At 51.1% G+C, this 56820-nt stretch carries 57 protein-coding genes, 2 pseudogenes and 1 other annotated feature (1 of these 60 only partly in view); of the genes and pseudogenes, 49 read left to right on the forward strand and 10 right to left on the reverse strand.

The annotated features are described in order from the left end of the window. The 8 genes and pseudogenes from TJ79_RS27855 to TJ79_RS00315 form a co-directional block, all read left to right on the forward strand. Positions 1-115, forward strand: a pseudogene (locus tag TJ79_RS27855) (bifunctional hydroxymethylpyrimidine kinase/phosphomethylpyrimidine kinase); the annotation flags it as partial. Then, positions 112-810: a thiamine phosphate synthase gene (gene thiE / locus TJ79_RS00290; protein ID WP_040948287.1), complete on the forward strand. Its 699-nt coding sequence runs from the start codon at positions 112-114 to the stop codon at positions 808-810. The pseudogene TJ79_RS27855 and the gene thiE, both read left to right, overlap by 4 nt. Positions 811-814: 4 nt before the next feature. Further along, positions 815-1567: pseudogene (locus TJ79_RS28380) on the forward strand (uracil-xanthine permease family protein); the annotation flags it as partial. A gap of 55 nt (positions 1568-1622) precedes the next feature. Then, positions 1623-2120: a solute carrier family 23 protein gene (locus TJ79_RS28385; RefSeq protein WP_272944727.1), complete on the forward strand. Its 498-nt coding sequence runs from the start codon at positions 1623-1625 to the stop codon at positions 2118-2120. Positions 2121-2333: 213 nt separating this feature from the next. Beyond that, the gene (locus tag TJ79_RS00300) at positions 2334-2594 is read left to right on the forward strand and encodes a Rossmann-fold NAD(P)-binding domain-containing protein (protein ID WP_052339132.1); all 261 of its coding nucleotides are present in this window, start codon (positions 2334-2336) and stop codon (positions 2592-2594) included. An 86-nt stretch (positions 2595-2680) separates the two neighbouring features. Beyond that, a complete protein-coding gene (locus tag TJ79_RS00305; RefSeq protein WP_040948288.1) occupies positions 2681-3298 on the forward strand; it encodes a TetR/AcrR family transcriptional regulator in 618 nt (205 codons plus the stop codon). Between the two features lie 15 nt (positions 3299-3313). Next, positions 3314-4291 (forward strand): ketopantoate reductase family protein, encoded by a 978-nt coding sequence (locus TJ79_RS00310; protein ID WP_052339133.1) that lies wholly within the window; start codon positions 3314-3316, stop codon positions 4289-4291. 75 nt (positions 4292-4366) lie between these two features. Then, a complete protein-coding gene (locus TJ79_RS00315; RefSeq protein WP_040948289.1) occupies positions 4367-4702 on the forward strand; it encodes an S-layer homology domain-containing protein in 336 nt (111 codons plus the stop codon). Here TJ79_RS00315 and TJ79_RS00320 read toward each other — a convergent pair. Then, complete coding sequence (locus TJ79_RS00320; RefSeq protein WP_040948290.1) at positions 4636-5490, reverse strand: AraC family transcriptional regulator; 855 nt, start codon at positions 5488-5490, stop codon at positions 4636-4638. The genes TJ79_RS00315 and TJ79_RS00320 overlap by 67 nt on opposite strands. Before the next feature lie 68 nt (positions 5491-5558). Here TJ79_RS00320 and TJ79_RS00325 point away from each other — a divergent pair, with 68 nt between their 5' ends. Then, positions 5559-6083, forward strand: coding sequence for an acyl-CoA thioesterase (locus TJ79_RS00325; protein ID WP_040948291.1), 525 nt, complete (start codon positions 5559-5561; stop codon positions 6081-6083). Between the two features lie 202 nt (positions 6084-6285). Further along, on the forward strand, positions 6286-7695 hold the full coding sequence (gene uxaC, locus TJ79_RS00330; RefSeq protein ID WP_040948292.1) for a glucuronate isomerase: 1410 nt from the start codon (positions 6286-6288) through the stop codon (positions 7693-7695). A 284-nt stretch (positions 7696-7979) separates the two neighbouring features. On the opposite strand, the gene TJ79_RS00335 is transcribed toward uxaC, so the two are convergent. Then, entirely contained in the window at positions 7980-8186 is a 207-nt protein-coding gene (locus TJ79_RS00335) for a DUF1657 domain-containing protein (RefSeq protein ID WP_040948293.1), read from the reverse strand. 143 nt (positions 8187-8329) lie between these two features. On the opposite strand from TJ79_RS00335, the gene TJ79_RS00340 reads away from it, so the two are divergent. The 7 genes from TJ79_RS00340 (at position 8330) to TJ79_RS00370 (ending at position 15870) form a co-directional block, all read left to right on the forward strand. After that, complete coding sequence (locus tag TJ79_RS00340) at positions 8330-9190, forward strand: DUF421 domain-containing protein (protein ID WP_040948294.1); 861 nt, start codon at positions 8330-8332, stop codon at positions 9188-9190. A gap of 101 nt (positions 9191-9291) precedes the next feature. Next, positions 9292-9729 (forward strand): stage V sporulation protein AC, encoded by a 438-nt coding sequence (gene spoVAC, locus TJ79_RS00345; protein ID WP_040948334.1) that lies wholly within the window; start codon positions 9292-9294, stop codon positions 9727-9729. A gap of 17 nt (positions 9730-9746) precedes the next feature. Next, positions 9747-10769, forward strand: coding sequence for a stage V sporulation protein AD (gene spoVAD, locus TJ79_RS00350; protein ID WP_040948295.1), 1023 nt, complete (start codon positions 9747-9749; stop codon positions 10767-10769). Further along, positions 10769-11119: a stage V sporulation protein AE gene (spoVAE, locus tag TJ79_RS00355; protein WP_040948335.1), complete on the forward strand. Its 351-nt coding sequence runs from the start codon at positions 10769-10771 to the stop codon at positions 11117-11119. The genes spoVAD and spoVAE overlap by 1 nt, the downstream gene beginning before the upstream one ends. A gap of 246 nt (positions 11120-11365) precedes the next feature. After that, a complete protein-coding gene (locus TJ79_RS00360; protein ID WP_040948296.1) occupies positions 11366-12325 on the forward strand; it encodes an AAA family ATPase in 960 nt (319 codons plus the stop codon). Positions 12326-12448: 123 nt separating this feature from the next. Further along, the gene (locus TJ79_RS00365; RefSeq protein ID WP_238322707.1) at positions 12449-13570 is read left to right on the forward strand and encodes a DUF58 domain-containing protein; all 1122 of its coding nucleotides are present in this window, start codon (positions 12449-12451) and stop codon (positions 13568-13570) included. Beyond that, a complete protein-coding gene (locus TJ79_RS00370; RefSeq protein ID WP_052339135.1) occupies positions 13567-15870 on the forward strand; it encodes a transglutaminase TgpA family protein in 2304 nt (767 codons plus the stop codon). Before TJ79_RS00365 ends, TJ79_RS00370 begins: the two co-directional genes overlap by 4 nt. A 122-nt stretch (positions 15871-15992) precedes the next feature. Here TJ79_RS00370 and TJ79_RS00375 read toward each other — a convergent pair whose 3' ends face one another. The 4 genes from TJ79_RS00375 to TJ79_RS25565 form a co-directional block, all read right to left on the reverse strand. After that, positions 15993-16472 (reverse strand): DinB family protein, encoded by a 480-nt coding sequence (locus TJ79_RS00375; protein ID WP_040948297.1) that lies wholly within the window; start codon positions 16470-16472, stop codon positions 15993-15995. A 95-nt stretch (positions 16473-16567) separates the two neighbouring features. Continuing rightward, the gene (gene ybaK / locus TJ79_RS00380) at positions 16568-17044 is read right to left on the reverse strand and encodes a Cys-tRNA(Pro) deacylase (RefSeq protein WP_040948298.1); all 477 of its coding nucleotides are present in this window, start codon (positions 17042-17044) and stop codon (positions 16568-16570) included. 205 nt (positions 17045-17249) lie between these two features. After that, positions 17250-18257 (reverse strand): SPFH domain-containing protein, encoded by a 1008-nt coding sequence (locus TJ79_RS00385; protein WP_040948338.1) that lies wholly within the window; start codon positions 18255-18257, stop codon positions 17250-17252. A gap of 54 nt (positions 18258-18311) precedes the next feature. Beyond that, a complete protein-coding gene (locus TJ79_RS25565; protein WP_052339136.1) occupies positions 18312-19232 on the reverse strand; it encodes a helix-turn-helix domain-containing protein in 921 nt (306 codons plus the stop codon). Positions 19233-19537: 305 nt separating this feature from the next. Here TJ79_RS25565 and TJ79_RS00395 point away from each other — a divergent pair, with 305 nt between their 5' ends. From TJ79_RS00395 to TJ79_RS00435, 9 genes are all read left to right on the forward strand, one after another. Beyond that, positions 19538-20044 carry a YqeG family HAD IIIA-type phosphatase gene (locus tag TJ79_RS00395; RefSeq protein WP_040948299.1) on the forward strand — a complete coding sequence of 169 codons (507 nt, stop codon included), beginning with the start codon at positions 19538-19540 and terminating at the stop codon, positions 20042-20044. Positions 20045-20063: 19 nt separating this feature from the next. Beyond that, on the forward strand, positions 20064-21212 hold the full coding sequence (gene yqeH, locus TJ79_RS00400; RefSeq protein WP_081756605.1) for a ribosome biogenesis GTPase YqeH: 1149 nt from the start codon (positions 20064-20066) through the stop codon (positions 21210-21212). Positions 21213-21247: 35 nt separating this feature from the next. After that, positions 21248-22117, forward strand: coding sequence for a shikimate dehydrogenase (gene aroE, locus TJ79_RS00405; RefSeq protein WP_081756606.1), 870 nt, complete (start codon positions 21248-21250; stop codon positions 22115-22117). 59 nt (positions 22118-22176) lie between these two features. Then, positions 22177-22467 carry a ribosome assembly RNA-binding protein YhbY gene (gene yhbY / locus TJ79_RS00410; protein ID WP_040948300.1) on the forward strand — a complete coding sequence of 97 codons (291 nt, stop codon included), beginning with the start codon at positions 22177-22179 and terminating at the stop codon, positions 22465-22467. 12 nt (positions 22468-22479) lie between these two features. Next, the gene (locus TJ79_RS00415; protein ID WP_040948301.1) at positions 22480-23067 is read left to right on the forward strand and encodes a nicotinate-nucleotide adenylyltransferase; all 588 of its coding nucleotides are present in this window, start codon (positions 22480-22482) and stop codon (positions 23065-23067) included. Next, positions 23057-23638 (forward strand): bis(5'-nucleosyl)-tetraphosphatase (symmetrical) YqeK, encoded by a 582-nt coding sequence (gene yqeK / locus TJ79_RS00420; RefSeq protein WP_040948302.1) that lies wholly within the window; start codon positions 23057-23059, stop codon positions 23636-23638. The genes TJ79_RS00415 and yqeK overlap by 11 nt, the downstream gene beginning before the upstream one ends. Positions 23639-23641: 3 nt before the next feature. Further along, a complete protein-coding gene (rsfS, locus tag TJ79_RS00425) occupies positions 23642-23983 on the forward strand; it encodes a ribosome silencing factor (protein ID WP_040948303.1) in 342 nt (113 codons plus the stop codon). Further along, positions 23980-24906, forward strand: a complete 927-nt coding sequence (locus TJ79_RS00430; RefSeq protein WP_040948304.1) for a CvfB family protein — start codon at positions 23980-23982, stop codon at positions 24904-24906. The genes rsfS and TJ79_RS00430 overlap by 4 nt, the downstream gene beginning before the upstream one ends. A 253-nt stretch (positions 24907-25159) precedes the next feature. Further along, on the forward strand, positions 25160-25900 hold the full coding sequence (locus TJ79_RS00435) for a class I SAM-dependent DNA methyltransferase (RefSeq protein WP_081756609.1): 741 nt from the start codon (positions 25160-25162) through the stop codon (positions 25898-25900). Positions 25901-25958: 58 nt separating this feature from the next. Here the strand turns inward: TJ79_RS00435 and TJ79_RS26425 are convergent, their stop codons facing one another. After that, positions 25959-26156 carry a large ribosomal subunit protein bL28 gene (locus TJ79_RS26425; RefSeq protein ID WP_081756607.1) on the reverse strand — a complete coding sequence of 66 codons (198 nt, stop codon included), beginning with the start codon at positions 26154-26156 and terminating at the stop codon, positions 25959-25961. A gap of 383 nt (positions 26157-26539) precedes the next feature. Beyond that, positions 26540-26790, forward strand: a binding site (T-box leader). A gap of 94 nt (positions 26791-26884) precedes the next feature. Here TJ79_RS26425 and leuS point away from each other — a divergent pair. From leuS to TJ79_RS00450, 3 genes are all read left to right on the forward strand, one after another. Beyond that, positions 26885-29329: a leucine--tRNA ligase gene (gene leuS / locus TJ79_RS00440; protein WP_040948306.1), complete on the forward strand. Its 2445-nt coding sequence runs from the start codon at positions 26885-26887 to the stop codon at positions 29327-29329. Positions 29330-29494: 165 nt separating this feature from the next. Then, entirely contained in the window at positions 29495-30211 is a 717-nt protein-coding gene (locus tag TJ79_RS00445) for an MBL fold metallo-hydrolase (RefSeq protein ID WP_040948307.1), read from the forward strand. 41 nt (positions 30212-30252) lie between these two features. Then, positions 30253-30813, forward strand: a complete 561-nt coding sequence (locus TJ79_RS00450) for a TetR-like C-terminal domain-containing protein (RefSeq protein WP_337588914.1) — start codon at positions 30253-30255, stop codon at positions 30811-30813. On the opposite strand, the gene comER is transcribed toward TJ79_RS00450, so the two are convergent. Next, on the reverse strand, positions 30803-31633 hold the full coding sequence (gene comER, locus TJ79_RS00455; protein ID WP_040948309.1) for a late competence protein ComER: 831 nt from the start codon (positions 31631-31633) through the stop codon (positions 30803-30805). The genes TJ79_RS00450 and comER overlap by 11 nt on opposite strands. Before the next feature lie 449 nt (positions 31634-32082). On the opposite strand from comER, the gene TJ79_RS25570 reads away from it, so the two are divergent. From TJ79_RS25570 to TJ79_RS00495, 8 genes are all read left to right on the forward strand, one after another. Further along, positions 32083-32748: a ComEA family DNA-binding protein gene (locus TJ79_RS25570; protein ID WP_052339137.1), complete on the forward strand. Its 666-nt coding sequence runs from the start codon at positions 32083-32085 to the stop codon at positions 32746-32748. Positions 32749-32873: 125 nt separating this feature from the next. Then, positions 32874-34166, forward strand: coding sequence for a homocysteine synthase (locus TJ79_RS00465; RefSeq protein WP_040948310.1), 1293 nt, complete (start codon positions 32874-32876; stop codon positions 34164-34166). A 3-nt stretch (positions 34167-34169) separates the two neighbouring features. Beyond that, complete coding sequence (locus TJ79_RS00470; protein ID WP_040948311.1) at positions 34170-34682, forward strand: deoxycytidylate deaminase; 513 nt, start codon at positions 34170-34172, stop codon at positions 34680-34682. After that, on the forward strand, positions 34683-37298 hold the full coding sequence (locus tag TJ79_RS00475) for a ComEC/Rec2 family competence protein (protein ID WP_052339138.1): 2616 nt from the start codon (positions 34683-34685) through the stop codon (positions 37296-37298). 241 nt (positions 37299-37539) lie between these two features. Further along, positions 37540-38571: a TIR domain-containing protein gene (locus TJ79_RS00480; protein WP_040948312.1), complete on the forward strand. Its 1032-nt coding sequence runs from the start codon at positions 37540-37542 to the stop codon at positions 38569-38571. Beyond that, positions 38568-38768, forward strand: coding sequence for a hypothetical protein (locus TJ79_RS00485; protein WP_040948313.1), 201 nt, complete (start codon positions 38568-38570; stop codon positions 38766-38768). Before TJ79_RS00480 ends, TJ79_RS00485 begins: the two co-directional genes overlap by 4 nt. Positions 38769-39057: 289 nt before the next feature. Beyond that, positions 39058-40833, forward strand: a complete 1776-nt coding sequence (locus TJ79_RS00490; protein WP_040948314.1) for an ABC transporter ATP-binding protein — start codon at positions 39058-39060, stop codon at positions 40831-40833. Continuing rightward, the gene (locus TJ79_RS00495) at positions 40820-42595 is read left to right on the forward strand and encodes an ABC transporter ATP-binding protein (protein WP_040948315.1); all 1776 of its coding nucleotides are present in this window, start codon (positions 40820-40822) and stop codon (positions 42593-42595) included. Before TJ79_RS00490 ends, TJ79_RS00495 begins: the two co-directional genes overlap by 14 nt. 124 nt (positions 42596-42719) lie before the next feature. Here the strand turns inward: TJ79_RS00495 and TJ79_RS00500 are convergent, their stop codons facing one another. Then, on the reverse strand, positions 42720-43640 hold the full coding sequence (locus TJ79_RS00500) for an RCC1 domain-containing protein (RefSeq protein WP_040948316.1): 921 nt from the start codon (positions 43638-43640) through the stop codon (positions 42720-42722). A gap of 258 nt (positions 43641-43898) precedes the next feature. Between TJ79_RS00500 and TJ79_RS00505 the strand changes: the two genes are divergently transcribed. The 6 genes from TJ79_RS00505 to holA all read left to right on the forward strand — a co-directional run bounded on the left by TJ79_RS00505 (position 43899) and on the right by holA (position 50217). Next, positions 43899-44765 carry a MurR/RpiR family transcriptional regulator gene (locus TJ79_RS00505; RefSeq protein WP_040948317.1) on the forward strand — a complete coding sequence of 289 codons (867 nt, stop codon included), beginning with the start codon at positions 43899-43901 and terminating at the stop codon, positions 44763-44765. After that, the gene (gene nagB / locus TJ79_RS00510; protein ID WP_040948318.1) at positions 44762-45505 is read left to right on the forward strand and encodes a glucosamine-6-phosphate deaminase; all 744 of its coding nucleotides are present in this window, start codon (positions 44762-44764) and stop codon (positions 45503-45505) included. Before TJ79_RS00505 ends, nagB begins: the two co-directional genes overlap by 4 nt. Beyond that, the gene (nagA, locus tag TJ79_RS00515) at positions 45486-46682 is read left to right on the forward strand and encodes an N-acetylglucosamine-6-phosphate deacetylase (protein ID WP_238322708.1); all 1197 of its coding nucleotides are present in this window, start codon (positions 45486-45488) and stop codon (positions 46680-46682) included. Before nagB ends, nagA begins: the two co-directional genes overlap by 20 nt. A 506-nt stretch (positions 46683-47188) precedes the next feature. Continuing rightward, positions 47189-47737 (forward strand): RNA polymerase sigma factor, encoded by a 549-nt coding sequence (locus TJ79_RS00520; RefSeq protein ID WP_040948319.1) that lies wholly within the window; start codon positions 47189-47191, stop codon positions 47735-47737. Continuing rightward, complete coding sequence (locus tag TJ79_RS00525; protein ID WP_040948320.1) at positions 47734-48846, forward strand: anti-sigma factor; 1113 nt, start codon at positions 47734-47736, stop codon at positions 48844-48846. Before TJ79_RS00520 ends, TJ79_RS00525 begins: the two co-directional genes overlap by 4 nt. A gap of 381 nt (positions 48847-49227) precedes the next feature. Continuing rightward, on the forward strand, positions 49228-50217 hold the full coding sequence (holA, locus tag TJ79_RS00530) for a DNA polymerase III subunit delta (protein ID WP_040948321.1): 990 nt from the start codon (positions 49228-49230) through the stop codon (positions 50215-50217). 177 nt (positions 50218-50394) lie between these two features. Here holA and rpsT read toward each other — a convergent pair whose 3' ends face one another. Then, positions 50395-50667 carry a 30S ribosomal protein S20 gene (rpsT, locus tag TJ79_RS00535; RefSeq protein WP_040948322.1) on the reverse strand — a complete coding sequence of 91 codons (273 nt, stop codon included), beginning with the start codon at positions 50665-50667 and terminating at the stop codon, positions 50395-50397. A 193-nt stretch (positions 50668-50860) separates the two neighbouring features. On the opposite strand from rpsT, the gene gpr reads away from it, so the two are divergent. The 6 genes from gpr to TJ79_RS00565 all read left to right on the forward strand — a co-directional run. Beyond that, the gene (gene gpr / locus TJ79_RS00540; protein ID WP_040948323.1) at positions 50861-51865 is read left to right on the forward strand and encodes a GPR endopeptidase; all 1005 of its coding nucleotides are present in this window, start codon (positions 50861-50863) and stop codon (positions 51863-51865) included. 219 nt (positions 51866-52084) lie between these two features. Beyond that, positions 52085-52846, forward strand: a complete 762-nt coding sequence (locus tag TJ79_RS00545) for an HAD family hydrolase (RefSeq protein ID WP_040948324.1) — start codon at positions 52085-52087, stop codon at positions 52844-52846. Between the two features lie 258 nt (positions 52847-53104). Next, positions 53105-53542 carry a ParB N-terminal domain-containing protein gene (locus TJ79_RS00550; protein ID WP_238322709.1) on the forward strand — a complete coding sequence of 146 codons (438 nt, stop codon included), beginning with the start codon at positions 53105-53107 and terminating at the stop codon, positions 53540-53542. A 193-nt stretch (positions 53543-53735) separates the two neighbouring features. Next, a complete protein-coding gene (locus TJ79_RS00555; protein ID WP_040948326.1) occupies positions 53736-54998 on the forward strand; it encodes an MFS transporter in 1263 nt (420 codons plus the stop codon). A 348-nt stretch (positions 54999-55346) separates the two neighbouring features. After that, complete coding sequence (gene spoIIP, locus TJ79_RS00560; RefSeq protein WP_040948327.1) at positions 55347-56597, forward strand: stage II sporulation protein P; 1251 nt, start codon at positions 55347-55349, stop codon at positions 56595-56597. A 12-nt stretch (positions 56598-56609) separates the two neighbouring features. Next, a protein-coding gene (locus TJ79_RS00565) for a hypothetical protein (protein WP_040948328.1) crosses the window boundary here: on the forward strand, positions 56610-56820 show its 5' portion. It continues 206 nt past the right edge of the window; 211 of the gene's 417 nt are visible here — the first part of the coding sequence; its start codon is at positions 56610-56612; its stop codon lies beyond the right edge, outside the window.

Raw genomic sequence — 56820 nt, forward strand, 5'->3', positions numbered from 1 at the left:
GGTGGCGAAGGCGTTTATCCAGGCTGCGATTGAGGATACGTTGCATTTGGGTCAGGGACATGGGCCGACGAATCATTGGGCTTATCGCGATAGGCAGGCGGTGAAGGGCGAATGAGAGGGAATTTGCTTGATGAAGCTGCCCTGCGCCGGGCGCTCTCGGTCTATTTCATCATGGGCAGCAACAACTGCCGGAAAGACCCGCTGCACGTATTGAGTGAAGCCATCGAGGGCGGCATTACGCTTTTTCAATTCCGGGAAAAGGGTTCAGGTGCACTCAAGGGCAAAGAAATGGCCGAGCTTGCATGGAACATGCGGCAGTTATGCCGCCGGCATAGCATCCCTTTTATTGTTAACGACGATGTGGATCTGGCATTGGAAGTAGACGCCGATGGGGTGCATGTCGGCCAGGAGGACGAGGCCGCGGTGGCGGTAAGACGACGCATCGGCAGCCGGATCTTGGGCGTATCCGCTTATAATTTGCAGGAAGCAGAAACGGCGATTCGCAACGGCGCCGATTATTTAGGCGTCGGGCCGCTCTTTGCCACGATGACGAAAGAGGATGCGAAAGCGGCATCCGGGCTGGCATCCGTTTCTGAGCTGCGGGAGCGGGGCATTCGCATTCCTGTCGTCGGAATTGGCGGGATTACGGCTATGAATGCCGGGGATGTCATCCTCTCTGGAGCCGACGGGGTATCCGTGATTTCGGCGATCTCCATGGCAGAGATTCCCGTGGAGGCAGCGTCGGCTTTGAAGGTGGCAGTCCGGGAGGCAAGCCAAAGGCGGACCGGGCAGACCGGAACAGGACGGTGACGGCATGAAGGATGATGATATCAAACTGCAAGTCGAGGAGCGCACGGGTCCTGCTCGCAGCCTGCTCCTCGGGCTGCAGCATGTTTTCGTATCCAACGTTTGGCTCGACCCTTTGTTTATCGCGACAATGATCGGATTAACACCTGTCGCTGCCACATCATTTCTCAATGCCGTATTCATTGCGGCAGGCTTCGTGACCCTGCTTCAGGCGACGCGGCTGGCCAAGCTGCCCATCGTCCAGGGGCCGTCGGCATCTTTCGACTCCTTGATGATTACGACGGGTAAAACCCAAGGCTTGGCCGCCGCTTATGGTGGTATGTTGGTGAGCGCTGTACTTGTCTTTCTGCTATCGGCTACCGGACTCATCGGGAAAATTCGTGCCTGGTTTACTCCGGCAGTTTCCGGAACCGTCATCTGTGTCGTCGGTGTCGTGCTCTCCCAATTCACGATGTACGAATTTCTCGGGGGCGATCCGGGGACAAAAGGATATTTGGATATCACCACTCTCACGCTATCGGTTTCTACAGCGCTAGTGGTCGTTATACTATCCGTTTTTGGTAGAAGTTGGTGGAAAACCTACGCCTTCCTCATCGGTCTTTTGGTGGGCGACGGGATCGCAGCCTTCACACAGGGGATGGATTGGAACAGCGTCCGTACCGCCGCCTGGTTCGGCTTGCCTCATTTCATGCCCTTTGGCACTTTTAAATGGGATGCCGGAGTCATTCTAACCTTCATGGTCGCCTATATGGCGGCGATCATGGAAGCGATGGGCGTCTATCAGGCGGCGGCGGAGATGACCGATGCCGAGATGGATGGGGGGCCGCATCCGCCGGGGATTTATCGGAGAATCCACAGGTTCGTTGCTGTCATCCTTTCTCGGAGGACTGCCGACGACGGCTTACGCGCAAAACGTCGGCCTGCTGCGCCTGACCCGGAGCGGCTCTCGCTACCCGGTGATTTGGGCCGGGGGCATCCTGCTCATCCTCGGCTTCGTTCCCAAAGCCGGAGCTCTCCTGGGACTAACCCCCGGCGCCGTCATTGGCGGCTTATTTTTACCGGCTGCTGCGGGCCTGTTCATGTCCGGCATCTCTCTGCTCATGAAAATGGAGCGGACGGAAGCGAACTTTACCGTCGTAGGCGTATCGCTCCTTCTCGCCATCGCCCTACCCGGCAATGTGTCGGGGCTGACCGGGTTTTGGGGGACGCTTCTGACCAACGCCATCCTAGTCGGTGCATGCAGCGTTTTACTGCTCCAATTGTTGCTCGTGAAGTTGCCGGAGCGGTTCCGGAAAAGGGCTCAGCTGCCTTAACGGAATGAGTAATATTCACACAAGCAGGTTATGTACAGGTTAAAGTTGTACAGATAAGCCTTTATGAAGATTTGGCTTCAAGGTCTGGCGGTAACGTCAAGGCTGCTGAAGTTTCAACTTCTTCCTGAAGGCTTTTTGTGTTTCCTTAGCTTTTATGATTGGCCGTATCGATGTTCTTGTGAATAATGCGGGAGTTATTTTGGCGCTTTGCGAATGATTCAAGCTTCTGTCCCTTTGATGAAAGAGAATCGTTATGGGCGTATCGTCAATATCCCATCGGGGTTAGGAGCATTTGAGATTTTGCAAGGATTTTTGGGTTTAAAAGGATTGACAGCCGCTTATCGCATTTCTAAAACGATGCTCAATGCTCTGACATGCTTGGTTGCACAAGATACGGCTGTTTGGTTGGCAACGTTGGGGGAAGATGGGCCAAATGGGGATTATTTTCGCGATCACAAACCAGTTGCGTGGTAGGTTTTCACATTTAATGCTTGACATAATCTAACAGCTGATTTATAAATAAACCGACGGTCGGTTTTAAAAAAAGGAAGGAGCATGAAATGTCCAGAACAAATATCAACTACGATAAAAAACGCGACGAACTGGCAAAACAGGTCTTTGACATTTTTCTTCAATACGGATACGAAACCACAACCCTCTCATTCATCATGAAGAAGTTGAACATATCGAAGGGAGCGTTTTATCATTATTTTTCCACGAAGGAGGAATGTGCTGACTCAGCCGTAGCCTTGTACTCCAGGGACTGCTGCGAAAAGCTTATCGATCAGATTGATAACAACGTGTCGGCAGAGGTTAATTTTAAGAATCTGTGTTATTCCTGCTTTGAATTATTCAAAGACAATGAAAAAAGGATGGAAAAGATTAACACCCCGTCAAACGCCATTTTTCATCAGAAGCTGATGGCTGCTTTGGTTAAAGCTTTGGCTCCTTTGTATGCAAAAGTCATCGTCCAAGGCGTACATGATGAGATTTTTACAGCAAAATATCCTCTTGAGACAGCGCAGATGATTCTCACTTTGTCCAACTTTTATTTTGATGCGGATCTGTTCGGCTGGGAGGCGCAGGAAATGCCGGTAAAATTGCGGGCTTTCGAAGATTTCCTCACCCATGCGTTAGACGCAAAACCCGGCTCTTTTTCGTTTTTTCATAGCCTTTAGTGAAGGAGCATGATTATGAAGGTATTAATCGTTGGCACCGGCGTCATCGGTTCGCTGTACGGATGCGCATTGTCCGAAAACCATCGCGTTTTTCATTATGTTCGTCCGGAAAAAGCAAGTTTTTTGGATCGAAAGGAAATCACCTTCGACTTGATCGACGAGCGGCAGGACAAAAAGCATCGGAATACAACCGGCTGCTACACCTATCATTGTGTCACCGATGCGAGAGGCGGCTATGACTTGATTCTGGTTCCTGTCAAAACCTTTCAGTTGACGGAAACACTGCAGACTCTGGCGGAGCAAGCGCCGGATGCGAATTATGTGCTGATGACCCTCGATTGGAACTTAAGCGATGAATTTGACAGCATCCTCGGCAAAAGCCGTTACATACTGGGATACGCAGGCGGTGGCGGAACGTTCAGGGGAAATCAGCTCTGGGCTAATTTGGGAAACGATATCATGCTTGGGGCAATCCATGAGGAGCAGGGGAAGCTTCTGGACAAAGCGGTCGATTTATTCAAAAGCTGTGGGATCATTCCCAAAATAGAAGAGAATCCGCTCCATTGGTTGTGGATCCATAATGTTGGATCGGCTCCACTTGGCGCAGCCCTAACCAAGTATCGGGATATAAATCGGTTATTGCAGGATAAGCGGCTTGTTAAAACGTCATTTAAAGCGATGAGGGAATGCTACTCCATCTGCAAGAAGCGTGGCGTCGATTTAACAAAGTACGGAGAGGTCAAGATGATGTCCTTGCCGGCTTTTCTTCTCTACCCGATGTTTAGGCTGAATTTTACGAAAAATCCTGTCATGAAGAGATATACGGCCCATGCAGTGGATAGCATTGATGAAATGGTGCAGAACTTTCGTGAAATCTATGAAACCGGCTCTTTATTGGGTGTCGATATGCCGAATATGAGAATTCTAATGGAGCTAGTTCCACCTGTAGCCATGTCAAATACAATACGTTCCGTTCCTACTGCCCCTTCTTGAATTTTACCCGCTACAGTAATCAAGTCATGTAGATTCGATCATATTGATAGTTCGAGATTACGAAGCAGCTCCGAAATGGCGGTCATGATCGCAAAAGCCCTTGGTTTGTCCGCTAGTGCGACCTCTGGCAACGGCTTTGCGGACGAGCGGAATATTCCGCTTTGGGCCCATGGCGCGGTTACCGGGGTGAAACAGCTAGGCGTCGTCGAAGGTAAAGGCGCGAACACGTTCGACCCCGCAGGCCTTTTAACCAGAGCGGAAGCCGTAACGGTCCAGGTCGATATAGGCATTTGCCAAAGGTATTTTCGAGGAACGGAATTTGAAGGTTACGAATTGAAACGAGTTCAAGTCCCCTTCCTGTACTTCGACGGCGTCGTGCCGGTGAGGCTCTTGAAGGTGCGGTTGAAGTGAGTGAAATGCTCGAATCCCGCGGCGGCGGCGACTTCGATGATGCTGTGCCGGGTTTCCAAAAGGAGCCGCTCCGCCTCCCGTGTCCGGATGAGGTTCACGTAGCCAATCAAGGTAAAGCCGGTGACTGCCTTGAAGGTGCGGCTTAGGTAAGATGGGCTCATGCCGAACCACTCCGATAAATCGGTCAGAGTCACGGGTTCATGATAATGGAGATGAATGTGCTTGACGACGCCGGCGATTTTTTTATGCATCGGACTCATGGGCTCTTGGTCGATTTTTTCGCCTTCCGCCGCCTCGTTCAGCCGCTCTGCGAAAAGCAGAAGCTCGGTGAGCAGCACCCGCAAATAGGTCTCGAAACCGGCCCGGGCTTCCTTGATTTCATGGATCATTTTGCCGAAAATGCCCATAACGAAGCTGATCTGCTCTGTCGTCAGGCGGAAGAGAGCCCCCTCCTGCTGAAACACTCGGAACAGCTCGGGTCTGTAGAAGGGATGGTTCGTCCCAAGGAAGGCGTCGCTGAAGTTGATGACCAGCCGTTCATGCTCCGGCTTGCCGGTGATGGAGCTTTTGTGGACGTCGTATTTGTTGATGAAGATGAGATCCCCGGCTTGCACCTGATAGGAGCGTTCTTTAATAAAATAATCCCGTCGCCCAGAGATCAGATAATAGATTTCGTAGGTGCTGTGGAAGTGGTTGGTGCGTTCGAAAGGCTGAACCCGCCGCCATTGATGCATGTAAAAATTTCCTTCTTCTTCTCCGTAGTTGATCGTCTCGGTGTAAGCTGTCATATTTTCTCTCTCCGTTCTCCGTATGTGAAACCGGCTTGAATCGATTATAATAGAAGAAAAACGCGCAGATGGAGAACCCGATGGAAACGAAAACATGCAAAGAATCCAAATCGATCAAGACCAGCCACGTTTTTCCCAATGACGTCAACAACCACCACACCTTGTTCGGGGGCAGGCTGATGAGCCATATCGACGACATCGCGGCCATATCCGCTATGCGGCACTGCCGGACCAGCGTCGTGACGGCGTCCACTGACTCCGTCGATTTTCTTTCGCCTATCGAGCAAACGGACTCGGTTTGCCTGGAATCCTATGTGTCCTGGACAGGAAAAACGTCCATGGAAGTGTTCGTGAAAGTAACCGCCGAGAACCTGTTCACCGGTGAGCGCAAAATAGCAGCGACTTCTTTCCTTACTTTTGTCGCTATAGGCGAGGATGGCCATCCGTGTCCTGTTCCGCAAGTAGTTCCGGAAACGGAAGAAGAGCGGATGATCAACCAGAGCGGCGAGAAGAGGGCGCAAATGCGCAAGGCCCGCCGGCAGGAGAGCAAAAGCTTCGCCCAATTCTTGGCGATTAAGAAGCCTTGGGATTGACTTTAGAATGAGCGCCGGATAGGCGCTTTTTTCTTTCCGATTAAAGAGTACCAAAGGACTGAAGTTATCGCAAGATTGGCTAGATTTATGGCGCAAAGCGCAAAAATTGGTGAGACAATGCCCGTATTTTGCTCTATCCTGAAGAGGATAGGCAGCTTGCTAACAGGCTGCTCCTGACTATGAGTAGGCGGTGAGCGTTTTAATGAAAGCGTTTATGGATGACGATTTTTTGCTTGCGAATAAAACCGCGGTGGAGCTGTATCATGGCTATGCCAAAAATCAGCCGATCATCGATTACCATTGCCACCTGGATCCGAAGGAAATTTATGAGGACAAGCGTTTCGCCAACCTTACAGAAGCTTGGCTGTATGGCGACCATTACAAATGGCGGGCAATGCGGGCCAATGGGTGCGAGGAAAAATACGTGACCGGCGGCGATGGCGCCAGTGATTACGACCGATTTCTCGCCTATGCCAAAACGGTGCCGAATGCCATCGGCAACCCATTGTACCACTGGTCCTATCTTGAGCTTAGACGTCTTTTCGGCATCGAGGATGTCATCAACGAGAAAAATGCACCAGCCATCTGGGAGAAAGCCAACGCCCGTTTGAAAGAAGCCGGCTTCACCGCAAGAGGACTTATCCGCGCATGCAACGTCAAAATCCTGTGCACCACCGACGATCCGGCGGATAGCCTTGAATATCACATCAAACTGAACGACGAGGAACGGGATTTCAAAGTGCTGCCTTCCTTCCGCCCGGACAGAGCGCTCGAAATCAATAGTCCGACTTTCTTGTCCTGGATCCGCCAATTGGAACAAGCGGCGAAGCTTCCGGTTGTGGATTACAAACAATTGCTATCCACTTTGAAGAACCGCGTCGAGTTTTTCCACGAAGTCGGCTGCCGGATCTCCGATCATGGCTTTGACTATGTTCCTTATGCCGAAGCAACCGAGGCGGAAGCGGCTGCGATCTATGCCAAAGCGCTGCGGGGCGAATCGGTTTCCCTCGAGGAAGAGAAAAAATATAAAGCCTACACCCTCATTTATTTGGGAGGCTTGTACGCCGATTTAGGTTGGACGATGCAGCTGCATTTCAATGCCCACCGCAACAACAATACCCGCATGCTGGAGAAGCTGGGGCCGAATACCGGCTACGATTCCATTTATGACAGCTTGCCGGCGGTTTCGCTCGTTCGTCTTCTGGATAGCTTGGAACAACAAGACAGGCTGCCGCGAACCATCGTTTATTCATTGAATCCACGGGATAACGATATGCTCGCATCTGTGATAGGCAGCTTCCAAGGCGGCGGTATTCCCGGAAAAATTCAACTTGGTTCCGCCTGGTGGTTCAACGACACCCGGGACGGGATGCTCGCGCAATTGCACGCGCTTGCCAACATGGGCTTGCTCAGCCGTTTTGTCGGCATGCTGACCGACTCCCGCAGCTTCCTTTCATACACCCGTCATGAATACTTCCGCCGCATCCTTTGCAACTTGCTGGGCGAATGGGCGGAGAACGGCGAAGTTGCCGCGGACGTGGAAGAGCTGGGGCAAATGGTCGCTGCCATCAGCTACGGCAATGCGGTCAACTACTTCCGGTTTGAAGATTAGAAAACGATTGTAAGAAACTATCCGCATCCCTCATAGGCTTCCGCCTTTTCCTCTATTGCTTCTACTGAATAGAAATAAGAATAGATTCATGGAGACGGGAGATACGCGGGTGATGAAAAAGGATCCTTTCATCCTTATTCTTGTACTGTTTCTTCTGCTGGTTGTGTTACTCCTCATGACTTTCTTCTAGACTAAAGATGAGCATGTATTGAAAACGGCTTTCGGACAATTGACGTCCGAAAGCCGTTTTTTTTGTTGCGAAGTTCAGATTTGAGTCGTACCCGTCAGCTTTGCGTATATTGCGGCTCTTCATTCTCGATTTGAGTTACTCGGGAGGCAACTTGATCGACGATTTGCTGCGTGTTCTGGGCAGCTTGCTGGAACATTTGCTTCGCTTCTTGATTTTGCGTGTTCAGAGCGAAGGATTCCAGGCTGGCCTGAGCGCTTTTTAATGAGGCTAACGCTGTTTTTACTTGAGTTATAACCGTCATCGTTTCATTCTCCTTTGGGATAGGTTCTTTATGTTATGGACAGCCGTCTCTACTGTTCCACCATGAGCCGGATATTATTCTGCTTATATCCTAATCGTTTTGGGCGAAGAATAAGCAAAAAACGGATAAAGGGGGAGAATTAGTTGCCGGAGTGGTTCGTAATCGTTCTTCGTTCCCTTGGCGCCATCGTGATTTTGTTCCTCTTGACGAGGATTCTGGGGAAAAAGCAAATGTCCCAGCTAACCTTTTTCGAATATATAACGGGGATTACCCTCGGCGAACTGGCGGGGTTCATTTCCACGGAGCTGGAAGCCCATTACATGTACGGTGTGATCGCGCTGTTGGTTTGGTTCACGGTGCCATTTATCATGGAACATTTGGCCATGGGCAACCGCAAGCTGAGACAGCTGTTGGAGGGAAAACCCACCGTTGTCATTCAGGGCGGCAAGATTCTGGAGGATAATTTGAAAAAGGAACGGTTTTCCGCCGATGAGCTGATGGAGCAGCTGCGGAAGAAGGATGTATTCGATATCAGCGAGGTCGAGTATGCGGTGCTTGATCCGACGGGCGATCTGAATGTTCTTAAAACCAAGGAGACTCAGCCGCTCACCCCAAAATCCTTGGGCATCAAAATGGCTAAGGAACCGTCGCCGCAGGTTGTGATCATGAACGGTAAGGCATTGACTGAAGCGTTGGGGCAATTGGGATTTAACTTGGGATGGCTGCGGACAGAGCTCGAGAAGCTCGGGGTATCCATGGATAACGTTTTTATTGGACAGGTCGATGCTTACGGTCAATTGACCGTCGATCTGTTCGATGACAAGCTGCAGGTTCCAAAAGGTCAGGAGAAGGAAGCCCTGTTTGCCCTACTCAAGAAAATCGCCGCAGATCTGGAATTGTTCCGCCTCACGACGGAGAATCCGAAAGCCAAGCAATTGTATGGTAACTGTGTTAAACAAATGGAGCAAATCATTAAGGATCTCACCCCTTACTTGAATCGATAGCCAGCACATGTTTCCATTCGGTTTGAGACAGACTAGACCCAAGAAATTCGATTACGGCTTTAAGGAAAGGAAGGAAAACGGTGGCGAACAAAAATAAAAAGATGACGCCTGCTCAACAGCAGTATCAAAAGGTGGCCAAGACGAAAGAACCGCCGCGTCCCATCTTGTCAAACTGCGTAAAGGCGTTTTTTTCAGGAGGCTTGATCTGCCTGATCGGCGAATGCCTGATGGAACTGTTCAAACACAACGGGTTTACTGAAAAAACGGCGGGCAATCCAACCGTGGCGGTGCTGATCCTCCTATCCGTCATTTTGACGAGTCTTGGGGTGTACGACAAGATTGCCCAATGGGCAGGCGCCGGATCGGCCGTTCCGGTGACGGGCTTCGCCAACTCGATGTGCTCAGCTGCTCTTGAGCATCGCAGCGAGGGACTCGTCTACGGGGTGGGAGGTAACATGTTTAAATTAGCCGGATCGGTCATCGTCTTTGGAACGGTTGCGGCTTTTTTCATTGGGATTCTCCACGGGTTATTCACCTAAGAAAGGAGGGCTTCGTTATGATGACCGGACATCAGAGCTGGCTCTTTAGTGCCAAGCCTGTTATATTGGGTCGCGCCGCTGTAGTCGGACCGGAGGAGGGAAAGGGTCCTCTTGCCGCCGATTTCGACGAGATCTATGAGAGCTTGACGCTAGAGCAAAAAAGCTGGGAACAGGCGGAACGGAAGCTGATGGAGGAAGCGGCCAAGCTGGCTATAAAAAAAGCGGGGATCACCAAGGAACAAGTCAATTTTTACGTCGGCGGCGATCTGATGAACCAGATCATCAGCACCACCTTTGCTGCCCGAACATTCGGCGTTCCTTATCTGGGAGTCTTCGGCGCCTGCTCGACGGCGATGGAGAGCTTGGCAGTGGCTTCTCTTATCGTGCAAACAGGCGGCGGCAAGTACGTGTTATGCGGCACTTGCAGTCATAACTGCACGGCAGAAAAGCAATTCCGTTATCCGACGGAATACGGCTCTCAAAAGCCGCCGACAGCCCAGTACACCGTGACGGGAGCCGGAGCTTCCATCGTTGCAGCGGCGGGAGATGGGCCGGTGGTGACTCGCGCCACTATCGGCAGGATTGTCGATATGGGCATTAAAGACCCGTATAACATGGGTGCAGCCATGGCGCCGGCTGCGGCGGATACCATCGCTGCCCATTTCCGGGATTTCCGGTTGGAGCCGGGGTATTACGATATGATCGTGACAGGAGATTTGGCTTCTGTCGGCCATGAACTGGTCAAGGATCTACTTAAGGAGAAAGAGGTACCGTACGCCCAGACGGATTTTACGGATTGCGGCTTGATGATCTACGACCGGAAAAAGCAGCAGGTTCAAGCGGGGGGAAGCGGTTGTGGCTGCTCCGCCTCCGTCACATATGGACACTTGCTAAACCGCCTTGAAAAAGGGGAAGTGAAGAGGATTCTGGTGGTGGCGACGGGGGCGCTCCTATCTCAGATTTCCGCCCAACAAGGCGAGACGATTCCTTGCATCGCCCATGCCGTAGCGATTGAACGAAAGGAGGCGGCGGGAATATGATGCAGTACGTTTGGGCTTTTGTCATTGGCGGTGGGATATGCGTCTTCGGACAGATTCTCATTGACGGGTTTAAAATGACGGCTGGACATACCATGAGCACCCTAGTAGTGATTGGCGCCATCGTGGATGGACTGGGCTGGTATGACCCGTTTATCAAGTTCGCCGGTGCCGGCGCTACGGTTCCTATCACCAGCTTTGGCAATTCACTGGTTCACGGCGCTCTGCAGGAATTCGACCAGCACGGTTGGATCGGGATATTGACTGGTATTTTCGAAGTGACGTCGGCGGGGATCTCCTCCGCTATCATTTTTTCCTTTCTGGCGGCGCTTTTGTTCCGGCCTCGCGGATAGCTTTTCCCTTTTTGCTTTACACAAAGGTTCCATATAGCCGCGCTTTATTCCAGATGGAAGAAGCCGCGGTTTTTTTGCGTTCCGAAAAAAGGAATGAAATGGATGAAGTGACAAACAAATTTAGAAGGGCTTCCCTGTACGGAGATTCTCAAATCCTGTAAAATGAAACTAGTATAACAATCTTGTGAATGAAAATTTCCTCAAAAGAGCTAATTTATTCCATCATATACTATTGGAGGAACCGACATGGAGGGTAACCGGAAAGCCGATCTGGAAATTGTACAGCGCTTGCAAAACAATCTAGAGTCATGCATCCTGGGAAAACGGGAAGAAATCAAGCTTCTCCTGACCGCTCTTCTAGCGGGAGGCCACGTTTTGCTGGAGGATGTACCGGGTACGGGGAAAACCGTGCTGATCAAGGCGTTAGCCCGTTCTATCAAAGGCCAATACCGACGCATTCAGTGCAATCCCGACCTGCTTCCAACTGATATTACAGGCGTATCGATCTACCACCCGAAAATGGAGTCATTTGTTTTCCGTCCGGGTCCGGTGATGACTAATATTTTGCTAACCGATGAAATTAACCGAGCGACGACAAAGACCCAATCCGCTTTACTGGAAGCGATGGAAGAGCATCATGTCACCGTCGACGGCGAGTTGTATGAGCTGCCGGAGCCCTTTTTGCTTTTGGCCACCCAAAACCCAATAGATTTCGAAGGGACCTACGTGCTTCCAGAAGCCCAATTGGACCGCTTTATGTTGAAATTCAGCCTCGGTTATCCGGACGAAGCCACGGAGTACCGCATGCTGGTTTCCCAAAGCAAGGTTCACCCGGTGGAAACCTTGGAGCCCGTCGCCGATACGGAGCAAATACTCGCCTTGCAGCAAAAGGTCCATGATATCTACCTGGAAGAGGAAGTCGGCAAATATATCGTAAATATCGTGCGTAAAACTCGGGAGCATCCGTCCATTTTCCTGGGCGCCAGCCCCCGTTCCACCTTGGCTCTGACTCATGCTGCTAAAGCATACGCTTTCATTCAAGGCCGGGATTTCGTTCTACCCGACGACGTCAAAACCCTCGTGCCGCCCATCTTGGGCCACCGGATCTTGCTTCATTCCGAAGCCCGGTTGGAAGGGATGACGGTCAGCTCCGCCCTTCGTTCGGTGATGGAGCAGGTGAAGGTGCCCGTCCGGATGCAGAGGTGATCAGGGATGGGTGTTTTAAACCCTAGACAGGAAAGAAAGCTGACTTTACGATTCTGGCTCGTTCTAATTGTTTTTATATCGGCGCTGTCTTTCATGCTTTTTCAGGGCGGAAAGTTTGCGCTTATGATTTTCGTGATTACCTTTATCCTGTGCATATATATCCTGCTTGGAAGATACAGCGGCATTAACCGGGTCAAAGGAGTGCGCTATGTCAGCGGCGGTTACGATGACGAACCGTTGGAAGCCGGAGTCACCCTCGGAGTCAAAATTGATGTCCAGGTGCCAGGTATTTGGCCGATTCCTTATGTCATCGTTAAAGATACGCTGGTCCATCGCAGCAAAGGGAAGACCTCCTTTGAGTCGACCTTGATTCCTGATTGGAAAAGGACAGGATCGGTGGAGTATCGCACTCATCCTTTACGCCGCGGTTTATATCGGTTTGAACGGACGGATTGCTCTACGGGCGATATTTTCGGTGTCTTCGATCATAGAGGGCAGATGGATTTGGGGCATCATTTCAGCGTTTATCCCCGCACCATCGGGATTACCGAATGGAAGCAGATGAACCAGATGTTGAAAGGGATGCACCACCACAGTTCTACGACCCGTGCCCATCGGGAAACGACGCAGATCAACGGCGTCCGGGAGTATAACTATGGTGACCGGCTTTCCCGCATCCATTGGAACGCCACGGCGCGAACGGGAACATGGAAATCCAAAGAATTCGAGCGGGAATCGATGCCAAAGACCATCATTGTCCTCGACCGCAGCCAGAGAAGCTACGGGAGCGAGGAGGTTTTTGAAACGGGCGTCTCAGTCGCCGCCTCGCTTTTTCAATACGGCAAAAAACGCGGTGTGTCCATGGGGCTGCTGTCCGTCGGAAAAGACTCCGTCATGATCGAGCCTAAAGTAGGTGCCGTTTCTTTTGTCCAAGTGATGAACCATCTCATCGATGTTCAGGCTGACGGTTACCACCCGCTTTTGAGCATACTGGAGGATCGTTCGCGCAATCTGAGCCCCGGCACCTTCGTCGTGCTGATCACTCCGCAGAAGGGCGAGGGTGTATGGAAGGCGCTGAACTGGGTGCACCAAAAACAGATGAACGGCTGCCACATCCGTCTCGGCTGGGACCCTGCGGAAGATCCGGCTCCATGGGTGAAGTTTGTGAACTCTAAAGGATTTCTCGCTTATCCGGTTTCCTCTCTTGAAGATCTTCCCGCCGTGTTGGGAGGTCGAGGCTATTGAAAGCAACTGTAATGCAGAAAAGTCGATCTTTTCTGCTCGAGTATTTGCTGACTCACTGGCAGCGGATTTTCATCACGCTTTTCACTGGCCTTTTCCTGTATTCCTTCGTCCATTGGTTTGGTGAGGAGGACCCGGGCTTCTTGCCGAAAACGGTTCAAGTCATTACCTTAACACTCGTCATTGTGGGGCTAACGGAGTTTGTTCCCCTGAAGTTGAAATTCCTGCAACGTTTTTTTCAGCTTTTACTGATTACGGTGATGCACGGTTTTGCACTGCACTATCACTTGGAGATTGTGAAAGTGCGGAACCTGTCCAATCTGCAGGACTTGCTATACTTCAATTACATTCAGTTTGATCCTTATTATTTGTATGGGTTAGGTGCATGGATTGTATTTTTGGCTGCATTGTGGTGGGTTCGCAGCATCCGGAGGATTTACCTGATAATGGCCGCCGGCATTCTTGCCATGGCCCTCCGGGATTCCTTCAGCACTATCTATCTGTGGGATGAAGCGGCGCTGATGATTTTAAGCGGGCTGTTCCTCCTGGTCATCCGCCATTTTTCCAATTTGAAGGATAAAAATCCCGTCGGCTGGGGATATATCGCGGATTATCCGATCAGCTTCTCATTGCCCATCGTGCTGCTTTTGACGATTACCGTCTGGATCGGAACGGGAATGCCGGAAATCCGCAACCCGTTGAAGGATCCGTACAGTATGTACATGGATTGGAAGGGGCATCCTGTTGCCGGAGTAGGGAAGTTTGCCGAACTGGACACGCCGATCAGCCTCAATCTGAATACCTCTTCGGGCTACAGCCGCGACGATAGCCATCTGGGTGGCGGTTTTACCTTCGATTACAGCGAAGTGTTCTCCGTTGATACGACCTATAAAAGCTATTGGCGGGGTGAGACACGCTCCTTCTATACGGGGAAAGGCTGGGAGCAAACGAAACAGGAAGGGTCCTACGAATCTGTTAGCGGGCCGGGCGGACAGTTTACAGCAAGCGACCGTTTCGCCACGCCGAAGCTGAAGACCGTGGAAGTCGAGCAAACCGTGACCTTCAAAAAGAAGTCACCCGATTATCCGGTGTTGTTTGCTGCTTTATCTCCGTCGAGCATCGTCAATTTAGGCGAACCGGACGGCGAAAAAGGAGACTATAAAGCGGTCCTCTGGCAGCCGGATTCCCAATCGCTGCTATGGGAGAAGAACGCCGGCGTGTATCCCAAATCCTATAAAGTGATATCTCAACTGCCGATTTTAGATGAAGCCGGTCTTCGTCAGGTGACGATGGATTATCCGGAAAAGAAGCTGCTTCAAGATGAACTGCAGCTTCCCGACACGCTACCGGATCGGGTTCGGCAGCTGACATTGGATATCACCAAGGATGCTGCGACGCCCTACGATAAAGTGAAGGCCATTGAGAACTATTTGAAAGAAACATATCCCTATACCAGCGAGCCGAAAGAGAGTTCCGCCGGCTCTAAAGATTTCGTGGACCGGTTTCTTTTTGAAACAAAAGAAGGCTATTGCGATTATTATTCCACCTCAATGACGGTGATGAGCCGAATCATCGGCATGCCGGCCCGTTGGGTGAAGGGCTACAGCACAGGCTCAGATCCGAGGGAGAACGGTCTCTCCAACGATATGCGTTATCATATGGAAGATATCAATCCAACCGGACGCGGCACCTACTCGGTCCGAAATTCCAATGCCCACTCTTGGGTGGAAGTGTACTTTAGCGGGTACGGCTGGATTCCTTTCGAACCGACAGCTGGTTTCAGCGTTCCGTTAGCCGCATCGCCCGATGCTTCACCGGATGATTCAAATTTATCTGCGTTGAATCCTACCGATGATGTAGGAGCAAATGAGCATGCGGTCCACACACCTTTCTGGCAGACGACTTGGTTTTTGGTTGCAGCAGGATCCTTGATCGTTGTCGCGTTGATCGTTGTTTTCTGGCTCTTCGTACTACCTCGATCCCTGGTCAAGAAAGGCAAGATCAAATGGCTTCCCTCGTGGCTTATGCGTCGTCGCAAGGTCCGGACACCGGGGCAAGAACTGATTCGGGAGTATGAGAAGCTGGTGCAAGCGTTCCGTAAGAAAGGGTTTCAAGTCCACGATTATGAAACGGCGAGAGAAACCATTTTCCGTTGGCGCGAGATGGATGTTTGGCTGACCCGGGATTTGGAACAATTCCTCGACCTGTTCGAAAAAGCGAAATACAGTCCTCGGCCGGTGACGGCGGACGAAGTGGTACAGGCGGCAGGTCATGTACGCCGGATTCGTGAACAGCTGTTGTAGGTTAAGCGCGAAAACTGAATCAATAGACGTATGAAAAAGAGGTCGCTCATCTGGCGGCCTCTTTTTTGTTCGGTTGGTTGGCGGTTAACGATCGTTATCTGCTCGTGACATGAAATTTTCCTTTAGTTGAACAATCCCCTACGAAGCAGATTAGCTGTGATTGGTTCTCGCCCAATTTCTCTCGCCCATACAGACAACTGACCCATGTGGTGTATTTCGTGAGCGATGACGTGACGCATGATTTCTCCATGTTTATAGGTTATCCATTCACCATTATCACGTAGAAGTGTCAGCTCATTACGTTCCATTTCCGATGTCCATGACATAACAAATGGCTCCACTTCTGCGTGAAACTGCATAGATAAATCTTGCACCTGCCTCAGACTACTGTGCGCCTCGAAGGGCTCTTGTCCAAAATCTGCTTTTCCCTGCACTACGCTGTGGATCCAACTATATTCCAAATAAACGATGTGATACAGGGTTTTTAAGATTCCGCCAACACCGCCAATTCGAGTTTTAAGTAATTCATCTTCAGATACATCCTCACACCAAGAGAACCAGTCATTCCGAACCTGCCAGTTGTATAGGAATAGAGTCTTCATTATTGAGCGCCTCCTCATCGATATCACCGAAATATTCTGGCTATCCAGACAAACTAATTTGTTACATAACCATATACTTCATTACCCGAACAGGGTTACTCGTAAGCAATGTCAGCAAGGTACCCTTCAGAAGCTGCTGCTAAATCTTCTCCATGCAGAAAAATTTGCAATCCCCGGCGGCCGCCGCTAATACTGACAGGATCCATCGATTTTACAGACGAATGCAAGTAAAGGGGGTACTTTTTCTTCATGCCAAGGGGAGAGACGCCACCCCGTATATAGCCTGTAAGGGATTGAATTTCTTTGACAGCCACCATTTCAACTTTTTTATTTCCGCTTACGGAAGCTAAGCTCTTCAAATTCAATTCCTTATCTCCCGGAATACAGGCTGCTATGATACCGGACTTGTCCCCTCTTAAGATGAGTGTTTTATATAGCTGACTTGGGAGTAAGCCCACTTTGGTGGCAACAGTTGTCGCATCCAATTGATTTTCATCCCAAACGTATTCATGCAGCGTATATGTTATATGGAGGGTATCGAGTATCCGGCAGGCATTCGTTTTGATTGACATTGATTCAAACCTCTTTCTGGAAAGTATTGAGGGGTTGAACAAGCATAATTATAAATTATCCCATCCCATAATAAAATGAGCAGGCTGCCGTAGGGGATTAGGGATTCTCTGTTGAGCTATCCTGCCCGTTAATTCAAAAAAATAGGGATCATCTGACTGCGCGGCATCAGGTGATCCCTATTTTTGTAACGTTCAGCTAAAATATTCAGCTATTTTGTTCATCTATATTGGCTTGTTTATTTAGTGTATTTGCTATTTTGGATAATGACCCAATGCTTGAAAATACGTTTACCGCTTCAGTCGGAACGAAAAGGGTGGTCGCCTGTCCTTTTGATATTTCCCCCAAAGCTTCTAAAGATTTATAGGTAAGAAACTGAGGATCCGCTTCAGCGCTTTTGATTTTTTCGATTCTATTTTTTTCCGCCTCCGCTATGGTCTCAATCTTAAGTTTGTCAGCCCCAGCTATAATTTTTATGGCCGCTCCCTTTCCCTTGGCGTCCAATTCCTGTGATAATTGATTTCCTTCCGCTATTCGAATATTCGACTCTTTCTGCCCCTCGGCTTGCAGAATCATAGCTTGTTTCGCACCTTCGGCACGTAAAACTTCCGCCTGTTTTTCTCCATCTGCACGTAACACCGCGGCTTGCCTTTCCCCTTCAGCCTGTAAAATATTAGCCCGTTTCTCCCGCTCTGCTTTCATTTGCTTTTCCATCGCGTTATGAATTTCGATTGGGGGATGGATATCGATTACCTCCACACGTTCGATGTTTACCCCCCATTTTTCAGTTGCCGCTTCCAAAGAATGTCTTAGGTACAAACTGATTTTTTCTCTGCCGGCAAGGGTTTCATCCAGTTCCATATTGCCTACGACTTGACGAATGTTCGCCGCCGTGATGTTTATTATGCCTTTTACATAATCATGAATACTGTAGGTTGCTGCCATTGCATCATGAACGAAATAAAAGAAAACCGTATCAATCTTAATTTGAACATTATCCTTCGTAATCACCATCTGAGAGGGGACGTCTGCTTGCTGAATCCGTAAATCGTGCAGGTGTCTTACTCTGTCGACGAATGGAATGATGAGATGGAAGCCAGGGTTCAACACTCGAAGGAATTTTCCCAATCTTTCGATGACTGCGACTTTCTGCTGCGGGATAATCCGGATAGAACGGATAATGGCAAACACTACTAATGCACTAAGCCCTAGCAGCACGACCAATTCAAAGGTCCATAAAATTGAACTCATCTTGTTCAACCTCCATGTTTATTTCTTATGGTTCACTATGTTTAAGACAAACTTGCTCATGGTTTCTCCATTTGTAAAAGGAGCCAGATTTGTTAGAAGATTCGGATCAAGCTGGCTCACATCCATACTTGAAATCAAGATCTGAATGTATTCTTTGCCCAAAAAGGGGGCTAAACTAATCATTCTGCTATTTGAGATTGTGCCATTAGCGCCTTTACTTACTAGCTTGCCAAAGGTTTCTTTACTAATAAAAGGAGCTAACTCTCCAATAACATCCCAATTCAAGCTGCCATCTTCTATTTGTAGAACCATTCGTTCCAGTTGCTCATGATCGAGAAATGACGCAAATTCCATCAATTGCTGGAAACTCATCTTATCCTTTATCGATTTATCTAATAGTTGATTCAAACAACGATTGCTTATATACGGGGCAAGATGAAGAATCGCCTTCCATTGCCATTCATCCTCTGGGATCTGCAAAATTAATGACTCTAGAGCTTCCGTTCCGAGAAATGGGGCCAAACTTTCAACCACATCTAGATGAATCCGGGTTTGGCTGACATTCTTCGTGACTTGATTAAGCGTACTAGCCTTGACCAACGGAGCCACCTGTACCAAATCTTCCAAATAAATCTGCCCTTGATTGATCATCTCGGCGACTAGATTCGGCTTGTTCTCGGCGATTCGCTCCACCATTTCACCGAATGGTTGTTGAGGCTGTTCTAGCGCTTGCCCCCCGTTCAGTAAGGTATCCGTAGTAATCTGAAACCGTTTAGCAAGGACCAAAATCGTGCCTATATCCGGCAGGGATTCGCCGCGCTCCCATTTTGATACGGCTTGATGACTTACGTTTAATTGATCGGCAAGCTCCATTTGAGTCATATCTTCGAGTTTTCGCAGCTTCGATATATAGGCCCCGATTTTTTTTACATCGAGCATTCTTATTCCTCCAATAAGGAACCGTTTACAGTGCGCACTGTTGTGATTAGGATAGCATAAATGTTGGAAGCCTCCTATCAAGTATTAGTTGAACAAGACGCCTTACTCCATGCAACTACCGCTTGAATTCTCAATTCCTAAGCATTGGAGTGTCAGCCCGGCGATATTTTAGAATATAAGAGAGGCGAATAAAGGGACGTTGAAATGAACAAGTGCAGTTGATTCGTTTTTTGCATGAAAATGGAGAAGTGTGGTATAGTTTCAATACTACAATCCTTATGGATGAGATATTTTGAGGTGAACGGATGCTGCAAAAGTTTGTGCCGCGTCAGCAGGTGGCGACAATTTATGAGATTGTCCTTGCGGAATTGTGGGACAAGGGAATCCGGGGAATCATTACGGATCTGGACAATACTCTCGTAGGAGCGAAGGAACCGCTGGCTACTCCCGAGCTTGTGGAATGGCTGAAGCACGTGCAGGCAGCGGGTTTTAAAGTCGTGATCGTATCCAATAACAAGGAAGCCCGGGTAAGCCGTTTTGCTTCACCCTTGGGCATTCCTTTCCTTTTTGCCGCCCGCAAGCCTTCCAATCTGGCTTTTCGGCGTGCGCTACAAGTAATCGGACTGGATGCTGAGCAAACCGCCGTTTTGGGCGATCAGATGATGACGGACGTTCTGGGCGGAAATCGAATGGGTCTGCATACGATTCTCGTTCAACCCATCTCACCGGCGGACGAAGGGTTCTTTACCCGGATCAACCGCAGGTTGGAGAAAATCGTCATCCGCTGGATGAAGAAACAAAGCAGCAAATGAACCCCGCAGGAGGAATTTCATGACGAAGCGGCTTGAAGATAACAGCATGCATGGAACGGATGGGGAGGAGCTCCGCTGCGAAGGCTGCGGTGTCGCCCTGCAAACGGACGATCCGGGGCGGATCGGCTACGTTCCCGAACAGGCGTTGGCGAAGATCCCGGTGATCTGCCAGCGCTGTTTCCGTATCAAGCACTATAATGAAGTGTCCGGCGTTACCCTGAATCAGGATGACTTTTTGAAGATACTCGGGGCGATCGCCGCCACTAACAGTTTGGTCGTCCATATCGTCGATATTTTTGATTTCGAAGGTAGTCTGATTGCCGGCTTGCAGCGGTTTATCGGCAACAATCCGGTACTGCTGGTCGTCAATAAAATCGACCTGCTGCCGAAGGTGACCAACCTGAACCGTATCCGCAATTGGGTGCAAAAGCAGGCGGCGGACAATGGCTTGAAAGTCGTCGACGTCGTTCTGTGCAGCGCACGTAAAAACATGGGCTTTGACGTGCTGTTGTCGAAGCTCGATACGTACCGCAAAGGCCGCGATGTTTATGTCGTCGGCGCTACCAACGTCGGGAAATCGACACTGATCAACCGGCTGATCCGGGACTACAGCGACCTGGAAGGGGAACTGACCACATCGCCTTATCCGGGGACCACGCTGGACGAAGTACGGATTCCATTGGACGACGGGAAGAGCATCATCGATACGCCGGGGATCGTTTATCGGCACCGGCTGACCGAATTGATCGACAAGAAAGAGCTTCCGGTCATTATGCCATCTGCCGTTTTGAAACCGATGGTCTACCAGCTAAATGAGAAGCAGACGCTTTTCTTCGGCGCCCTTGCCCGGATGGATTTCATTAAGGGAGAACGGCAGTCCTTTACGTGCTATACCGCCAACTCCTTAAAGATTCACCGCACCAAACTGGAAAACGCCGACGAACTGTACGCCACGCACAAAGGCGAACTGCTGCAGCCCCCGGCTTTGGAGAATCTGGATAAACTTCCGCCGCTTACGAAGCATCCGGTTCGTATTCCGAAAGGAATGAAGACGGACATTTTGATCTCCGGGTTGGGTTGGATTACCGCGAATAGCCCGCTTGGTGCAGAAGTGGAAGTGTACGCGCCTAAAGGCGTACGGGTCACGGTGCGCTCCGCTTTGATTTAAACGTGCACGCCGAGTGTTTAGAGAGGGGAAGAAGCATGTCGGTTATCACTCACGCGCCAATTATCGATACGGGGACCCGTTTGTTCGGTGTATTCGGTGATCCGGTAGGCCATTCCAAGTCCCCGCTCATGCTGAACCGGGCCTTTTCCGAAAAGGGTATCAATGCCGTTTATGCCGCTTTTCATATCAAACCGGGCACACTGAAAGATGCGATTGCCGGAATTCGCGCTTTAGGCTACGGCGGTGTCAATGTTACCATCCCCCACAAGTTGGAGGTTATGGACTACTTGGACGAGATCGATGAGGCAGCCCGCCGCATTGGCGCCGTAAATACAGTCGTCAACCGGGATGGAAGGTTGATTGGGTACAACACCGACGGGATCGGTTATGTCCGATCTCTCATAGAGGAAACGGGCTGTCATCCCAAGGGCAAGTGCATTCTGATGGTCGGTGCCGGCGGAGCTGCCCGGGCTATTGCCTTCGCCTTGGCGGCGGAAGGGGCGGCGGAAATCGTCATCGCCAACCGGACTCCGGAGAAAGCGCAGGAGCTAGCCCAAGCCGCTAGCGGTTATGGAGCAGTTACGGGCATCGGACTCACGGAAGTTCCCGTTGTCATGGAGAGAGCGGATATCGTGATCAACACGACACGCATCGGCATGCATCCAATGGTGGATGAAACGCCGATCCGCGCCGAGTGGATTCGTCCCGGCATGTTAGTCAGCGATATCGTGTATAATCCGCGCATCACATTGTTGCTGAAGGAAGCGGAAGCCCGCGGCGCCCGCATTCACAGCGGACTAGGCATGTTCATCTATCAAGGGGCTTACGCATTTGAGTATTGGACCGGCGATACGGCTCCCGTAGCCGCCATGAGGGAAGCTGTGGAACAAGCCCTCGGCGCATAACCCAAATGCCGCAGCATAGAACAACGGTATATTATTTCGCAGGAATAGAGGGTAAAATCATGTTGACTGGAAAACAAAAACGTTATTTAAGGTCGATGGCCCATCATTTGACCCCCATTTTTCAAGTGGGCAAAGGGGGCATGAACGACCATCTGATCCGGCACGTGGAGGAAGCGCTGGAAACCCGTGAGTTGATCAAAGTGTCGATTTTGAACAACTGCATGGACGACCGGGATGAAATTGCCGCTGAACTGGCTGAAGGCGCAAGCGCGGAACTCGTTCAGGTCATTGGCAAAACCATCGTGCTGTACAAAGAATCGACGGATCACAAAACCATCGAGCTTCCGTAAGGCGGGGACCGCATGAAGATTGGAATCATGGGAGGCACCTTCGATCCGATCCATCTGGGGCATCTGATCGCAGCGGAACGGGCTTGCGAGGAAGCGGCGCTGGATGAAGTGTGGTTCATGCCCGCTCACGTGCCGCCGCATAAGCGAAACGCGCCGCAAACGGATTCCGCCCGCCGCTTGGAGATGGTGGAGCTGGCCGTTGCCGGCAACCCACGGTTTCGGGCGTCGGATTTTGAAATCCGCCGGGGAGGCACCTCCTTTACGGTAAGCACCATGGAGGAGATGGTCCGGGAGTTCCCGGATCGGGAGTTTTATTACATTATCGGCGCCGACATGGTGATGTATCTGCCCCATTGGCACCGGATTGGCGATCTTGCCAAGCTTGTCACGTTTATCGGCCTTGCGCGTCCGGGTTATGCACTCCAGTTGGAGCAACTGCCCTGGGAGCTTCGGGATAAAATCCGGCTTGTGCCCATGCCGCTCGTTGAGATATCCTCCACCGACATCCGCGCCCGTGTCCGGGACGGAAGGTCATACCGGTATCTCGTTAGCGTTCCGGTACAGCGATATATCGAGGAGAACCGACTCTATGAGACTTGATTTTGAACGGTTGAAAGCTACCGTAAAGCGGGAGCTTCCGGCAAAACGCTGGCAGCATACTGTCGGCGTTATGAAGTCATCCGTCCAGCTGGCCCAAAAATACGGAGCGGACCCGGCCAAGGCCGAGCTTGCCGGTCTTCTTCATGATTACTGCAAGTATTGGCCTGTTGAGAAGCAACGTCAGGTCATTCTGGAGAGTGATCTTTCCAAGGACTTGCTGCTTTTCGATAAGCCTTTGTGGCATGGGCCGGTGGGGGCTTATGTGGTGCAGCGGGATTTCGGGGTGGACGATGAGGAAGTACTGGACGCCATCCGTTATCATACATCCGGCCGGGAAGGCATGACGCTTTTGGAAAAAGTGGTCTGCCTCGCCGATTACATCGAGCCGGGACGGGATTACCCGGAAGTGGCGCATTTGAGGACGCTGGCGGAGACCAGCATGGAAAAGGCGTTGATTGCCGGTTTTGATTCGACGATCCGCTTTCTATTGTCTCGGGGCGAGAAAATCTTCCCCTTGACACTGCTCTCCCGCAATGCACTTATTGATGAACTACGGAAAAAGGAGGGATAGTCAATGACGAAAAACGCATTGCTTTCCGCTGTGTGGAAAGCGGCCGACGATAAAAAAGCGCTGGATTTGATCGCTCTCGATCTTCAGGGCATATCGCTGATTACCGATTATTTCGTGATCTGCCACGGCAATTCGGAAACTCAGGTGCAAGCCATCGCTACGGAAATCCGTAAGCAAGCGGAAAAGCTGGGAGTCCGGGTACGCGGGGTTGAAGGAATGGATAAAGCCCGTTGGGTGCTGGTTGATATGGGGGATGTGGTAGCCCACGTATTCCACCGGGACGAGCGGGAGTATTACAACATTGAGCGTCTGTGGTCTGACGCGAAGGAAGTTGAACGGGTATGAGCCTTGAAGCAGGTTATGTGTATGAGTTGACCATAGCCCGGGAAGTGTCTCCCTACGGCTATTTCGTCACTGACGGCGCGGAGGAAGTGCTTCTCGCTTATGCGGAAACCGATAAGGTGAAAGGGAAAAAACCAGGGGAGAAGCTTCAGGTTTTCCTTTTCTACGATACCGAGGACCGGTTGGCCGCTACGCAAAAAACGCCGCTTATCCGCATGGGCGAAGTGGCACTTTTGGAAGTGGTGGAAATCCATCCCCGTTTCGGCACCTTTCTCGATATGGGGCTGGGCAGGCATCTGCTCCTTCCTTTTAAGGAGCAGCCGGAGTTCAAAGACCTGCGGCCAGTTCCCGGTGACAAGGTTTTCGTCACTTTGGCTCATGATCGGCAAGGCCGGCTCATCGCCAAGCTCGCCGGAGAGGATGAGCTGGCGCCGCTCACTTTCCACGCGCCAAGCGCTTGGATGAACCAGTGGCTGGACGTGCGGGTGTACAAGGCGCTGCAAATGGGCAGCTTCGCGGTAGTAGACGGCGGCGTGCTCGGCTTCGGCGTCATCGGCATGATCCACGCCAGCGAGCGGACGCATCCGCTGCGGGTGGGGGAGACGGCGAAAGCGCGGGTCGTGTATATCCGGGAAGACGGCCGGGTCAACTTGTCCATGCGCCAGTCCAAGCATGTGGGCCGGGAAGAGGACGCGGACAAGATTTTGGCGTTTCTCCGTAGCCGGCCGCAGTTCTCGATGCCCTATTCCGACAGCACGTCGGCGGACGTCGTCCTCGCCAAATTCGGGATGAGCAAAGGGGCCTTCAAGCGGGCGTTGGGCAAGCTGATGAAGGAAGGTCTTATTAGCCAGAAGGAAAATTGGACATATCTGCAGGAGTCGGCTGCCGGATCGGCGTCAGAGCCTGCGGATGATGGACAAGCTTGATCGGTTGTTGCATCGAGTGCATTTCGTTTGACTTAATACCGTTTTGTGCTAAAAAAGATGAACAAAATGCACTTCGTAGTCACCCGCAATGCCCGCTCCATCCCGCATATTCTGTGGATCGTTTCAAGGATGGTCGGAGAGCGGAGATTATGGTTCAAGTCGCCCTTCCTCCAAGAAGGGCTTCTTTCATGCTTGAGAGGAAGGAGCGATCGGATTGGCATACGGACAATTTGCCGCCTGTTATGACAGGCTGATGGAGGATATGCCTTACCGGGAGTGGCTGGCATTTCTGGAGGAATGCTGGAACCGGTACGGACGGCCGGAAACCATTGTGGATCTGGGCTGCGGCACCGGCACCCTCACCTTGCCCCTCGCTAGCAGCGGCTTCCGGATGACAGGTATCGACCTGTCGGAAGAGATGCTGGCTGCAGCAAGGATGAAGGAGGAAACGATGCTGCCGGGCCTTACGTCCTCTGCCGGCGGTCGGGTGGAATGGCTGCAACAGGATATGCGGGAGTGGGAGCTGCCCCGGCAGGCGGATGCAGCCATCTCCCTTTGCGACTGCCTCAATTATCTTACGGATGATGAGGACCTGATTACCGCTTTCCGGCAAACCTTTGCGGGCTTGAAGCCGGGTGGGCGGTTCATCTTCGACATGAACACTCCTTACCGCTATCAAGGTTACGCCGAGGAACAGCCCTTCGTTCTGGATGAGGATGATATTGCCTACATCTGGACGTGTGAGCTTGAGGAGACGACGTGCGAGATCGAGCATCACCTCTCGATTTTTGTCCGGGAGCAGGGGGAGAAAGGTGCCCGCGATCTCTTCTACCGCTTTGAAGAGATGCACCGTCAGCGGGGGTACGACATCCAGTGGATTGAAACGGCTCTTCGCGAGGTTGGCTTCGCTCGGGTCGAGGCATTCGCCGATTTTACCTGGCGGCCGGCGGACGAGGAGACGGAGCGGGCATTTTTCGTGGCGGTAAAGCCATAAAGCATCCATAAAAGAAACGAAACAGCAGCGGCATCCGAAAGGAGGCCGCTGCTGTTATTTAGGCTTTCACAACCCTGCCGGATTTCAGGCAGCCGGTACATACATAGGCATGCTTGGCTACCCCGCCGATAAGGATTTTCATGCGTTGTATATTCGCTTTCCGCACTCTCCTGTGCCTACCGGTCACATGAGAGTGAGAGTAGGATGTCTTCTTGCCGAATGCGGCCGTTTTGCTGCAAATAGAACACTTCGCCATCGGTTATCCTCCGTTCGATCCGTAATGGACGCCGGCCGGAAACCCCGCTACCGTTTGCGCTTAAACGTACGCCGGGTTCCCGGCGCATCCGTAACGCCATGCAAATGCGCTTGTTTTTACTGGATTGGAGGCATACGTTATCCCTCGATTTCATGACTAAAGGATCGATACCGTTCAGATGAGCTTTTGGTCAAAGGAAGTAATCCCAGTACCGTATGCCTTAACTATAGGCTTTCGCCTGCACAATCGAAAGAGAATACATAGTTTATAACGATATAATCCTGCCTAACGGCCCAATTTATCGAGAGAGACGGCTGTCAGCTGTCACAAATCTTGACAAAAGACCGGTTTCTTTTCTATAATCGTGCTAATAATAATAGTAACCACGGGCAAAGAAAAGGAGCAGTAATTCCGGATGCGCCCCACAGAGAGCCGGTATAAGGGTGGAAGCCGGCGGATGCGCGGAATGAACTCGCCTTAGAGCCTGAACGGCAAACTTTTGAAGGATGCATTTCCTTTGGGATGAACCGTTCCGTACGAGCCGGCGATATCGGCGTTTTGAGTGAGACGTGGCGGCTTTGAGCCCGTCTAACTAGGGTGGTACCACGGGAGTCGAAATCCTCTCGTCCCTGGCTGTTATTCGGCAGGGGCGGGAGGTTTTTTATTTTTGCCGGGCGCCGTAACGATTGTCAGAATGAAATGCGCAGTAATCAAGGAGGCTGTTTATCATGTCAACGGAAAAAGAACAAGGCTACAACCCCCAATCTATCGAGCCGAAATGGCAAAAATACTGGGATGCTCACAAAACCTTCAGCGTGCAGAACGATGAGAGCAAACCGAAGTTTTACGCCCTCGACATGTTCCCCTATCCGTCGGGAGCGGGTCTTCACGTCGGCCACCCGGAAGGCTACACGGCTACGGATATCGTATCCCGTTTTAAGCGGATGCGCGGCTATAACGTGCTGCACCCAATGGGCTGGGACGCCTTCGGCCTGCCGGCGGAGCAGTATGCCATCGACACCGGCAACGATCCTCGGGAATTTACGAAGAAAAACATTGATACGTTCCGCCGCCAAATCAAATCCCTCGGCTTCTCCTACGATTGGGACCGGGAGATCAGCACGACGGACCCGGAATATTACAAGTGGACGCAGTGGATTTTTATCCAGCTGTACAAAAAAGGTCTCGCCTACGTCGACGAAGTGCCGGTCAACTGGTGCCCCGCGTTGGGAACGGTGCTGGCTAACGAAGAGGTTATCGACGGAAAAAGCGAGCGTGGCGGGCATCCGGTCATCCGCAAGCCGATGCGCCAATGGGTGCTGAAAATTACCGAATACGCTGACCGGCTGCTGGACGATCTGGAGGAGCTGGATTGGTCCGAAAGCATCAAGGATATGCAGCGCAACTGGATCGGAAAATCCACCGGTGCAGAGGTGCATTTTGCGATAGAAGGGCAAGCGGATGCCGGGCTCACCGTGTTCACCACCCGTCCGGATACGCTGTTTGGAGCGACTTACTGTGTACTGGCTCCCGAGCATGAGCTGGTCGACTTGATTACGACAGACGAGCAGCGGGATTCTGTAGTTTTATACCGGGAAAACGCTGCGCGCAAAAGCGATCTGGAGCGAACCGATCTTGCCAAGGTTAAGACCGGCGTTTTCACCGGCGCCTATGCGATCAATCCGGTGAACGGAGCGAAAACACCCATTTGGATCGCCGATTACGTGCTGGCCGGCTACGGTACAGGCGCCATCATGGCGGTTCCCGGCCACGACCAGCGGGACTATGATTTTGCCAAAGCCTTCAATCTGCCGATTCTGGAAGTCGTACAGGGCGGCGACCTGACGAAGGAAGCCTATGCCGGCGACGGAGCTCACGTCAATTCGGGCTTCATGGACGGCATGAAGAACGAGCAAGCCATCGCCGCTATGATCTCCTGGCTGGAGGAGCAGGGAAAAGGCCGCGGCAAGGTGACTTACCGGCTGCGCGACTGGCTGTTCAGCCGCCAACGCTACTGGGGTGAGCCGATTCCGATCCTCCATCTGGAGGATGGTACGATGAAGACGGTGCCGGAGGATCAGCTTCCGCTGATGCTGCCGGATGTGGATTCTATCAAGCCGTCTGGCACTGGCGAATCGCCGCTGGCTAACGTGACGGATTGGGTCAACACTGTCGATCCAGAAACGGGCAAGAAAGCCCGCCGGGAAACCAACACCATGCCTCAGTGGGCGGGAAGCTGCTGGTATTACCTGCGGTATATCGATCCGAAAAACGATCAAGCCCTCTGCTCGCCGGAGCTGCAAGCGAAATGGCTGCCGGTGGATCTGTACATCGGCGGCGCAGAGCACGCGGTGCTGCACTTGCTCTATGCCCGCTTCTGGCACAAGGTGCTGTATGATCTGGGCGTTGTCGCCACGAAGGAACCGTTCCACAAGCTGGTCAACCAAGGCATGATCCTTGGGGAAAACAACGAGAAAATGAGCAAATCCCGGGGTAATGTCATTAACCCGGATGACATCGTGAGCAAATTCGGCGCAGACACCTTGCGGATTTATGAAATGTTCATGGGTCCGCTGGAAGCCACGAAGCCTTGGAGCGAAACCGGCGTGGAAGGCTCGCACCGCTTCCTGGCCCGGATTTGGCGGCTGTTTGTCGGAGAGAACGGCGCTTTGAACAGCAAAATCGCCGATGGCGATGCGGCTACGACGGATGCCTTCCTGCGGGTTTGGCATCGTTCCGTGAAGAAGATCACCGAGGATTTTGAAGCCTTGCGTTTCAACACCGCCATCAGCCAATTGATGATCTTCGTCAATGAAGCCTATAAGACGGAAGTTCTTCCGAAACGCGCCATGGAGGCGTTCGTGCAATTGCTCTCGCCGCTGGCGCCGCATATCGCCGAAGAACTGTGGGAGAAGCTGGGTCATAGCGAAAGCATCACCTATGAGGCATGGCCAACATATGATGAAGCTCTCACGGTTGACGATGAAGTAGAAATCGTCGTCCAAGTAAACGGCAAAATCATCGACCGGGTGAAAATCGCCGCCAACCTCGAATTGGACGCTATGGAAGCACTGGCCCAGGAACTGGAGAAGGTGAAAGAGCTGACGGAGGGTAAAACCATCCGCAAGATCATCGCGGTCAAAGGCAAGCTGGTCAACATCGTCGCTAACTGAATGTGAAATGAGCGATTCCTTTAGTTAAGTAGCAGATGACATCTAGATGATGCTTTCAGCCGGCGCAAGCCGGCTTTTCTTTTTGAAGAAAAAGGGGTTGCGGAAACTAATGCCATTAGTTATACTAAAACTAATGATATTAGTTTTGTGGAGGGAGTGAGCCGAATGCAAGTTTCCCGATATGCGAACGTTCACCAATTGTCTTTTATGCCGCGAATGTTCCCAGTCAATTGCTACTTGGTGGAGGAGGAAGATGGGCTGACTCTGATCGACGCTGCTTTGCCTTATAGTATGAAAGGGATATTGCTCGCAGCGAAGCGGATCGGAAAACCGATCGTCCGCATTGTCCTGACTCATGCGCATAGCGACCACATTGGAGCATTAGATGGGATTAAAGAGGCGTTGCCGGATGCGCCTGTCTATATATCCGCCAGAGATAGTCGGCTGTTGGCTGGGGATCGGTCGTTGGATCCGGATGAACCTGCCACTCCGATTCGCGGCGGCGTTCCGGAAAAGGTGAAGACTCGTGCCGATGTGCTGCTGTATGACGGGGACCTCATCGGCTCCTTACGGGCGGTTTCTACTTCCGGACACACACCCGGTTCCATGGCCTTTCTCGATACGAGAAGCGGCGCCTTGATTGTCGGAGACGCCTTCCAACTTCGGGGTGGTATCGCCGTGTCTGGTCAAATGCGGCCGTTATTTCCATTTCCGGCGTTGGCTACTTGGAATAAAGAAGTGGCATTGGCAAGTGCTGTTCAGCTCTTGCAGCTAGAGCCGAAGCTTCTGGCCGTAGGTCACGGCAAAATGCTCCACCACCCGCTGCAAGCGATGAGTCGGGCTGTGGAACAAGCAAAAGCAAATCTGCATAGTCAGTCATAGAAAGGGGGACATGTTTTGTGTCACCAAGGATGGGGTTAGACATGCAAGGTGTTGTAGAAGCGGCGGTTGAGTTAGCCGACGAAAAAGGGATGGCCGAGGTAACCTTGGCTTCTCTCGCCAAAAAGCTTGGAATCCGCACGCCGTCCCTGTACAACCATGTGGGTGGTTTGGAGGATTTGCGCAAACGGATGGCTTTTTACGGGGTGAATGAGCTGTATGCATCGCTTTCGGAAGCGGTACGGGGAAATTCCGGGGAAGAGGGTGTCAAGGCGCTGGCTGCTGCCTACGTCCAATTCGCCCGGGAGCGGCCAGGCTTGTATCAAGCCGCTCAGCATGCGCCGGACCGGCAGGATGACGAGATGGTTAAAGCCTATGAGCGGGTCGTGAACCTCGTCGTTACCGTCATGAACCATTACGGGCTGGAGGGCGACGCCAAGATTCATGCCGTGAGAGGAATCCGCAGCATACTACATGGTTTTACCTCTTTGGAGCTGACCGGGGGCTTTGGCATTCCGCTGGATTTGGACGTCAGCTTGCGGCTTGCGATCGACGCTTATCTTGCAGGCATTTCCGTTATGAAGGACTTGGCCATCAAGGAGTAAGGCCTTTGAACGCTTCTTCGATTTTTTCAACATCCTCGTAATATTTAGCATGGGTTGCTTGGATCAATTTGGAGAATACGTCGCTTACCTCGCGATCCAGAAGCTGGAGGCCCGCAGCGGTGATGCCGCCGGGAACGGCCACCTGCCGTTGAAGCTCCTCCACGGACATTCCTCCGGCCGTGAGCAGCATGCCAGTGCCAAGAAGCATTTCGCCAGCCATGCAGGCGGCGGCATCTCTTGCGATGCCCGTCTCGGCAACGGCGGCATCCACCAGTTTTTGCAGCAAAAAAGCGATAAATGCCGGCCCGCAGCTGGTGAGATCGGAACTCACCCGGGTATACTGCTCGGTCACTTCAACGGGATGGCTGATGGCGGAAACTAACCGCTCCAGGACTTGCCTGTCGCGCTCTTCGATTCTTGATCCGTACATGCAAAGCGTCGCTCCGCTGAGCATATAGTTGGTGATGCTGGGGATGATTTTGGCTACTTTGCCTTGCAGCTTCTCCTCCAACTGGCTGATCATGACCGGGCTTGTTATGGAAATGACGATCTGCTCTTCTTTTATGACGGGGGCAAGGTCTGCGACCACCTGGGGGAAATGGGACGGTTTGACGCAGAGGAAAAGAATCCGGCTTTTTTTTGCCGCCTCTTGGATGGAAGTGGCCACGGTCAAACCCAAGTGCCGCGCGGCCAAAGCTTCCGCTTTCGCGGGGGTTCGGTTGAATGCAATGATCTCTTCCGGCTGCAAAACGCCTGAACGGATGAATGCATCGATGAGCATGCTCCCCATGCTTCCGGTACCGATAAAGCCTGTCATCATGATCGGATTTCCTCCTGAGCGCCTTTCCCGCGCTGCGGTTTTTATCGTAAAGCTATCTATTTATATGCGCTAGATGCATAAATATTTCCGCTGCTGCATTTTCCGGATAGGAAATGCGGCCTACACAAGCACCGTCTCCCGAGTGATTCGGAGGCGACGGTGATTTTTGCAGCTCGGACTGACGGCGGAGATACCGGAGACATACTTGGATAGTTACGAGGCTATCGAGGTTTGATTTTCATTCAGTATATCCGTTAATCAGCAAATCTGAACTCGGCATATCTCCCATATCGAGACAAAAAGCTGAAGCATCCGTTTCTTGCTTTTTCCATGTATTGGGGGTATAGTCGAAGATAAGAGTTGACGGAAGCACCGTCTCTTGCCCTGAACCAGGCGGAGACGGTGTTTTTTTGTGTAAATATCGTAAATAGTCCTGAGGAGGAAATGGTATGGGAATGTATTGGCTTCAGTACCGAAATCGGATTATTACTGTACTTATCATTATCGCTGCCGCATGCGGCGGTTACGGATTCGCCCGCGTCACTGATGGACATGCCGCAAGCGGTGCGCTGCCGACAGCTAACCGGGAGATGGCGCAAATGCTGGCCGATCTTAAGCCGGCAGCGGACGCTACCACTAATGCGGCTGGTGGAAAGGGCAGTGCCGGTCAGACCGATATGTCGACGGCCATTTCATCGGCGTCATCGGTGAGTGGTACGGCGCCGGATCAGCCGGCATCGGCATCGGCAGCGGGAGCAGCTCCAGTGGCTGCTAGTGCCTCCGCCGGGCCGTCTGCCAACAAAACATCCGCATCGGCGGATGGAGCCGCCAGGCCGGATAGCGCAAACGATGCGCCGGTTTCGGCGACCTCGGCCGAATCCGCGCAGGTTCAGGAGATCAATCAATCGGGAAAGATCGATTTGAATACCGCCAGCCTGCAACAATTGATGGAGCTGCCCCGTATTGGCGAAACCAAGGCGAAGGCGATTATTGCATATCGGGAGCAGCACGGCGGATTCAAAACTGCATCGGAGATTATGAACGTGAAGGGAATCGGAGAGAAAACATATGAAAACTTTCGGGACCAGATTGTGGTTTCCAAGCTTAAGAATTGAAGGAAGGATTTTTAATTCCGAGTTTTTTTATCGAAATAATATATTTTTTTTATATTCCCCTCTTTTTATTTTGAAAAGAATATGAGAGAATAGTGAAAACCTTTATTTGAGGAGGATTTATCACTATGAGTGAAGAACGTCAATTGGCTCCTGAAACACTAGCCGTTCATGCCGGCCAGGTCATCGATCCAACGACCCTTTCCCGGGCGGTTCCCCTGTACCAAACGTCATCCTATGGGTTTCGGGATACGGAACATGCGGCAGACCTGTTTGCTTTGAAGGAATTCGGCAATATCTACACCCGTTTGATGAATCCGACCACCGATGTTTTTGAAAAAAGAGTCGCCGCCCTTGAAGGCGCACCCGCCGCATTAGCCACAGCATCCGGTCAAGCGGCCATTACGTACTCGATTCTGAATATTGCTGGCGCCGGCGATGAGATCGTCTCTTCGTCAAGCCTATATGGCGGTACATACAATTTATTCTCCACCACGCTTCCGAAGCTGGGCATTAAAACGACCTTCGTCGATTCCTCCGATCCGGAAAATTTCCGCAAGGCCATTACCGATAAAACGAAGGCGCTGTATGCGGAAACCATCGGCAACCCGCGCGGCGACGTTCTGGATATCGCAGCCGTAGCTGCTATCGCACATGAAAACGGCATTCCGCTTATCGTCGACAATACGTTCCCGAGCCCGTACCTGCTGCAACCGATCAAGCATGGGGCGGATATCGTCGTTCATTCGGCGACAAAGTTCATCGGCGGACACGGCACGTCCATCGGCGGCGTTATTGTCGACGGGGGTACCTTCGACTGGAAACAAAACGACAAGTTCCCTGGGCTGACGCAACCTGATCCGAGCTATCACGGTGTCGTCTATACCGATGCCGTAGGCCCGATCGCGTATGTTATCAAAGCCAGAGTACAATTGCTGCGGGATATGGGCTCGTCCATTTCTCCGTTCAACTCGTTCCTGCTTCTGCAAGGGCTGGAAACCCTTCACCTGCGGATGGAGCGGCATAGCTCCAATGCACTCAAAGTGGCTCAGTTCCTGGAAGCGCATGAATCTGTAGAGTGGGTCAGCTATGCTGGCTTGCTCAGCCACCCTTCCTACGATCTGGCGCAAAAATATTTGCCCAAAGGCCAAGGGGCTATCCTCACCTTCGGAATCAAGGGCGGGCTGGAAGCTGGCCGCAAAGTCATCAACAGCGTCCAACTCTTCTCCCATTTGGCCAACGTCGGCGATTCCAAGTCGCTGATCATCCATCCGGCCAGCACGACGCATCAGCAGTTGAACGAAGAGGAGCAGATTGCCGCCGGGGTTCAACCGAACATGATTCGTCTGTCCATCGGTACGGAATCTATTGACGATATCCTCTATGATCTGGATCAAGCCATCAAGGCTAGTCAGGAGTAACGAATGCCTTCTCGCAAGGATTGGGATACCTATTTCATGGATATCGCTTATATGGCGGCTACCCGGTCCCAATGTCCCCGTAGACATGTCGGGGCAGTACTCGTACAGGGGAAAAAGCTGCTGGGTTCCGCCTATAACGGCGCCCCCATGGGCGTGCCCGACTGTCATGAAGCCGGATGCATGCTGACAGAGGAATATGAAATCCACGTGCATGAAGGTAAGGAAACGGTTGTAAAAAAACAACGCTGTATCCGCACCATCCATGCCGAGCAGAATTTGCTTCTCTTCACCGATCGTATTGATCGGGAAGGATCGACGGTATACGTGACCGATCAGCCTTGCTGGACTTGTGCCAATATGCTTGCCAACAGTGGCATCAAGGAAATCGTCTATCACCGTTCTTACCCAAAGGATAGCGATAAGGTGAGCGAGCTGATGGAAGCCAGAGGCATCGTTTTTCGTCCGATAGTTCGATACGAACCGCCGGCGGAAACGGTCATGGAAGTCGTGAACTGAATGAAAATGCTTGAGGAAGAACCTCTAGCCGCCGAGAAGCGGTTTGAGGTTCTTTTTTTGGAAGGAGGCGGATTCCGGTTGAGGTCTTGGGTCATTAGCTTCACCTTGATGCTGGTAGCGGGTTTTGGAACAGCGGTGCTGACAGGTCCGATAGCCATTCGGTTGCCTTATTTTGCTATCACCTTATCCGCGCTCCTATTTGTGCTGTTCCTCCCGGCAAAGAATCGTGTCAAATCCGTTGCAACCTGCTTACTTCTTGCTTTGGCGGCTTTCTTCTATTATCAATGGGTGGATGGAAGGAACCTTTCTCATTTGACTTGGGATGGGCGTCTTGCTTCCGAAATTGATGGACAATCGGTGCACGTATCGGGGATTCTGGCTTCGCCTGTCCAGGTAGAAGGGGACAAGGCGTCTTTTTTGCTGCGTAGCGAATCGGTTGTGTGGCCGGACGGAAGCACCCAAAATGTCCGGGAGCGGATTCGGATCACAGTAAAGCTGCAAAAAGAGGCGGAACAACAAACTGCCGCAAGATTACGGCGGGGAGATCCGCTCGCCTTGCAGGGCAAGCTTCTTCTTCCCGAACCGGCTCGTAATTTCGGAGGTTTCGACTATCGCAGCTACCTCCATCGGCAGCATATCCACTGGCAGCTAAGTGTCAAAGGGATGGCGACCGTTGAGCATAACAGAAAACCCGCTTTTGGCACGGATCGGCTGCTTTCGTATATGGATCTTTCTCGGAAAAGATTAGGAAACGTCATTGCGGATTTGTTCCCCGCAAATCAGGCGGGGTACATGAAGGGGCTGCTCATCGGCGACCAGAATGATGTCGATCCGGAGCAGTACCGCCATTATTCCAATTTGGGGCTGACACATTTGCTGGCGATTTCCGGCATGCATGTTGCAGTCTTCGTTGGAGCCATGTTGTGGCTCCTCGCCCGGTTCGGCATGACTCGCGAAGGCGCGCAGACCGTTGTGCTGGGGCTGCTGCCTTTTTACGTTCTGTTGACCGGTGCATCGCCTTCTGTACTTCGAGCGGGGTTAATGGCAGCCCTCGCTCTGTATGCCGCTCGACGGGGCCAACTGAAAGATGGCTTGCACCTTTTATCGGCAACAGGGGCGATACTTCTCGTTTGGAATCCCTATTATTTGCTGGATGTCGGATTCCAGCTTTCGTTTTTGGTGACCGCCGGGTTAATTCTTGGCGTTCCCGCTTTCAGCAAACTGCTGCCCATCGCGGATAAAAGATGGAACAGCGCCATCAGCGTCGCCGTTGTCGCACAGGCGGTTTCTTTTCCGATTACGATTTTCTATTTTAATCAGTTTTCACTGCTCTCTCTGGCAGCAAATTTGGTTTTAGTGCCCTTCGTCAGCTTTGTCATTACGCCCTTGGGCACCGTCGCCATGATCATCGGCCTGGTGAGTGTCTCTGCCGCTAAGCCCCTCGGTTGGCTAACGGCATTCCTCAATGATTGGGGCTTTCGCGGGGTAGAGTGGCTGGATCAGGTTTCCATTTTCCGGCTGATCTGGCCGGCGCCGCCACTATGGCAGGTGCTGGTATGTTACCTGCTAGGTGCAGTTCTTCTCGCAGGCTTATCCCGCCGCAAGGATGCCGCACGGCTGGCCGCCCAAGGGATTCGACTGCCAGATTTCAGCGGGAGAGGACGCAGGCTTTTGACGGACGGTTGGGTGTTGGCTGCTAGCGGAACTCTTCTTGTAGTGCTTCTGGCTTTCTCTTTCATGCCGAATCTTCTCCATAATGCGGGGACGGTATCGGTGCTGGACGTAGGTCAAGGGGATAGTATTTGGATTCATACGCCCGGGAATAAAAACATTCTCATCGATGGAGGAGGAACACTCACCTTTCGCAAGCCAGGCGAGCAGTGGAAGATCGCTCTCGATCCTTTTGACGTAGGGGATGATGTGATCGTCCCGCTCTTGAAAAAGAGAGGCGTTCGCCAATTGGATGCTCTCCTTATCACCCACGAGGATGAAGACCATATCGGCGGCTTGCCGGCGATCGTTGACCAGATACCCGTTAAACGGATTTTGTTCAACGGGACGCTGAAAGCGAGCGATGCGGCTATCAAACTGTTCGAAGCCGCTATAGAAAAAGATATTCCGCTTATCCCGGTGGGCGAGGGGGATAGTTGGCAAGTAGACAAAAGCACGACCCTCTATTTTTTACAGCCGGCAAAGACCGCGGAGGTGACCCCGTCAAAAGAGCAAAACGGAAAGTCCGTGGTAACCCTCATGGAGATGTACAAACGGACGTTTTTATTTACTGGCGATATGGAGGCGGAGGAGGAGGCCCAGTTGATGTATCGTTTGGAGGAAAGCCGAATCACAATGGCGGCGGTTGGTCGGCCCCTAGACTTTTTGAAAACGGCTCATCACGGCAGTAAAACGTCGACGACAGCGGAGTGGCTCGCTTATTGGCAGCCGAAAATCGCGGCGATATCGGTAGGGGAGAACAATTTGTACGGCCATCCGACGCCTGTTGTTCTGGATAGACTGAATGACAGTGGGGTGGTGACGTTCCGTACCGATAAGCAGGGGGAAATTCGGGCCAGAGTAACGCCTTCGGGTAAGCTGGTGTTGGAGACAAAGATAAAATAGGAGTTTTGGAAACTAACAGCTATACATTTCAACAGTATTCAGTAAATCGCAACTGGCCTGCGAAAAAGATTCGCAGGTCTTTTGTGTAATGGCAGGTTTAAAATGGTAGGGCTGCAATAGATTTCTATAAAAATCAATTGGTTTTTCGGAACAAAAGCAAGTTACGCCTTATCTTATTACCTGTAGGGATTCGAGGAAGCTGAGTGATACGAGGATCGTTAACTAGAAGGAGAGCTGCGATTTGACGATCGATCAACCAAAGCCTAATGTCTTCATCGGCTGCTCCCGGGAAGCCATCGATTATGCCCGGGCAATCAGCGGGCATCTGGAGCGGGTCGCCCAGGTCAATCCATGGTATGCGGACACCTTCGGCGCAAACAGCTACACGATGGAAGCGCTGGAGCAGGAACTGGAAAACAACGATTTTGGCGTCTTCGTTTTTGCCACCGATGATGTGGCGTTAATTCGCGACAAGTACGCTTTTGTCACCCGCGACAATACCCTGTTCGAGATGGGGTTGTTTTGGGGGAGGCTGGGGCGAAAGCGGGTTTTCTGCATGATCCCGAGGGAGATCGTTCATCGAGACGATTTGGTCGACGGGGAAAACATTACGGATTTTCACATTTTGTCCGACCTGACGGGCATCACCCTACTGAGCTACGGGCTGCGTACGGACGGAAAATATGCGGCGGCTGTGGATGTCGCTTGCGGCGAACTCATCAAAGCGATCCATGCCGAGCAACGCTATAAAAGCCCTCACATCCTGCTGGATGAACAACGGCTGGAACTGGAGCGGAAACAAAGTATCCTTCGTTTCTTTTGGGAATATAATAGAAACATTAAAGTAAAGGAATCCGGTGAAAAATACCTTGCCCTAAGTGAAGCAATCCGCAATTCATTTCTTCCTCCACCGTCCTTCCGCATTACCGGTGCGGCCATATGGAAGCAGCTGGAGCAGGGGCGAATCGGCCAAGTGGGAGGAAACGTCGGGAAAGGAAGAGTTTACTGGACAACGGACAATTCTGGCTCACCCGGAGAAGATCAAAAGATTTATGTCATTGATGTGTTTGCCACCGGAAAATGGGCTTTTTTCAAGCGGCAGGAGATTGTAGAGGTTTACGTCCTGTGCTATCCTTTAGGTAAGGATTTTGTACTTTCGACGCACATCTCCGGCACCCATTCTTTGAACGAGGATGAATTGGCGGCGATCGTCGAACTTAACGCGGAACTCCTTATAACCGCCAAACATTTGTTAGGAGGAGATTTGTTTTGAAGCAACGGGCGAATAAAGCAGCACACTCCTCGGCGGCAGCCAAGAGCCAGAGCCGGCCTACTGCGGCAAAGAGCAGCGAGACAAAACGTTCCATTCCCAAGGGCGTGTTTCTCGGACCTTCGGTGGATGGAGCCGATCATGAATATGTGAAAGTCATAAGCGGCAAGGTAACGGACAGAAAACCGTCCTTCGCTTAATGGATAACCGCTGCGGCGCAGGAAGCCGGGCGGTTTTTTTATGCATGCAGGATAATGAGGATCTCCTTGCTAGGGGTGGCTCCCTCAATTTTGCGCAGGATTGAATAACTATAAATCAATTATTCGCTAGATTTCTCGACAGGTATGTTTTATAATTTTTCATAGTTTTTTGACGAAGTGAAGCGCTCTGGGTTTGTATAGACTAGGTTTTTATCCAAAATATGTAAGCCCTTTCTTGAGAATCTTCTATCCGCCAAAAGACTAACAAAAACCGGAAACTGGTGATCAAATGTTTCAACTCAAGTGGCTGTGGCAGAATTTGAAAGGGGATCGGGCACGGTATATTCTCGGACTTTGTCTTTCGGTAGTGGGATCATCGCTTACCATCATCAACCCTTACCTGGGACAACGCATCGTCGACACCTTCATTGCCGGCGACCATGCAGTGGAAAATCTGACTGACCAGCGGGGGCTCTTGATCGGTCTATGTCTTGGCATGATCGGTTTTTCCTTGCTGCGGACGGGGCTAGCTTATTTTACGACCATGCAATACGAAATCTCCTCCCAAAGCATGCTTTATCGAGTCCGGATTTATCTGTACAACAAGATTCAAGGCCAAGACATGAAATACTATGATCACAACCGTACAGGGGACCTGATGACGAAAATGACCGGGGACCTGGATATGGTGCGGCATTCTATGGCGTGGATCATCAAGACGATCATCGAATCGGTGACGATCTTTGTCGCGGCTGTGGTGTACTTCTTCACCATCGACGCTGTGCTGACGCTGTGGCTGCTGATTTTATCGCCGCCGATTTTCATCGTGGCTTACATCTTCGCCAAGCGCGTCCGCCCGATGTATATCGACCTGCGGGAACGTCTGTCTCAACTCAACACTACCACTCAAGAAAATATCGCGGGCAACCGCGTCGTCAAGGCCTTCGCTCGGGAGGAGTACGAGGTAAAAAAATTCACCGAAAGAAACGTCAACTACTCCAAGGCCAACAAAACCGCGGCTTTAGTCTGGCTGGATTATTTTCCGTTTCTAGAGACCTTCGCTCAAGGCTTTAGCGTCATCTTGATGCTGGCAGGCGGCTTGTTCGTTATGAACGGCCGCATCACCTTCGGAGAATTTTCCGCTTTTTCCGCGCTGATCTGGGGTCTTTCCAACCCGATGCGGAACATCGGCATTATCATCAACGATATCCAACGATTTTACGCAAGTCTTAATAAAATTGTGGAGCTCTATTACGCCCACCCGGAAATCGTTAATGAACACAATCCCATTGCGAAGCGCCGCTATAACGGCCGCATCGAATTCGATCAAGTGAGCTTCAAGTACGATAACGTGACAGTGCTGGAAGACATCAGCTTCTCCGTGGAGCCGGGCGAAACCATCGCCACCATGGGCGCAACGGGGGCAGGGAAAACGACGCTCATCAACCTCATTCCGCGTTTCTACGATGTCTCGAAAGGCCGCGTGCTGGTGGACGGCACCGACGTGCGCAAGCTGGAGTTGGATGAACTGAGGGGGAATATCGGCGTAGCGACTCAGGACGTGCTGCTGTTCTCCGATACCATCGACGGCAACATCGCCTACGGCGATCCGGATATGCCGGAGGAAGAGGTACAGAAGTTTGCCCAGTTGGCTGCCGCCCATGACTTTATCCAGCGGATGCCTCAAGGCTATGACACCATCGTCGGCGAACGGGGCGTAGGGCTTTCCGGCGGGCAAAAGCAACGGATCGCTCTGGCCCGGGCTATGGCGGTGCAGCCGCCGATTCTGATCCTCGACGACACCACCTCCGCCGTCGATCTCGAAACCGAGGAGCATATCCAGAAGAGCTTGCGCGAGTTGGATTTTTCCTGCACGAAGATCATCATCGCCCAGCGGGTATCCACGACGGCGGAAGCCGACCGCATTCTCATTCTGGAGAACGGGCGGATCATCGAACAGGGCACCCACAAGGAATTGCTGGCAAAACGGGGCTATTACTACGACGTATTCATTCTACAGAACGAAGGTATCGGAAGGCAGGTGACGGCAAATGTCCAGAAATAAATTCGACGTTGACGAGGATTTGGAATCGCCGTTTGACATACGTCACTTCCGGCGTGCCATGGTTTACATCAGACGGCAGCAAAAGCCGATGATCATCGCTTTTCTGCTCAGCGCTTTATCAGCAGCCATCGGTTTGACGGCGCCGCTAATCCTGCAGCACGTTGTGGACGTGACAATTCCCGCCAAGGCGAAGCTTGCCTTGCTCGGCTGGTCGGGGCTCATGCTGGCCACCATCGTCATCAGCGTGATCCTGGCCACCATCCGTTCACGGATGATGACCCGGGCGGGGCAGGATATCATCTTCGACATCCGTACCGATTTGTTCAAGCACCTGCAGGAACTGCCGTTCCAATATTATGACGACCGCCCGCAGGGGAAAATTCTCATCCGCGTCGTCAACTACGTCAACTCTGTATCGGATGTACTGTCCAATGGCATCATAAACTTCATTCTGGAAATTTTGAACTTGATTTTCATCGCCGCCTTCATGTTTGCTGTTAACGCCAAACTCTCCCTGGTCATTCTAGCGGGGTTACCCGTCTTTTTCGGGGTCATGCTGGTCATCAAGACAAAACAGCGCCGGGCGTGGCAGGCCGTATCCAATAAAAACTCCAACGTTAACGCCTATCTGCAGGAAAGCATCAGTGGCATCCGCGTGACGCAGATTTTTACCCGGGAAGAGCACAATGAGGGGATCTTCACCCGTTTGTCCGGGAACTACCGTAAAGTATGGATGAGGGCGATGTATTACAACTACCTCATTCCGTTTGCCGTGGACAATCTGGCTACCATTGTCGGTACCTCCCTTTACCTGGTGGGGCTGCTGGCGCTAGGTCCGGAGGAAGTAACCTTCGGGGTCATTCTCGCCATGGGCGGGTACGCAGCGCGTTTCTGGCAGCCGATTCTCAACCTGTCCAACTTGTACAACAGCTTCATCAACGCCGTAGCTTATCTGGAACGGATTTTTGAGACCCTTGACGAGCCGGTGACGGTGAGCGACGTTCCGGATGCAAAGGAACTGCCGCCGATCGAGGGCAACGTGACCTTCGACGACGTGACGTTTGCCTATGATCCGGGTCTTAACGTTCTGGAGAACCTTTCCGTCGACGTAAAAGCCGGAGAAAGCATCGCCCTGGTCGGCCCGACGGGCGCAGGGAAGACTACCGTCGTCAATTTGATCTCCCGTTTCTACAACCTGACTGGCGGCAAAATCCTCATCGACGGCCATGATATCTCGGAAGTGACCTTGAAGTCGCTGCGCAGTCAAATGGGTATCATGCTGCAGGACAGCTTCATTTTCTCCGGTACGATCATGGACAACATCCGTTATGGCCGGTTGGACGCCACGGAGGAAGAGATCATTGCCGCGGCCAAAACCGTCCGCGCCGACGACTTCATCCGCGAGTTCGCGGAAGGCTATCAGACGGAGGTTAACGAGCGGGGCTCCAAGCTGTCCCAAGGGCAGCGGCAGCTCATCTCATTCGCTCGGACGCTGCTGGCCGATCCGCGCATCCTGATCCTCGACGAGGCCACGTCGTCCATCGACGCGAAAACGGAGCGCCTGCTTCAACAGGGGCTGAACGAGCTGCTTAAAGGCCGGACGTCGTTCATCATCGCCCACCGCTTGTCTACGGTAAAGAATTGCGACCGCATCATGTACATTTCGGACAAAGGCATCGCCGAATGCGGCTCCCACGACGAGCTGATGGCGAAGCGCGGACTGTACTACAAGCTGTACTCGGCGCAGAAGATGGAAGCGTAGGGTACTCGGTTTTTGCATAAATGAAATGATCAAAGTATCGCCCTCTGTTTGACCATATGGGTCAGATGGAGGGCGATTTTTTCTGCCGTTTTTATTTTTTAATTCTTCTGTCTATAGCTTTATATTAGTTAACTCTTGTCGCATCAGCGATTCGACCGGGCAGCTGGATGCCGCGCCAGCCGCTTACATCGCATTGGCCATATTCATTATCCCCCACAGCAACCACAGTACCGTCCGATTTAAGCCCGACGGTATGGGCACAACCCGCCGCAACCGCCACAATATCACGCCAATCACTTACGTTGCATTGGCCATACTCATTCCAACCCATAGCCGCCACAGTACCGTTTGCTTTAAGGCCAATGGTATGATGACTACCCGCCGCAATCGCCACAATACCGCGCCAGCCGCTTACATCGCATTGGTCATGTTTATTCCGACCCACAGCCGTCACCGTACCGTCCGATTTAAGACCGACTGTATGTAGATAACCCACCGCGACTGCCACAATATCGCACCAGCCGCTTACATTGCATTGGCCATACCGATTATTACCCACAGCCGTCACCGTGCCATCCATTTTAAGCCCGACGGTATGCCAGTCGCCCGCTGTAACGGCCACCATATCACGCCAGCCGCTTACATTGCATTCGCCTTCATGATTTCGACCCACTGCCACCACCGTGCCATCCGATTTAAGCCCGACGGTACGACGCCAACCCGCCGCAACCGCCACAATATCGCGCCAGTTGCTTACATCACATTGATCATGCTTATTCCATCCCGCAGCTGCGACAGTACTGTTAGATTTAAGACCGATTGTATGAGCATTACCCGTGTTCGACGCCATATGAACATTACCCGCTGCGACCGCCGCAATATCGCGCCAGCCGTTTACATCACATTGGCCACATTTATTATCCCCCACAGCCGTCACCGTACCGTCAGATTTAAGCCCAACGGTATGACGACGACCCGCCGCTATGGTATCTTTAGGCCAGCGTTTCACCTTTAACGCCGCTTCATTCGGAGAAATGTAATTCATGTCTTACCTCCTTGAAAATGAGACCTATTTTATTCTATAAAATCATGCACATATCCTTCCGTATTCAGCCGATAGAGATGATTAAGCGGTCAATTGCCATCATCGAACTGATAAGTATTTTACTTGTCTTAATTTTCCCCAGCGTATTGAATAATCGGCGAGGATCAACTACAATGAATGTGTAAATTATTTTCGTAGTTTAATGTAAATTTGAGATAAATATTTTCATATTTATTTCGACTATAAGGAGGATGCCCATTGGCTGGCATTATGACGATGCTGCGGGAAGCAAGCGGCAAGCTGCATCCACAGGAGCGAAGGGCGGCTCAATATATACTGGAGCATGGGATGGAAGCAGCTGGCCTCGGCATTACGGAGCTCGCCCAGCGGGCGGGAGTCAGCACGGCGACGGTTTCCCGATTATGCAAAACCTTTCATTTTTCCACTTTCACCGATTTTAAAATGAAGCTGTCCGCCGAGCTGGCCCTTCAGCCCAGTGCCCAGAGCTACCAGGATATCGTCGCCGGCAATCCTCTAGAGGACATCGTCAGCGCCATGGCGGCTAATCATATCCGCTCGATTACAGATACGACCCGACTCCTAGATCTGAAAAAGCTTCAGCAAGCCGTTGACGTTCTTGCTGCCGCTAACCGGATCGACATTTACGGCTCGGCTACGTCGGGGATCGTCGCGGAAGATTTCTATCAAAAACTTGTGCGCATCGGCATTCATGCCGCCAGCTACTCTGATTCCCATTTGCAGATTACGTCGGCATCGCTTTTGCGGCCGGGTGATGTCGCACTGGCGATTTCCTATTCCGGCGAAACGCCGGAAACCATCGACGCTTTACGCTGCGCCAAAGAAAATGGAGCCACAGCCATTTCCTTGACGAAGTTCGGTGCAAATACCCTGGCGAACTTGGCGGATATACAGCTATTCACTTCCACCCTGGAAGAAGGCATGCGCCGCGGCAATATGGCGTCGAGAATCGCTCAACTTCACGTTATCGATATTCTTTTTACCGGACTTGTCAGCAGTCGTTTCGACGAGTACGTGCCCCGCTTGGAAAACAGCTATCAGATGGTAAGAAAATACAGAGTGAACAAGGGAGTTGCTGAAGGATGAATATTTTGAAGTTCGCGACCAATGAGGAATTGAATGAAGCGGCATCCGGCATTATCGTCAGTCTGGTACAAACGAATCCTCGAGCCGTTCTCGGACTGGCTACGGGCAGCACGCCTATCGGCATCTACGACTCGCTCATAGAGGATTACCGTAAAGGCCGGGTCAGCTTTCGCCAGGTGACGACCTTCAATTTGGATGAATATGTGAATATTCCGGAGGATCACCCGGAGCGCTATCTGAATTTCATGAAACGGCATCTGTTCGACCACGTGGATATTTCGCCGGAAAAAGCCCATATCCCCAACGGAAACGCAGCGGATCTCGACGAGGAGTGCCGGCGGTATAATCGTCTTCTGGAAGACGCCAAGCAAATCGATCTGCAAATTCTCGGCCTTGGCCATAACGGCCACATTGGCTTCAACGAGCCGGACCTGAGCTTGAACAGCGGAACTCATGTGGTGAAATTGCGGGAACAGACGCTGCAGGCGAACGCTCGTTTTTTTGAATCCATCGATAAAGTGCCAACCCAGGCGATTACGATGGGTGTCGGCACGATTTTGAAGGCGAAAATGATCCTGCTGGTCGTACGCGGCGCGGCCAAAGCCGAAACGGTGTATCAGGCGCTGCGGGGTCCCATTACCACCAATATCCCGGCATCGCTTTTGCAAACTCATCCCCACGTCGTCGTGTTGCTGGATTCGGAAGCAGGGAGGCTGTTCGATGAATATGACAACGTTTGATTCCACAAGCCGAGTTAGAAAACATCGCATCATCAAGAACGCGAATATCATTTTGGAAGATGATGTGATCCATAGCGGGGCGATCGCTTTTCATGAGGATGGGATCGAAGCGATCGGCAGATTTGAGGATATGGATACAGAAGGCGCGGAAATCATCGATGCGGCAGGTGGTTGGGTAATGCCGGGCTTTATCGATATCCATGTGCACGGCGGCGGCGGGCATGATTTTATGGAGAGCAGCCGGGAAGCCTTCGACGGTATCACCCGTTTTCACGCTTCTCATGGCACGACTGGCATGCTGGCAACCTCCGTTACGGCTCCGAAGGAAGCGATCGACAAGATGTTGGCGGCATTGGCCGAGTATCGGACAGGCGGCTCCGCTTATGCACAATTGCTAGGTGCTCATCTGGAAGGTCCTTTTATCAGCCCCAGCTATCCGGGAGCGCAAAATCCGAACTATATTGTCCCCCCGCGAACTGATTGGGTCGAAGAGTGGACGGCTCGCTTTCCGGGGGTGGTGAAAATGATTTCCTTTGCCCCCGAAACGGAAGGTGCCTTGGAGCTTGCCTCGCAGCTTGCCGCAAAAGGTATCGTTGCCGCCGCCGCGCATACAAACGCAACCTACGATCAGGTAGAAAAGGCGGTAGCGCGCGGCTTAAGCCACGCCGTGCACACGTTCAATGCCATGAAGGGACTTCATCACCGGGAGCCCGGCGTCGTAGGCGCGGTGCTGAGCGAGGATCGGATCACAGCCGAGGTAATCGCAGATGGCCACCATGTGCATCCCGCCGGAATCAAGCTGCTGGCGAAGGCGAAGCCAGACGACCGGCTGGTACTGATTACCGACGCCATCTCGGCGGCCGGTTTGCCGGACGGCCCCTATAGCCTGGGCGGCTTGGCCGTCACCGTGAAAGACGGCGTTGCCCGGCTTACCGGGACCGACACGTTGGCGGGCAGCACGTTGAATATGATGCAAGCCTACCGTTTTGCCGTCGAGGTGATCGGGCTGGATATGCCTAGAGCAAGCCGCCTCGCCAGTTTGAATCCGGCCAAGCGTCTTGGGCTCGATGCTGCTACAGGCAGTCTCATCCCCGGCAAGCAGGCGGATATCGTTCTAGCTTCGGCTGATCTGCAAGTGCGGAAAGTGTGGGTACAGGGGCGCGAAGTTGGCGCTTGATCGTGTACAACAGCAGGGGCAGTGAGACCGCATAGGGTCAACCAATCGGAGCAAGAGCGTCATAAGTTATGCTAAAGTCCATGAATAATAAAACCAAACCCAACTCCTTGTCGTCTTATGATAAGGAGTTTTTTTCGATTCAGCTTATTGGCATTATGGCCGTATTCTTACGAGATGAAACGCCTGGGGAGATTTTCCGTTAAATAGTTATGTAATCCCTCGAGCTTACGTTATAGAGAAGAACATGCTTTTTCGCAAAAAGGGGAATTTTCAAGTATAGTCATATAATCCGGCTTTCACCCAGCCCTATAATTCATTACAATAGGGGATAGGCTTGACATCTTATCGTTATTTGCGAATGATGATAGAATGCACCCGTCAAACCCCAACTGTCAGAGTATGGGCAAGAAATAGGCCGAAGGATATACTTGACTGATTTTTTTTGATAATCTGCAACCTTTGGATAAGAGATGCCGTCTATAGGTTTGCGAGAGAGGGGGACCTCCGTGGTAGCGCCTGAATTGATCAGGGCAGCCAAAGCGGGTAACCGCGAAGCTCTAATCGAGATATTGAGAGAAATCGAGCCGCATGTCTATCGTACGGCCTATTATATACTTAATAACGAGCAGGACGCCTTGGATGCTGCCCAGGAGGCCTTGATTCGTATTTACCAGAAAATTGGTTCATATGAGGAAAGGGCCCTATTCAAGACATGGGTGCAAAGGATTGTGACCAATCTCTGCATCGACAAGTTCCGCAGAACCAAGCCGACGATATCCATTGATGAGCACGAGATGATGTTTCCCTCTACCGAATCTGTAGAAGACGAGGTGATTTCCGCCGGAACCGTCAAGGATATCCACGAAGCGATGCAGAAGCTGCCAGAGCATCACCGTACCGTCGTTGTGCTTCGTTACATAAACGATTTCAGTTACGCGGAAATCGCGGAATCATTGAATCTTCCCATAAATACGGTAAAATCCTATCTCTTCCGGGCAAGACTTCAGTTGCAAGGCATGCTCCATGATTATCAGAAAGGAGGTGTTCGGGGATGAATTGCCGGCAAATGACGGATCTCATGCAGCGCTCGCTTGATCATGACATAACGGAATCGGAACAGCAGACCATGGTTATGCATTTTCGGCAATGCCCGGAATGCTCCGCTTTCTTTGAACGCCTTCAACTGGTCTCCGATGAACTTGAAGCGCTGCCTCTCGTAACTCCTCCATACAGTATCGTGGATAAAATTTTACCGCAGTTGGATGAACTGCTGCAAGATCCTGGCTACTCCGCCGCTCTTGAAGAGCCGCAGCCGGAAGAACGTGGCAAGGTGCGGAAAATCGGGGTAAGAAGCTGGATTGCATACGGCGGAACGGCAGCAGCGGCTATCCTGCTGGGAGCGTTTCTTTATCAACATGGGAACTTCTCTGCGCCAGCCAAGAGCGCTGGAGCGACGATGGATAAGAGCATGCAAGCTGCCGCAAAAAACGCCGATCCGGAGGCATTACAAGGATTCGGTTTCAACAAAGCGGATACTCCCACTTCGCCAATTCCTTCAGAGTCAGGCGATTCCCCCATGGCGTCGGCTACTCCCGATCCGGCTGCGGCTATGTACAACTCGGCATTAAGCACAGATGCTACAAGCGGATCCGGCGGCGGTCAGGGAGCAAGCAGCGTCCGTAAATTCAAGGACGAGAATCATAATGCCGATAAAGATACCAAAGCAGGCATACTCGGCAGCCCTACGCCAGCGGATGCGGGGGAAAAATCGATTACGGGTGACAATGCTGTCGTTAAACCGGGGGTCATTATGGCGCCGGCAAAAGGCGTTGAGGACAGCCCTTCTGACGTCGATACGTCAAAAAGTTCTGCAAACGAAGGATTAGCCGGAGGACCTTATACCGGAACGGGCTCTGACAGCACGTTGACCCTTTCTTCGGTTACCGGGAAATATATCGCCTCCATTGAAGGGCAGAAGGTGACCGTCCGCGATGATGGCAATCGAACGGTGTTTGTTTCCACGATGACTTGGGGGAAAAATGACAGGGTCGACTTGACCCTCTGGTATAACGATTATCAGTTAAGCTATTCGGTTATCAGGGAAAGCGGCATTCAGGAAAAATACGTCATCGATTTGCTTAACCGAACAGAGTTTCAGCGCTAGCGCCAGGGATACACCCGCTCTTTCGATTTTGTGCACATTTCCTGACAGCATGCATAATTTATAGTATTCGACATTTCGGGCGGGCCTGAACATCATCGGCAACCGCTCAGGCGGGGAGTTTCTAGAGCTTCCTGCCCGGTGTTTATATAAAGGGACGGAAGAGACTTAGGTCTCTTCCGTCTCTTTGTTTAACGTTACTGAATGTTTATGGTTGCTAGAGTGCTAAAGCACTAGAACATTCTGTACCAAGAAAGCCTACCTCAGAAACGCGGTCGCTCATCTTTGGAAAGCTTCGATAAAGGTTCTCTTATTTCGGAAGTAAGGAGCCGGTGTTGGCCGATCAACCTTTGTTTATGATAAGATATTTTTGAGGTGTGGCGTATGGGTAACGAGATGCCGGTCATCGTTTGCTATGGACCGGAAACGTTTTTAATTCGGGAATATATCGACGGGCTCATCAAGAAAAAGATCGACCCGGAGCACATGGAATTGGCAGTGAGCCGCTACGATTTGGCAGAAACGCCTCTTGAGGTCGTTTTGGATGATGCGGAAACGGCGCCCTTTCTCGTTCCGGTGAAGGTTGTGCTGGCAAAGAACGCGGCATTTTTGACAGGAGCGAAGGAAAGCGGCAAGGTCGAACATAAAACGGAACGGCTTGCTGAATATTTGGCTTCCCCCGCTGATGACTCGGTTGTGATTTTTACAGTAGATGCGGAGAAGCTGGATGAACGGAAGAAAATCGTGAAGACGTTGAAGGAAAAGAAGGCGCTCAAAGCCTTTCCTTCTCTTCCGCCGGAGGAGCAGTCCCGCTGGGTTTCCCGTAGGGCCGATGCGCGAAAGGTCACTATGGATCCAAAAGCGATTGAAGCGTTTGTTTTGCTTACAGGCGGACAACTTCAGACGATGGCAACCGAATTGGACAAGCTTGCTCTCTATGCAGGAGAGGGAGGAAAGATCACGCGTGAGACCGTGGAGGCTCTCGTCGTTCGCAGTACGGAGCAAAATGTCTTTTTGCTTATCGAGGATATTGTGCAAAGACGGATGGAAAAGGCTTTCGCTCTGCTGTACGAGCTGTTGAAGATGAAAGAAGAGCCGATCAAGCTCGTCGCTCTTATGGCTCGGCAATTTCGATTGATCTTGCAGGTAAAAGAATTGCTGGCTGAAGGATATTCTCAACAACAAATCGCATCCCAGTTGGGTTCTCACCCTTATCCGGTAAAACTGGCGGCTGAGCAAGGCAGACGATACGCCGCTGACAAGCTGGCAGAAATTCTTTCGGGACTGGCCGATCTTGACTACCAAATGAAAAGTGGGAAAATCGACAAGGTGCTGGGGATGGAAATGCTGATGTTGAGGATCGCGGCAGCCTGATTCGATTCTAGCGATCCTTGATTCTTGAAGAGTTTATCGGAGTAAGATAGGCTGACGAATGCTGATCCGAGTCGTGTAGGCTGCGCGCGGGTCAGCATTTTTTTGATGCAAAAAAAGCCGATGATCGCTCATCAGCTTCTTGCCTGTATTGCATTCACGTTTCACGTTGCTTTCGACTTAAGCTTGCGTCGAAAGGGCGTTCAGCTTCTTGGCCAAACGGGATTTCTTGCGGTTTGCTGTGTTTTTATGGATCAAGCCTTTGGTTACGGCTTTATCCAGCTTCTTGGAAGCTTGGATCAAAGCGGCCTTGGCGGTTTCCACGTTTTGACCTTCAGCAGCAACCTCAAAGGATTTTACCGCCGTACGAAGGGCGGATTTTTGGGAAGCGTTGCGAAGACGACGAGCGTCGTTCGTTTTTACGCGTTTAATCGCGGATTTAATGTTCGGCATTCAAGTTCACCTCCTAATCGGGCAAAACCATGATCATCCATGGTCGACAACTTTAAATATTCTATCACGCGTGTTTTGAAATTGCAACAAGAAGGTGAAGTTCCATAGAAACGGGTTTTGGCGGGTGACGAATAAACAAAAGTATTTTTACCAGACTAACGGTACGAACCAAATGCAAAGGAGGCGGCCGCGAATGACAACCGAGCAAAATCCCGTTTATGCTGGAAGCACGGATTTAGCGGTGGAAGCCAACGAACTTGCCGCGAAAAAATATGGAGACGCTGTGCCCGGCGTCAACATGTCCACAGATGAAGACGGCAGTCTGAAGGTGACGCTGATGGATATCAGCACAGAGGAAGCTGCTCATTCCGTTGGGAAGATGCAGGGTCACTATGTCACCATCGAATCTCCGGGGCTCCGACGCAAGGATACCCAGCTGCAGGACAAGGTGGCGACGCGGTTCGCTTCAGAATTTTCTGCCTTTCTGACTCGTATCGGCATCCCCAAAAACGCGAGCGTCTTAGTGATCGGCCTTGGCAACAGCAGCGTTACTCCTGACGCTCTTGGCCCTTTGGTCGTGGAAAATATTATGATTACCCGCCACTATTTCGAACTCATGCCGGGTGAGGTTCATTCCGGTTACCGTCAGGTCAGCGCCGTCGCCCCTGGGGTGCTGGGCACTACAGGGATCGAGAGCAGCGAGATCGTGCAGGGGATTGTCGACCGTATCAAACCGGATTTGATTATCGCCATTGATGCTTTGGCATCCCTCTCCCTGGATCGCGTCAATTCCACGATTCAAATTGCCGACACCGGCGTGCATCCCGGTTCGGGGATCGGTAATAAGCGGAAAGGGCTGACTAAAGAAATTTTAGGTGTTCCGTGTCTGGCCATCGGTGTGCCGACGGTGGTCTATGCGTCCACGATCGTAAACAATTGCATCGATATGATGGCCGAGCATTTCAAGCAAATGACGAGCAAATCGGGAGACATCTTAGGCTTAGTCGGTACACTGGACGATAAAGAGCGGCTTCAACTGGTCAGGGAGGTTTTGAGCCCGAGCGGGCAGGATCTGCTCGTCACTCCAAAAGAAGTGGATCAGTTTATTGAAGATATCGCCAATATTATCGCCAGCGGCTTGAATGCGGGGCTCCATGAAGCCGTTGATCAGACCAATGTATCAGCCTACACCCACTAAGTTGACAGCATGGATAGTCAGGTAGAAATCTTTTGTCTTTTTCGGGAGGTTTTGCTACGATATAAAACAGTATAAACTTCTGAGTATTAGCTTCCTTAATATCGCAAGAAAAACTACCTTTAGCCGCGGTCTGGCTTCTTTGAATATACGTCGATAGACGTTTTTCTTATAGTACAAAGAAATAAATGGTAGGTTTGAGGCTGGAGAAGGAGGGTCATCATGACTCCGCAGACGATTCTATTCGATATGGACGATACGCTAAGTCATTGCAATATTTATTTTGATATGGTGCTGGAGCAATTTTGCGATCAAATGACTACCTGGTTCGCCGGGTTTCAGATATCCGCCGAGGATATCAAAAAGAAACAGTATGATCTGGATACGCTGGGCGTTACCCAACTGGGCTTCACGGAGGATCATTTTCCCCACTCTTTGGTGGAAACATACCGCTATTTCTGCCAAATGACCGGGCGTTTGCCCGATGATCTGGAGATCGACAGCTTGCTCCAGCTTGGAAAATCGGTTTATAACCGTGAAGTGGAGCCTTACCCTTATATGGAAGAAACGCTTATAAGGCTTCAGAGTGAAGGGCATCATCTTTATTTGTACACCGGCGGTGTGGAGGTCATCCAAAAACGCAAGGTGGAAAGCTTGCGGCTTGGACGATTTTTCGGCGATCGCATCTTCATCCGGCAGCGGAAAGAAACAGCTGCGCTAGAGATGATTTTACAAGAGAACGGCTTCGACCGCGGTGTCTCCTGGATGGTGGGCAACTCTCTTCGGACGGATATCCTACCTGCACTGGAAACGGGTATTAAAGCCATCTATGTTCCGGCGATCCGGGAATGGGATTATAATATCGTGGACGTCTCCGCGCAACCGAAGGATTCCTTTTTTACCGTGCCGGCGCTGAAGGATGTTCCGGATATGATCAATAACTTTACGGCGGAAAAGAACCGGAAGCTTGTCGTAGATCGGTAAGGTATCATCGTAAATCGGATATGCAGTAAATGATGGGCCTCCTGCGGGAGGTTCTTTTTGCTGTAACGATTCGTTTTCCCAAGGGTTGCGCACTGCCGGGCAGGGGCCTGATATATGCCAGATTTGTTTGATTTAACCGTTATGCAACTGAGTCAAAGCTTCTTTTTATATAAAAGTTTTTTCCGTGTCAGTTTTAAAACCAAATTGTTATAGTGTAAATACATTCCAATTTTAAAGGTGTGGATTTCAATGCTCTCTATGAAATTTACGGCAGAAGAAGCTATTCAATTTTCCAAATATGGATGTATCGAAGAATGGGTGCATATTTTTCTTAAAACGATCGGAAATAATTCCTCTTTCTCCGATGGTTTAAAACTTCAAAAAAGGTATTGGCTCGGCCCCATACAACTATCTGTAAGTGAACTCCAAAGGTGTTGCGGTCCCGAAGAACATATGGAATATCATAATCCGCTAGATGATTGGGAAAAACATATTGAAACGTTTTGTGATCTCATTCAGAAAGGTTGGGAATATCCTCCTTTAATCGTTCAACACCTTGAGGGGAAGTTGATTATTCGCGATGGGAACCACAGACATGAAGCATTGAGAAGACTTCATTATCAAAATTGTTGGGTAATCCTGTGGGATAGCGATAATCCGAGTAATTTAAGCAGATGGAGCCGATTGGATGAATGAAAAGTACAAAAGAGTAGAAAAGATATTCGCCTATTGAAGTCTGCTAAAAAGCGGGCTTTTTTAGTTATTATCATTTATCGACGTCAATAAGTGTTTGTGCTTGAAGCCGATGCTCTGAGAGTAATTGACAGGATATGTTGAATTAGCTAATCCTAGAGGTATTGATTTTGTCCGGTGGAATAAATTGGAGGGTATGTCATACTTGTCAAAAATAAATCGTGAGAATAACCCCGTTATTGAATCGAAAAGAAACAAGCTAAGGTATGCCGCATGGATTAAGCTGCCAATTCCTTATCTCACCTTTTTACCAGGCTTATTTGTATCGCGGCTGGGTGATTCACTTTATTCATTCGCTGTGCCGTGGATTTCTTACCAACTAACTCATTCATCAATCGTTCTGAGTTCGATGTTTGCCGTTAGTGTGTTACCTGTCGTCCTATTCGGTTCGATTGTCGGTGTAATTGTCGATGTCTTTGATCGGCGAAAATTAATGTTGGCTACGGATGCGGTGCGCGCAGTTCTCGTCGCTCTTGTACCACTCCTTGAACAGGTAGGGCAACTGCACCTTTGGCATCTTTATGTGATTGCATTTTTACTTGCGGTCTTATCCCTCATGTTTGATGTAGCGAATATAGCTTCCGTCCCTGCACTAGCGGGAAAGGAATTAACTCGTGCCAATGCATCCTCCCAATTTATTAACCAGCTTACGGATATGATCGGGCCTGCAATTGCTGGTGTAGTGGTGGCTGCATTAGGTGGGTATAGGGCATTGTGGTTGGATGCTATTTCCTTTGGTGCCACTTGGATGGCGGTTTACCGCTTGCCTTATCTTGGGGGAGGACAAAGTTCTTTCAAATTAAGTAGGATCTTTGCGGACATGAAAGACGGTCTTCGTTGGTTGGTAAAAGACCGATTAAACCTGGCTTTGTCCTTGCAAGCGATGGTCGGGAACTTCGGTTATAGCGCTGCCTTCTCCGTACTCATGTATTACTTGCTTTCAGAGCTTCATCTTAATGCACACCAATCAAGTATTAATTATTCCATTATCGGGTTTGGAGGACTGCTTGGATCGTTGTTGATTGTTCCTCTGGAAAAAGTATTTAAGAAAGGTGTATTAATATCCGTTCTGCTAACGATAGGTGCAATTGGCTTTTTAATTCCGACGTACAATCATTTTTGGTTGGCACCGGGAATTGCTTTTGCAATAGTCGGAATATGTAACGTTGGGTGGAATACACTGGTTCAGTCTATGCGGCAGATGACGGTTCCACCGGAAATGCTTGGTCGTGTACTTGGATTTTCTCGAGTTATATCGAGACTTGCTATGCCCATTGGCGCGGCAATTGCCGGGCTTCTTACTGTAAACTCGAGCCCGGTAATTATCTTCGTCATTGCTGCGGTTGCTAAGTTGGTGGAAGTGGTAATCGCGGTTTTATCTCCAATTCGTCGAATGTAATTTGAATAAGAACAAGATCAGCAAAAAAGCTTCCATTCCACTTCATAGTGGTTATGGAAGCTTTTTTGATTGGAGTTGGGGCAGCTCCTTTTTTACTGTTGGTTTTTTTGAAAACTTCTTATATCTCCCGGCCAATGATGCCGGTTTTATGATGTTCATCACATCGGAATACCGTCCGCATGGTATTCGGGGGAATATCGTTAATTTTCACATTTGCGGATGCTCTCTTTTCCATATCATCCGAAGGGGTTCTATTTGCCTGAGAGGTTCTAATTGCTAGAAGAGATTCATAGAGTCAAGTATGCGTGAATCTTACAGCCAATGAAATCCGAACGGAGGAACACCGGGATGAAATGGACGTCACTTACCATCGATCTTAGCCGAATTCGTAAAATCGCACAGCAGCTCGCGGCCATGAGCAAAGCCTTCGGCACGCTGTCCCTATGTACATTTGTCTTTTTCGCCGTGCTCGGTACAGCCGGTTATGTTCAAAATCATCTTCACCGCGCACCCATCTCCTCAATGAAAGGCTGGGCGGCGTCCATATCCAACGATTTTTTTCTGGATGCCATGGGCTTGGAAATTCCTCAATTGCAAAATGACAGCAAGTCCTCGACGTTCTCCCAATCCCACACTTTCCAATTCGTATTTCGCTTGCTGACGGATATCAATCTCAAGGACCCGAAATCCTATCTGGCTCGGGAAGTGCCCGGTCTTGGCGTAGATAATCCCTTGATGCTCCGCAAAGGCAGCGGATCCGACGATTCCGGCGGTCCCGAGGACTATTCACCCGGAGATGGCAGCAAAACCGGAGGCGTTTCACCCAACAAATCCGGCACGGATCCGGGTTCGGCTGAGTCCACTCCCCAGCCTTCGGCGGCTCCATCTACTGCACCCAGCACGAAGCCTCAGGATGAGACTGGCCTAGCGAAAAAAGTTGTCATGATCTACCACTCTCACAACCGGGAATCCTACTTGCCTGAATTGAAAAACGTGACGAATCCCGATCTCGCTTACGATTCCAAGGTCAATGTCACCCTCGTCGGGAAGCATCTTGCCCAGAAGCTAGAGGAACAAGGCATCGGGTCGATCGATTACGGCACGGATTACAGTAGTGTCGTCAAAAACTTCAACTTCGCCTATTCATACAAATACTCGCAAAAAACGGTCATGGAGGCCTTTGCTGCGCATCCTGAGATCCGTTTCGTGTTTGATATTCACCGGGATTCTCTGGCCCGCAGTAAAACAACAGCAACGATAAACGGCAAGGATTACGCTCAGGTGTATTTCATCATCGGGCAGCGCAATCCCCATTGGGAGAAAAATGAAGATTTCGCCAATCAAATCAACCAGCGGCTGGAGAAAACCATGCCCGGCCTGTCCAGGGGTGTATGGGGCAAAACACCCCACGACGGCAATGCGGAATATAACCAGAGCCTGGCGGAAAACAGCGTATTGATCGAAATCGGCGGCCCTTACAACTCGCTCGAAGAGTGTTACCGCACAGTAGATGTCCTAGCTGGAGCGATAGCGGATTTATACCACCAAACGGATAAAGAGGCCACCCCTGTCGATGCAAAAATCACGGAAGCAAAGTGAGGAGAGAGGGTCATGAAGCGTTTTTCCGCACAGCTTTTGTTCATTATCTTCTTAGCTGGTTTTGGCGTTTCCTTCGGTATCGATCAGGCGGCGAAGCATGACGGCAAAAATCCGGCTTTGGTGCACCGCTCCTTTTTGCCGGAGATTAAAGCAGGTCTTGGAGACGACCCGCATGCATCGAATCCGGCTGGCGTGAAGTCAGCTAGCTCCGCAAGCAACGGCG

It is taken from the genome of Gorillibacterium massiliense (genome assembly GCF_000455485.1).
Classification (GTDB): Bacteria; Bacillota; Bacilli; order Paenibacillales; family NBRC-103111; genus Gorillibacterium; species Gorillibacterium massiliense.

Excerpts from the sequence above, each read along its gene's own strand:
- TJ79_RS00475 (WP_052339138.1), top strand. The coding sequence starts at position 34,683 with ATGAAAATGCTTGAGGAAGAACCTCTAGCCGCCGAGAAGCGGTTTGAG.
- yqeK (WP_040948302.1), top strand. The coding sequence starts at position 23,057 with ATGAGACTTGATTTTGAACGGTTGAAAGCTACCGTAAAGCGGGAGCTT.
- TJ79_RS00445 (WP_040948307.1), top strand. The coding sequence starts at position 29,495 with ATGCAAGTTTCCCGATATGCGAACGTTCACCAATTGTCTTTTATGCCG.
- TJ79_RS00320 (WP_040948290.1), bottom strand. The coding sequence starts at position 5,490 with ATGACAGCTTACACCGAGACGATCAACTACGGAGAAGAAGAAGGAAAT.
- TJ79_RS28385 (WP_272944727.1), top strand. The coding sequence starts at position 1,623 with ATGGGGGGCCGCATCCGCCGGGGATTTATCGGAGAATCCACAGGTTCG.
- TJ79_RS00430 (WP_040948304.1), top strand. The coding sequence starts at position 23,980 with ATGAGCCTTGAAGCAGGTTATGTGTATGAGTTGACCATAGCCCGGGAA.
- TJ79_RS00305 (WP_040948288.1), top strand. The coding sequence starts at position 2,681 with ATGTCCAGAACAAATATCAACTACGATAAAAAACGCGACGAACTGGCA.
- TJ79_RS00500 (WP_040948316.1), bottom strand. The coding sequence starts at position 43,640 with ATGAATTACATTTCTCCGAATGAAGCGGCGTTAAAGGTGAAACGCTGG.
- ybaK (WP_040948298.1), bottom strand. The coding sequence starts at position 17,044 with ATGTCAATCAAAACGAATGCCTGCCGGATACTCGATACCCTCCATATA.
- rpsT (WP_040948322.1), bottom strand. The coding sequence starts at position 50,667 with ATGCCGAACATTAAATCCGCGATTAAACGCGTAAAAACGAACGACGCT.
- TJ79_RS00335 (WP_040948293.1), bottom strand. The coding sequence starts at position 8,186 with ATGACGGTTATAACTCAAGTAAAAACAGCGTTAGCCTCATTAAAAAGC.
- uxaC (WP_040948292.1), top strand. The coding sequence starts at position 6,286 with ATGAAAGCGTTTATGGATGACGATTTTTTGCTTGCGAATAAAACCGCG.
- TJ79_RS26425 (WP_081756607.1), bottom strand. The coding sequence starts at position 26,156 with ATGGCGAAGTGTTCTATTTGCAGCAAAACGGCCGCATTCGGCAAGAAG.
- TJ79_RS00465 (WP_040948310.1), top strand. The coding sequence starts at position 32,874 with ATGAGTGAAGAACGTCAATTGGCTCCTGAAACACTAGCCGTTCATGCC.
- TJ79_RS00300 (WP_052339132.1), top strand. The coding sequence starts at position 2,334 with ATGATTCAAGCTTCTGTCCCTTTGATGAAAGAGAATCGTTATGGGCGT.
- TJ79_RS00525 (WP_040948320.1), top strand. The coding sequence starts at position 47,734 with ATGAATTGCCGGCAAATGACGGATCTCATGCAGCGCTCGCTTGATCAT.
- TJ79_RS25570 (WP_052339137.1), top strand. The coding sequence starts at position 32,083 with ATGGGAATGTATTGGCTTCAGTACCGAAATCGGATTATTACTGTACTT.
- TJ79_RS00470 (WP_040948311.1), top strand. The coding sequence starts at position 34,170 with ATGCCTTCTCGCAAGGATTGGGATACCTATTTCATGGATATCGCTTAT.
- TJ79_RS00315 (WP_040948289.1), top strand. The coding sequence starts at position 4,367 with ATGGCGGTCATGATCGCAAAAGCCCTTGGTTTGTCCGCTAGTGCGACC.
- holA (WP_040948321.1), top strand. The coding sequence starts at position 49,228 with ATGGGTAACGAGATGCCGGTCATCGTTTGCTATGGACCGGAAACGTTT.
- TJ79_RS00450 (WP_337588914.1), top strand. The coding sequence starts at position 30,253 with ATGCAAGGTGTTGTAGAAGCGGCGGTTGAGTTAGCCGACGAAAAAGGG.
- spoVAE (WP_040948335.1), top strand. The coding sequence starts at position 10,769 with ATGCAGTACGTTTGGGCTTTTGTCATTGGCGGTGGGATATGCGTCTTC.
- TJ79_RS00435 (WP_081756609.1), top strand. The coding sequence starts at position 25,160 with ATGGAGGATATGCCTTACCGGGAGTGGCTGGCATTTCTGGAGGAATGC.
- TJ79_RS00395 (WP_040948299.1), top strand. The coding sequence starts at position 19,538 with ATGCTGCAAAAGTTTGTGCCGCGTCAGCAGGTGGCGACAATTTATGAG.
- spoIIP (WP_040948327.1), top strand. The coding sequence starts at position 55,347 with ATGAAATGGACGTCACTTACCATCGATCTTAGCCGAATTCGTAAAATC.
- TJ79_RS00490 (WP_040948314.1), top strand. The coding sequence starts at position 39,058 with ATGTTTCAACTCAAGTGGCTGTGGCAGAATTTGAAAGGGGATCGGGCA.
- TJ79_RS00495 (WP_040948315.1), top strand. The coding sequence starts at position 40,820 with ATGTCCAGAAATAAATTCGACGTTGACGAGGATTTGGAATCGCCGTTT.
- TJ79_RS00365 (WP_238322707.1), top strand. The coding sequence starts at position 12,449 with ATGATTTTCGTGATTACCTTTATCCTGTGCATATATATCCTGCTTGGA.
- aroE (WP_081756606.1), top strand. The coding sequence starts at position 21,248 with ATGTCGGTTATCACTCACGCGCCAATTATCGATACGGGGACCCGTTTG.
- spoVAD (WP_040948295.1), top strand. The coding sequence starts at position 9,747 with ATGATGACCGGACATCAGAGCTGGCTCTTTAGTGCCAAGCCTGTTATA.
- nagB (WP_040948318.1), top strand. The coding sequence starts at position 44,762 with ATGAATATTTTGAAGTTCGCGACCAATGAGGAATTGAATGAAGCGGCA.
- rsfS (WP_040948303.1), top strand. The coding sequence starts at position 23,642 with ATGACGAAAAACGCATTGCTTTCCGCTGTGTGGAAAGCGGCCGACGAT.
- comER (WP_040948309.1), bottom strand. The coding sequence starts at position 31,633 with ATGATGACAGGCTTTATCGGTACCGGAAGCATGGGGAGCATGCTCATC.
- thiE (WP_040948287.1), top strand. The coding sequence starts at position 112 with ATGAGAGGGAATTTGCTTGATGAAGCTGCCCTGCGCCGGGCGCTCTCG.
- yhbY (WP_040948300.1), top strand. The coding sequence starts at position 22,177 with ATGTTGACTGGAAAACAAAAACGTTATTTAAGGTCGATGGCCCATCAT.
- yqeH (WP_081756605.1), top strand. The coding sequence starts at position 20,064 with ATGACGAAGCGGCTTGAAGATAACAGCATGCATGGAACGGATGGGGAG.
- TJ79_RS00310 (WP_052339133.1), top strand. The coding sequence starts at position 3,314 with ATGAAGGTATTAATCGTTGGCACCGGCGTCATCGGTTCGCTGTACGGA.
- TJ79_RS00360 (WP_040948296.1), top strand. The coding sequence starts at position 11,366 with ATGGAGGGTAACCGGAAAGCCGATCTGGAAATTGTACAGCGCTTGCAA.
- TJ79_RS00550 (WP_238322709.1), top strand. The coding sequence starts at position 53,105 with ATGAAATTTACGGCAGAAGAAGCTATTCAATTTTCCAAATATGGATGT.
- TJ79_RS00375 (WP_040948297.1), bottom strand. The coding sequence starts at position 16,472 with ATGAAGACTCTATTCCTATACAACTGGCAGGTTCGGAATGACTGGTTC.
- TJ79_RS00555 (WP_040948326.1), top strand. The coding sequence starts at position 53,736 with ATGTCATACTTGTCAAAAATAAATCGTGAGAATAACCCCGTTATTGAA.
- TJ79_RS00545 (WP_040948324.1), top strand. The coding sequence starts at position 52,085 with ATGACTCCGCAGACGATTCTATTCGATATGGACGATACGCTAAGTCAT.
- TJ79_RS00415 (WP_040948301.1), top strand. The coding sequence starts at position 22,480 with ATGAAGATTGGAATCATGGGAGGCACCTTCGATCCGATCCATCTGGGG.
- leuS (WP_040948306.1), top strand. The coding sequence starts at position 26,885 with ATGTCAACGGAAAAAGAACAAGGCTACAACCCCCAATCTATCGAGCCG.
- gpr (WP_040948323.1), top strand. The coding sequence starts at position 50,861 with ATGACAACCGAGCAAAATCCCGTTTATGCTGGAAGCACGGATTTAGCG.
- nagA (WP_238322708.1), top strand. The coding sequence starts at position 45,486 with ATGAATATGACAACGTTTGATTCCACAAGCCGAGTTAGAAAACATCGC.
- spoVAC (WP_040948334.1), top strand. The coding sequence starts at position 9,292 with ATGACGCCTGCTCAACAGCAGTATCAAAAGGTGGCCAAGACGAAAGAA.
- TJ79_RS25565 (WP_052339136.1), bottom strand. The coding sequence starts at position 19,232 with ATGCTCGATGTAAAAAAAATCGGGGCCTATATATCGAAGCTGCGAAAA.
- TJ79_RS00325 (WP_040948291.1), top strand. The coding sequence starts at position 5,559 with ATGGAGAACCCGATGGAAACGAAAACATGCAAAGAATCCAAATCGATC.